The 56642-nt window shown below is 60.5% G+C and carries 56 protein-coding genes (1 of these 56 running past the window's edge); 44 read left to right on the top strand and 12 right to left on the bottom strand.

The genetic code is table 11. The features are described 5' to 3' along the window. Both BFP92_RS09740 and BFP92_RS31925 read right to left on the bottom strand, forming a co-directional pair. Nucleotides 1-759: the 5' portion of a hypothetical protein gene (locus BFP92_RS09740; protein ID WP_065929335.1), read on the bottom strand. 24 nt of this gene lie to the left of the window's left edge; the window shows 759 of its 783 coding nt (coding positions 1-759); the start codon lies at nt 757-759; its stop codon lies beyond the left edge, outside the window. A 96-nt stretch (nt 760-855) separates the two neighbouring features. Beyond that, nucleotides 856-1086 carry a hypothetical protein gene (locus BFP92_RS31925; protein ID WP_141722752.1) on the bottom strand — a complete coding sequence of 77 codons (231 nt, stop codon included), beginning with the start codon at nt 1084-1086 and terminating at the stop codon, nt 856-858. Here BFP92_RS31925 and flgB point away from each other — a divergent pair. From flgB to BFP92_RS09715, 5 genes are all read left to right on the top strand, one after another. Further along, entirely contained in the window at nt 1085-1492 is a 408-nt protein-coding gene (gene flgB / locus BFP92_RS09735; RefSeq protein WP_010208346.1) for a flagellar basal body rod protein FlgB, read from the top strand. The two genes, BFP92_RS31925 and flgB, sit on opposite strands and share 2 nt — an antisense overlap. Before the next feature lie 3 nt (nt 1493-1495). Next, entirely contained in the window at nt 1496-1948 is a 453-nt protein-coding gene (gene flgC / locus BFP92_RS09730; protein WP_017138385.1) for a flagellar basal body rod protein FlgC, read from the top strand. A gap of 16 nt (nt 1949-1964) precedes the next feature. Next, a complete protein-coding gene (gene flgD, locus BFP92_RS09725) occupies nt 1965-2696 on the top strand; it encodes a flagellar hook assembly protein FlgD (protein ID WP_065929334.1) in 732 nt (243 codons plus the stop codon). Between the two features lie 31 nt (nt 2697-2727). Then, on the top strand, nt 2728-4038 hold the full coding sequence (gene flgE / locus BFP92_RS09720; protein ID WP_056861661.1) for a flagellar hook protein FlgE: 1311 nt from the start codon (nt 2728-2730) through the stop codon (nt 4036-4038). A gap of 186 nt (nt 4039-4224) precedes the next feature. Beyond that, complete coding sequence (locus BFP92_RS09715; protein ID WP_065929333.1) at nt 4225-5349, top strand: hypothetical protein; 1125 nt, start codon at nt 4225-4227, stop codon at nt 5347-5349. Nucleotides 5350-5422: 73 nt separating this feature from the next. On the opposite strand, the gene BFP92_RS09710 is transcribed toward BFP92_RS09715, so the two are convergent. Further along, nucleotides 5423-8317 carry a ribonucleoside-diphosphate reductase subunit alpha gene (locus BFP92_RS09710; RefSeq protein ID WP_065929332.1) on the bottom strand — a complete coding sequence of 965 codons (2895 nt, stop codon included), beginning with the start codon at nt 8315-8317 and terminating at the stop codon, nt 5423-5425. A 719-nt stretch (nt 8318-9036) separates the two neighbouring features. Between BFP92_RS09710 and BFP92_RS09705 the strand changes: the two genes are divergently transcribed. Further along, nucleotides 9037-9762 carry a response regulator gene (locus BFP92_RS09705; protein ID WP_065929331.1) on the top strand — a complete coding sequence of 242 codons (726 nt, stop codon included), beginning with the start codon at nt 9037-9039 and terminating at the stop codon, nt 9760-9762. Beyond that, entirely contained in the window at nt 9759-11369 is a 1611-nt protein-coding gene (locus BFP92_RS09700; protein WP_065929330.1) for an ATP-binding protein, read from the top strand. Before BFP92_RS09705 ends, BFP92_RS09700 begins: the two co-directional genes overlap by 4 nt. Nucleotides 11370-11458: 89 nt before the next feature. On the opposite strand, the gene BFP92_RS09695 is transcribed toward BFP92_RS09700, so the two are convergent. Next, nucleotides 11459-12175: a 4'-phosphopantetheinyl transferase family protein gene (locus BFP92_RS09695; protein ID WP_065929329.1), complete on the bottom strand. Its 717-nt coding sequence runs from the start codon at nt 12173-12175 to the stop codon at nt 11459-11461. A gap of 138 nt (nt 12176-12313) precedes the next feature. Between BFP92_RS09695 and BFP92_RS09690 the strand changes: the two genes are divergently transcribed. Genes BFP92_RS09690 through BFP92_RS09680 form a run of 3 tightly spaced genes read left to right on the top strand, consistent with a single transcriptional unit; the run spans nt 12314 to nt 14661 of the window. Next, complete coding sequence (locus tag BFP92_RS09690) at nt 12314-12622, top strand: hypothetical protein (protein WP_065929328.1); 309 nt, start codon at nt 12314-12316, stop codon at nt 12620-12622. An 18-nt stretch (nt 12623-12640) separates the two neighbouring features. Further along, nucleotides 12641-13318 carry a response regulator gene (locus BFP92_RS09685; RefSeq protein ID WP_017138377.1) on the top strand — a complete coding sequence of 226 codons (678 nt, stop codon included), beginning with the start codon at nt 12641-12643 and terminating at the stop codon, nt 13316-13318. Then, nucleotides 13315-14661 carry an ATP-binding protein gene (locus BFP92_RS09680; RefSeq protein WP_065929327.1) on the top strand — a complete coding sequence of 449 codons (1347 nt, stop codon included), beginning with the start codon at nt 13315-13317 and terminating at the stop codon, nt 14659-14661. Before BFP92_RS09685 ends, BFP92_RS09680 begins: the two co-directional genes overlap by 4 nt. A 41-nt stretch (nt 14662-14702) precedes the next feature. On the opposite strand, the gene BFP92_RS09675 is transcribed toward BFP92_RS09680, so the two are convergent. Next, nucleotides 14703-15701: an AraC family transcriptional regulator gene (locus BFP92_RS09675; RefSeq protein ID WP_065929326.1), complete on the bottom strand. Its 999-nt coding sequence runs from the start codon at nt 15699-15701 to the stop codon at nt 14703-14705. 339 nt (nt 15702-16040) lie between these two features. Between BFP92_RS09675 and BFP92_RS09670 the strand changes: the two genes are divergently transcribed. From BFP92_RS09670 to BFP92_RS09660, 3 genes are all read left to right on the top strand, one after another. Then, complete coding sequence (locus BFP92_RS09670) at nt 16041-17372, top strand: dicarboxylate/amino acid:cation symporter (RefSeq protein WP_017138374.1); 1332 nt, start codon at nt 16041-16043, stop codon at nt 17370-17372. Nucleotides 17373-17507: 135 nt separating this feature from the next. Further along, entirely contained in the window at nt 17508-18494 is a 987-nt protein-coding gene (locus tag BFP92_RS09665) for an XdhC family protein (RefSeq protein ID WP_065929325.1), read from the top strand. Next, nucleotides 18494-19081 carry a nucleotidyltransferase family protein gene (locus BFP92_RS09660; RefSeq protein ID WP_065929324.1) on the top strand — a complete coding sequence of 196 codons (588 nt, stop codon included), beginning with the start codon at nt 18494-18496 and terminating at the stop codon, nt 19079-19081. The genes BFP92_RS09665 and BFP92_RS09660 overlap by 1 nt, the downstream gene beginning before the upstream one ends. Nucleotides 19082-19271: 190 nt before the next feature. Here the strand turns inward: BFP92_RS09660 and rne are convergent, their stop codons facing one another. Further along, the gene (rne, locus tag BFP92_RS09655; RefSeq protein WP_065929323.1) at nt 19272-22508 is read right to left on the bottom strand and encodes a ribonuclease E; all 3237 of its coding nucleotides are present in this window, start codon (nt 22506-22508) and stop codon (nt 19272-19274) included. A 756-nt stretch (nt 22509-23264) separates the two neighbouring features. Between rne and rluC the strand changes: the two genes are divergently transcribed. Genes rluC through BFP92_RS09640 form a run of 3 tightly spaced genes read left to right on the top strand, consistent with a single transcriptional unit; the run spans nt 23265 to nt 25878 of the window. Beyond that, nucleotides 23265-24224: a 23S rRNA pseudouridine(955/2504/2580) synthase RluC gene (gene rluC, locus BFP92_RS09650; protein WP_056861649.1), complete on the top strand. Its 960-nt coding sequence runs from the start codon at nt 23265-23267 to the stop codon at nt 24222-24224. Then, a complete protein-coding gene (locus BFP92_RS09645) occupies nt 24211-24870 on the top strand; it encodes an HAD-IA family hydrolase (protein WP_065929322.1) in 660 nt (219 codons plus the stop codon). Before rluC ends, BFP92_RS09645 begins: the two co-directional genes overlap by 14 nt. Nucleotides 24871-24894: 24 nt before the next feature. After that, a complete protein-coding gene (locus BFP92_RS09640; RefSeq protein ID WP_065929321.1) occupies nt 24895-25878 on the top strand; it encodes a S49 family peptidase in 984 nt (327 codons plus the stop codon). A 134-nt stretch (nt 25879-26012) separates the two neighbouring features. Here the strand turns inward: BFP92_RS09640 and BFP92_RS09635 are convergent, their stop codons facing one another. Then, nucleotides 26013-26591 carry a Maf family protein gene (locus tag BFP92_RS09635; protein ID WP_065929320.1) on the bottom strand — a complete coding sequence of 193 codons (579 nt, stop codon included), beginning with the start codon at nt 26589-26591 and terminating at the stop codon, nt 26013-26015. A 105-nt stretch (nt 26592-26696) separates the two neighbouring features. Between BFP92_RS09635 and BFP92_RS09630 the strand changes: the two genes are divergently transcribed. The 20 genes from BFP92_RS09630 (at nt 26697) to BFP92_RS09535 (ending at nt 44420) form a co-directional block, all read left to right on the top strand. Further along, entirely contained in the window at nt 26697-27227 is a 531-nt protein-coding gene (locus tag BFP92_RS09630) for a YceD family protein (RefSeq protein ID WP_005790551.1), read from the top strand. A 13-nt stretch (nt 27228-27240) separates the two neighbouring features. Then, the gene (rpmF, locus tag BFP92_RS09625) at nt 27241-27423 is read left to right on the top strand and encodes a 50S ribosomal protein L32 (protein WP_008152339.1); all 183 of its coding nucleotides are present in this window, start codon (nt 27241-27243) and stop codon (nt 27421-27423) included. Between the two features lie 4 nt (nt 27424-27427). After that, on the top strand, nt 27428-28438 hold the full coding sequence (gene plsX / locus BFP92_RS09620) for a phosphate acyltransferase PlsX (RefSeq protein ID WP_083221728.1): 1011 nt from the start codon (nt 27428-27430) through the stop codon (nt 28436-28438). A gap of 126 nt (nt 28439-28564) precedes the next feature. Then, nucleotides 28565-29503, top strand: a complete 939-nt coding sequence (gene fabD / locus BFP92_RS09615; RefSeq protein ID WP_065929318.1) for an ACP S-malonyltransferase — start codon at nt 28565-28567, stop codon at nt 29501-29503. A 21-nt stretch (nt 29504-29524) separates the two neighbouring features. Then, nucleotides 29525-30268, top strand: a complete 744-nt coding sequence (gene fabG / locus BFP92_RS09610; protein ID WP_065929317.1) for a 3-oxoacyl-ACP reductase FabG — start codon at nt 29525-29527, stop codon at nt 30266-30268. Nucleotides 30269-30460: 192 nt separating this feature from the next. Continuing rightward, a complete protein-coding gene (gene acpP / locus BFP92_RS09605; RefSeq protein WP_016973676.1) occupies nt 30461-30697 on the top strand; it encodes an acyl carrier protein in 237 nt (78 codons plus the stop codon). Between the two features lie 128 nt (nt 30698-30825). Further along, on the top strand, nt 30826-32070 hold the full coding sequence (gene fabF / locus BFP92_RS09600; RefSeq protein WP_056861643.1) for a beta-ketoacyl-ACP synthase II: 1245 nt from the start codon (nt 30826-30828) through the stop codon (nt 32068-32070). Continuing rightward, nucleotides 32070-32885, top strand: a complete 816-nt coding sequence (gene pabC, locus BFP92_RS09595) for an aminodeoxychorismate lyase (protein WP_065929316.1) — start codon at nt 32070-32072, stop codon at nt 32883-32885. Before fabF ends, pabC begins: the two co-directional genes overlap by 1 nt. A gap of 1 nt (nt 32886) precedes the next feature. Beyond that, nucleotides 32887-34023 carry an endolytic transglycosylase MltG gene (mltG, locus tag BFP92_RS09590; protein ID WP_065929315.1) on the top strand — a complete coding sequence of 379 codons (1137 nt, stop codon included), beginning with the start codon at nt 32887-32889 and terminating at the stop codon, nt 34021-34023. A gap of 19 nt (nt 34024-34042) precedes the next feature. Next, complete coding sequence (gene tmk / locus BFP92_RS09585) at nt 34043-34675, top strand: dTMP kinase (protein ID WP_058420777.1); 633 nt, start codon at nt 34043-34045, stop codon at nt 34673-34675. Further along, nucleotides 34668-35657, top strand: coding sequence for a DNA polymerase III subunit delta' (locus BFP92_RS09580; RefSeq protein WP_065929314.1), 990 nt, complete (start codon nt 34668-34670; stop codon nt 35655-35657). Before tmk ends, BFP92_RS09580 begins: the two co-directional genes overlap by 8 nt. 63 nt (nt 35658-35720) lie before the next feature. Beyond that, nucleotides 35721-36506, top strand: a complete 786-nt coding sequence (locus BFP92_RS09575; RefSeq protein ID WP_065929313.1) for a TatD family hydrolase — start codon at nt 35721-35723, stop codon at nt 36504-36506. A gap of 446 nt (nt 36507-36952) precedes the next feature. Next, complete coding sequence (locus tag BFP92_RS09570; protein WP_017138360.1) at nt 36953-37621, top strand: TetR/AcrR family transcriptional regulator; 669 nt, start codon at nt 36953-36955, stop codon at nt 37619-37621. A gap of 140 nt (nt 37622-37761) precedes the next feature. Beyond that, the gene (locus BFP92_RS09565; protein ID WP_017138359.1) at nt 37762-38730 is read left to right on the top strand and encodes a GTP 3',8-cyclase MoaA; all 969 of its coding nucleotides are present in this window, start codon (nt 37762-37764) and stop codon (nt 38728-38730) included. 209 nt (nt 38731-38939) lie between these two features. Next, the gene (locus BFP92_RS09560; protein WP_056861633.1) at nt 38940-39545 is read left to right on the top strand and encodes a DUF4823 domain-containing protein; all 606 of its coding nucleotides are present in this window, start codon (nt 38940-38942) and stop codon (nt 39543-39545) included. A gap of 19 nt (nt 39546-39564) precedes the next feature. Beyond that, nucleotides 39565-40125 (top strand): DUF1285 domain-containing protein, encoded by a 561-nt coding sequence (locus BFP92_RS09555; RefSeq protein ID WP_065929312.1) that lies wholly within the window; start codon nt 39565-39567, stop codon nt 40123-40125. Between the two features lie 71 nt (nt 40126-40196). Then, entirely contained in the window at nt 40197-40910 is a 714-nt protein-coding gene (locus tag BFP92_RS09550) for a GntR family transcriptional regulator (protein ID WP_065929311.1), read from the top strand. Continuing rightward, a complete protein-coding gene (locus tag BFP92_RS09545; RefSeq protein WP_065929310.1) occupies nt 40907-41908 on the top strand; it encodes an ADP-ribosylglycohydrolase family protein in 1002 nt (333 codons plus the stop codon). The genes BFP92_RS09550 and BFP92_RS09545 overlap by 4 nt, the downstream gene beginning before the upstream one ends. A gap of 135 nt (nt 41909-42043) precedes the next feature. After that, entirely contained in the window at nt 42044-43510 is a 1467-nt protein-coding gene (locus BFP92_RS09540) for a purine-cytosine permease family protein (protein ID WP_017138354.1), read from the top strand. Then, entirely contained in the window at nt 43503-44420 is a 918-nt protein-coding gene (locus BFP92_RS09535; protein WP_065929309.1) for a PfkB family carbohydrate kinase, read from the top strand. Before BFP92_RS09540 ends, BFP92_RS09535 begins: the two co-directional genes overlap by 8 nt. 117 nt (nt 44421-44537) lie before the next feature. Here BFP92_RS09535 and BFP92_RS09530 read toward each other — a convergent pair whose 3' ends face one another. From BFP92_RS09530 to BFP92_RS09515, 4 genes are all read right to left on the bottom strand, one after another. After that, nucleotides 44538-44918, bottom strand: coding sequence for a termination factor Rho (locus tag BFP92_RS09530; protein ID WP_065929308.1), 381 nt, complete (start codon nt 44916-44918; stop codon nt 44538-44540). A gap of 48 nt (nt 44919-44966) precedes the next feature. Beyond that, the gene (locus BFP92_RS09525) at nt 44967-45233 is read right to left on the bottom strand and encodes a hypothetical protein (protein WP_065929307.1); all 267 of its coding nucleotides are present in this window, start codon (nt 45231-45233) and stop codon (nt 44967-44969) included. Between the two features lie 51 nt (nt 45234-45284). Next, the gene (locus tag BFP92_RS09520) at nt 45285-45611 is read right to left on the bottom strand and encodes a hypothetical protein (protein ID WP_065929306.1); all 327 of its coding nucleotides are present in this window, start codon (nt 45609-45611) and stop codon (nt 45285-45287) included. A gap of 86 nt (nt 45612-45697) precedes the next feature. Further along, nucleotides 45698-46894 carry an MFS transporter gene (locus BFP92_RS09515; protein ID WP_065929305.1) on the bottom strand — a complete coding sequence of 399 codons (1197 nt, stop codon included), beginning with the start codon at nt 46892-46894 and terminating at the stop codon, nt 45698-45700. A 189-nt stretch (nt 46895-47083) separates the two neighbouring features. Between BFP92_RS09515 and BFP92_RS09510 the strand changes: the two genes are divergently transcribed. The 6 genes from BFP92_RS09510 to BFP92_RS09485 all read left to right on the top strand — a co-directional run bounded on the left by BFP92_RS09510 (nt 47084) and on the right by BFP92_RS09485 (nt 53016). Then, on the top strand, nt 47084-47563 hold the full coding sequence (locus BFP92_RS09510; RefSeq protein WP_065929367.1) for a GNAT family N-acetyltransferase: 480 nt from the start codon (nt 47084-47086) through the stop codon (nt 47561-47563). Nucleotides 47564-47717: 154 nt separating this feature from the next. Further along, the gene (locus BFP92_RS09505; RefSeq protein WP_058420786.1) at nt 47718-48539 is read left to right on the top strand and encodes an SDR family oxidoreductase; all 822 of its coding nucleotides are present in this window, start codon (nt 47718-47720) and stop codon (nt 48537-48539) included. A gap of 22 nt (nt 48540-48561) precedes the next feature. Then, nucleotides 48562-49542 carry a substrate-binding domain-containing protein gene (locus BFP92_RS09500; protein WP_065929304.1) on the top strand — a complete coding sequence of 327 codons (981 nt, stop codon included), beginning with the start codon at nt 48562-48564 and terminating at the stop codon, nt 49540-49542. Next, a complete protein-coding gene (araG, locus tag BFP92_RS09495) occupies nt 49539-51038 on the top strand; it encodes an L-arabinose ABC transporter ATP-binding protein AraG (protein WP_065929303.1) in 1500 nt (499 codons plus the stop codon). Before BFP92_RS09500 ends, araG begins: the two co-directional genes overlap by 4 nt. Nucleotides 51039-51057: 19 nt before the next feature. Continuing rightward, a complete protein-coding gene (araH, locus tag BFP92_RS09490; protein ID WP_056861621.1) occupies nt 51058-52023 on the top strand; it encodes an L-arabinose ABC transporter permease AraH in 966 nt (321 codons plus the stop codon). 189 nt (nt 52024-52212) lie between these two features. Next, nucleotides 52213-53016, top strand: coding sequence for an IclR family transcriptional regulator (locus tag BFP92_RS09485; RefSeq protein WP_065929302.1), 804 nt, complete (start codon nt 52213-52215; stop codon nt 53014-53016). Here BFP92_RS09485 and BFP92_RS09480 read toward each other — a convergent pair whose 3' ends face one another. Beyond that, entirely contained in the window at nt 53017-54069 is a 1053-nt protein-coding gene (locus BFP92_RS09480) for an NAD(P)-dependent alcohol dehydrogenase (RefSeq protein WP_065929301.1), read from the bottom strand. It lies immediately after the preceding gene. Nucleotides 54070-54250: 181 nt separating this feature from the next. Between BFP92_RS09480 and BFP92_RS09475 the strand changes: the two genes are divergently transcribed. Continuing rightward, a complete protein-coding gene (locus BFP92_RS09475) occupies nt 54251-55144 on the top strand; it encodes an AraC family transcriptional regulator (RefSeq protein ID WP_065929300.1) in 894 nt (297 codons plus the stop codon). Nucleotides 55145-55382: 238 nt separating this feature from the next. Beyond that, nucleotides 55383-56605, top strand: a protein-coding gene (locus BFP92_RS09465; protein WP_122527355.1) for an IS3 family transposase whose coding sequence is annotated in 2 segments (ribosomal slippage) — nt 55383-55734 and nt 55734-56605 — 1224 coding nt in all. Because the reading frame shifts where the segments join, the coding sequence is not laid out codon by codon here. Nucleotides 56606-56642 lie beyond the last annotated feature (37 nt).

Raw genomic sequence — 56642 nt, 5'->3', positions numbered from 1 at the left:
ATTGCCCAGAAACAGAAGATTGTCCTTGCCGGGGATGGTCTCGTTGAAAATACCCAAATGCACAGTGCCGGTACTGCCTGCGGTAAATGTCCCGGTTCCGGTTTGAGTTGATGCGTTGGTTATGTTTTGTACGTTGGCACCGATTCGGCTGCCGTTAATCGTCAGGTACAGCGTCGAGCCATCTCCAGCGGGTGTACCACCTAAGACATCAAAGCTGAAATCGTAGGTGCGCCCAGCGATGACCGATACGGGGCGAGTGATGATGTGAGCCCTGGTTACCTGGCTGCTGGGCAGGTCAACGACCACGCTGCCGTCGACGACGTGCAGCACCCCGCCTGCATAAACTGACTGAGGTACCCAGCCTTGGAACGTGCCATCGGCGAAATCCCACACTGTGCCAGGCAGAGGCACAACAATAACGCCTGCGTCGATGGACACGGTTGACGTCGGCGCAAAGTACACGTCGCGGCTGCCACGCCGAATGCGTAGCAATAAAAACACATTGGTGCCTGACTTACGGGTAATGAATGATTTGAGTATCGGAAAGTTGAGCTCGGCCTCGTCTTCCTCTGCCTCATAGCTCAGGTTGTACGTTCTGCCGTTTTCGCCGATCACGTTTGCGACGATCAGATCACCCGTCTTGATGGCAAAGGCGCAAGTCATTTCAACTGTTTTACCGATCAGCAGTTTGGTCTGCAGGTTTGGAATGGGTAGCGCGTTGTCCTGCAGGACGAATCGGAGGGGAGGAATAGTCAGCATGTTGTGCCTCTGCTTTTCGCATGTAGGGGGTTGCGAGATAAGGCGCGTAGAAGGGCAGGCGCGACAACTGTCAGAAATGACAGTGCAGACGAACGGTCAAAGCCGCCGGCGCGCAGGGGCAGCCTGTTTAGCGTTTGCCACCGGCAGTAAAAGCGGCAACCGCCATTGCCGCTTTACTGGCGCCACGCGGAAGCCCATTGCCGCTTTTCTGGCATTGCCGCCGGCAAATCCCGCGCAACCCCTTGATTTACGGGCATGCAGCGAATTGGCATGGGCCTTGCTATAACCCAGATACGAAAAGCAGGTCAGCCTAAAGGTTTCCGCCATGAGCATCAGCTTCGATAAAGCGCTCGGTATCCACGAACAAGCCCTGGGCTTCCGCGCTCAGCGTGCCGAAGTCCTGGCCAACAACATTGCCAACGCCGACACCCCGAACTACAAGGCTCGGGACCTGGACTTTTCCGCCGTGCTCGCCGCGCAGCAGGACAAGACCAAGAACGGCACCTTCGCCTTGAACATGACCAACAGCCGTCATATCGAAGCGCAAGGCCTGAGCAATGGGGACGAGTCGCTGCTGTATCGCACGCCGATGCAGCCATCGATCGACCAGAACACCGTCGACGCCCAGCTGGAGCAATCGGCCTACGCCGAGAACTCGGTGAACTTTCAGGCCAGCTTCACCCTGCTTAACAGCAAATTCAAAGGGCTGATGTCAGCCCTGCGCGGAGAGTAAGCCATGTCCCTCGCCAGTGTTTTCAATATTGCCGGCAGTGGCATGAGCGCGCAGACCACGCGTTTGAACACCGTCGCCAGTAACATCGCCAACGCCGAGACCGTGTCTTCGAGCATTGACCAGACCTACCGCGCCCGCCACCCGGTGTTCGCCACCATGTTTCAGGGTGGTCAGGCCGGCCAGAGCGGCAGCGGTGATTCGCTGTTCCAGAATCAGGATGCGGCCGGGCAAGGCGTGCAGGTGCTCGGTGTGGTCGAGGACCAGAGCAACCTGGAAGCCCGCTACGAGCCGAACCACCCCGCCGCGAACGAAAAGGGCTATGTGTACTACCCCAACGTCAACGTGGTTGAGGAAATGGCCGACATGATTTCCGCCAGCCGCTCGTTTCAGACCAACGCGGAAATGATGAACACCGCCAAAACCATGATGCAGAAGGTCCTGACCCTGGGTCAGTGATAAGGGGCGCCAAATAATGGCCATTGTTGATACCACTTCTACACCCAACTCGGCGGTTCAGGACCTGTTCAACTCCAAGGTCAAGACTGCTACAGATAACAGCGGCCTTGAAGGTGCCGCCAAGGCGGCCACGGGCAACCAGGCGCTGGGCAAGGACGCGTTCCTGCAATTGCTGGTGACCCAGCTGAAAAACCAGAACCCGCTGTCGCCTCAAGATAACGGCGCCTTCGTGGCGCAGTTGGCTCAATTCAGCAGCCTGGAAGGCATCAACACCCTGAACGACTCGGTGAATGCGATCTCCAGCAACTTCAGCTCTTCCCAAGCGCTGCAGGCGTCGTCGCTGGTCGGGCGTTCGATCATCACCCAGACCGACAAGGCCATGGTGGATACCAGCAAAAGCATGACCGGCTCGGTGGCAGTGACGGCAGCGACGGGCAACGTCTCGGTGAAAATCACCGACAAAGACGGCAACGTGGTGCGCACCATCGACATGGGCGCCCAAAGCGCCGGCGATTCAAGCTTTATCTGGGATGGCAAGAACGACAATGGCGAAGTCGCCCCCGCCGGCACTTACACCTTCGCGGCCAGCACCAAGAATGACAAAGGCGACTCGGTTGCCCTGTTGACGTCGCTGCCGGCAACGGTCACCAGTGTGACGTTGAGCAAGACCGGCGGCGAAATGCTGCTCAACCTTGCAGGCGGCATGGGCAGCGTCAAGCTGTCGCAAATTCAGACTATCGGTACATAGAGCCGGCTAAATACGGCAGAAGGAGAGAAACATGTCTTTTAACATCGGCCTTAGCGGCCTCTATGCGGCCAACAAACAACTGGACGTGACCGGCAACAACATTGCCAACGTTGCGACCACCGGTTTCAAAGCGTCCCGCGCGGAATTTTCCGACATCTACGCGGCGTCCAAACTGGGCACCGGCCAGAACAGTGTCGGCAGCGGCGTGAACCTGGCGGCAGTGTCCCAGCAGTTCACCCAGGGTGACGTCAACAACACCGGCGGCTTGCTGGACATGGCGATCCAGGGCGGCGGTTTCTTCGTGCAGAAGGGCAGTGACGGTTCGCTGGAATACACCCGCAGCGGCACTTTCCGTGCGGACAAAGACGGCTTTATCACCAACAACACCGGCACCTCGCGCCTGCAAGGCTACGCAGCGGACGCCGATGGCAACATCATCAAAGGCGCGCTGACCGACCTGCAATTGAACCTGTCGAACCTGCCGCCCAAGGCGTCCACCAAAGTGGACTCCACCAGTAACCTGAACTCTTCCTCGCCGGTGATCGACCAGGCGGCCCACCCGTTCGATCCAACCGAGTCCAGCTCGTTCAGCACCCAGTACAACACCACGTTGTATGACACGCAGGGTAACGCGCACCCGATGGTGCAGTACCTGGTCAAAACCGACTCCAACACCTGGAAGTCCTACACCCTGATCGACGGCCGTAACCCTGACGGTTCGGCGCCTACCGGCACAGGCTCGACGCCACCGGTGGCATCGACGTTGAGCTTTGACGGCTCCGGCAAACTCACCGGGATTGTGACCGGCACTACCTCCAGCACCACCTTGCAGCTGACCGGCTGGGTGCCGGGTACGGTGACCAATGGTGTGTGGACCAAAAACGGCGCGAATGCCAACCCTGGCGGGATTGCCATCAACATGGGCAACATCACCCAGTACAACTCGGCCACCTACCGTAACCCTCCGGTCACCGATGGCTACGCCACCGGCCAGATCACCGGCCTGAACATCGACGGTAACGGCGTGCTGTTCGCCACTTTCAGCAACCAGCAGAGCAAGTCCATTGGCCAGCTCTCCCTGGCCAGCTTCAACAATGAACAGGGCCTGCAGCCCTCGGGTGGCACCACCTGGAAAGAGACCTTCGCCTCGGGCCAGCCGGGTTACGACGCTCCGCAATCCGGTACCTTGGGGTCGATCGTGTCCAAGTCCCTGGAAAACTCCAACGTCAACCTGACCAACGAGCTGGTGGACCTGATCAAGGCCCAGAGCAACTACCAGGCGAACGCCAAGACCATCTCCACCCAGAGCACCATCATGCAGACCATTATTCAGATGACCTGATGCGGTTGGCCTGACACTGCTGCGAACGAAAGCCCCTCACGCGAGGGGCTTTTTTTTGCGTGCAATTTGGCTGGAAATAATTCCCACCCTGCGCTCGATTACGACCCGACATGCTTTTGCTGGAACCGACTACGCCGTTCATTCCACTTATCGGACTTAAAGGTATTGGATCTTACGGGGGCTGGTATGTGGAATTCGTCGATGTCTGGCCATGGGGCCGGAGGTGTGCGTTATGACGTGGGCGGCGCGGGGGCGGGGCAGAATCTGTGGGGCGTAAGCCGTACAGAGGAAAAAAAGGATGACGCCGAGGCCGATAAAAAAACCGTCGCCCAGATGCTCAAACAGTTGGATGAGGCCGAAAAGGGCAATAAAAACCAAACCGCCCAGGACCTGCGGGACAAGCTCAATAAAAAACGCAAGGAGCTGGGGGAGGAGAAGTTCAAGGAGATCCTTGAGGCGTTGAAGAAGGACGCCTCCAGCGATTTGCTCGCGTTGTTGAAGAAGCTGTTTCCGGATCTGTTCCCGGATGAGCCGTCACCAGCGCCTGCGCCAGCACCTCAACCGTCACCAGGTGGTGGTGGTGGTGGTGGTGGTGGTGGCACGGTCAATCCCAGTAATTTCGGCTCCGTAGAGTCCATGAGCAGCAAACCCTTTACTCAAGGAGCTCAATTCACTAACTACACGCCCGACAAAAGCAACCCCGGGGAAAAACCTGGCATGGGCAGGGAACTCGACAACATCTGGAGTGGCTTCAGGCAGGGGCCAGACGGAAACTGCATCACTGTGTCGGCCATAAAGGCCGCGATGATGAAGTTTGGCAAGAAAGCTACTGACGTGTTCAGGGATGTGAAAGCAGCAGGCGATGGATGGGACGTGCAGATGAAGGATGGGTTTCAACTCCATCTGAGCCGGAATGAATTAACGCAGGCGGCGCAACAGGCTCGGTTCATGGGGAATGATCCGCAAATGATGACCAACGCCAACTTTATGTACGCCGCCAGCGCCAAACGTGCGCAGATGGAAGGTAATAATGGGTTTGGTTATGGGAACGATCACAACGCCAAAAGAAGTTACCTTGATGCATTAGTGAGTTTGAATGACGGTGAACACCGTAATGAGGGGCTGGATCGTCTGGGTCTCAAAGGCTTGTACAGGCAGTCATCGAGTGACGAACTTGCCCGTGGTGCGTTGGGGGTTGTGAACTACGATCACCATTCGATGGCAGTTATTGGCGGCCGCGTAGAGTTATGGGGCGGGCGAGGTGGTCGACCTGGAAGGGAGGATCCGGGAGAGGCATACGCATTTGTATAGCGTGACAGACAAGCTGCAATAAAAAAGCCCGTTAACCCAAAAGAGTTAACGGGCTTTTCAGCAACCGCTCAGCTTATTGGCAAGCTTCGCAATCCGGCTCGTCAATCGCGCAAGCCTTTGGCACTGGCGCCGGGCCGGCTGGAGCAGCCAGCACCGAATCATCACCGTGGTTGCCGCTGGAAACAGCGTTGAGCTTACCGGTGTTGATGGTCGACTTCTCGGTGCTGGTCGCGGCCAGGGCACGGAGGTAGTAAGTGGTTTTCAGGCCACGGTACCAGGCCATGCGGTAGGTCACGTCAAGCTTCTTGCCCGAGGCACCGGCGATGTACAGGTTCAGCGACTGCGCCTGGTCGATCCACTTCTGACGACGGCTGGCGGCGTCAACGATCCACTTGGTGTCCACTTCGAAGGCCGTCGCGTAGAGCTCTTTGAGTTCTTGCGGGATGCGCTCGATCTGCTGCACCGAACCGTCGTAGTACTTCAGGTCGTTGATCATGACCGAGTCCCACAGACCGCGGGCCTTGAGGTCGCGAACCAGGTACGGGTTGATCACGGTGAATTCGCCCGACAGGTTCGATTTCACGTACAGGTTCTGGTAAGTCGGTTCGATCGACTGCGATACGCCAGTGATGTTGGCGATGGTTGCGGTCGGTGCGATGGCCATGATGTTGGAGTTACGAATACCTTTCTGCACACGGGCACGTACCGGCGCCCAGTCCAGAGTTTCGTTCAGGTCAACGTCGATGTACTTCTGGCCGCGCTGCTCGATCAGGATCTGTTGTGAGTCCAGCGGCAGGATGCCCTTGGACCACAGCGAACCCTGGAACGTCTCGTAGGCGCCGCGCTCGTCGGCCAGGTCGCAGGAAGCCTGGATCGCGTAGTAGCTGACCGCTTCCATGGACTTGTCGGCGAACTCGACCGCAGCGTCCGAACCGTACGGAATGTGCTGCAGGTACAAGGCGTCCTGGAAGCCCATGATGCCCAGTCCGACCGGACGGTGCTTGAAGTTGGAGTTCTGCGCCTGTGGCACCGAGTAGTAGTTGATGTCGATTACGTTATCGAGCATGCGTACGGCGGTGTTGACGGTGCGTTCCAGCTTGGCGGTGTCCAGCTTGCCGTTGACGATGTGGTTCGGCAGGTTGATCGAGCCCAGGTTGCAAACGGCGATCTCGTCCTTGTTGGTGTTCAAGGTGATCTCGGTGCACAGGTTCGAACTGTGGACCACGCCCACGTGCTGCTGCGGGCTGCGCAGGTTGCACGGGTCTTTGAAGGTCAGCCATGGGTGGCCGGTTTCAAACAGCATGGACAGCATTTTGCGCCACAGGTCTTTGGCCTGGATGGTCTTGAACAGCTTGATCTTGCCTGGGTACTGGGACAGGGCTTCGTAGTACTCGTAACGCTCTTCGAAGGCCTTGCCGGTCAGGTCGTGCAGGTCCGGCACTTCGGATGGCGAGAACAGGGTCCACGGGCCGTCATCGAAGACACGCTTCATGAACAGATCAGGGATCCAGTTGGCGGTGTTCATGTCGTGGGTACGACGACGATCATCACCGGTGTTCTTGCGCAGCTCGATGAACTCTTCAATGTCCATGTGCCAGGTTTCCAGGTACGCACACACAGCGCCTTTGCGCTTGCCGCCCTGGTTGACCGCAACGGCGGTGTCGTTGACCACTTTCAGGAACGGTACAACGCCCTGGGATTTGCCGTTGGTGCCCTTGATGTACGAACCCAAGGCACGCACCGGGGTCCAGTCGTTGCCCAGGCCGCCAGCGAATTTGGACAACATGGCGTTGTCGTGGATCGCGTGGTAGATGCCCGACAGGTCATCCGGCACGGTGGTCAGGTAGCAACTCGACAGCTGTGGACGCAGGGTGCCGGCGTTGAACAGGGTTGGGGTCGACGACATGTAGTCGAAGGACGACAACAGGTTGTAGAACTCGATGGCGCGGTCTTCTTTGTGCTTCTCTTCAATCGCCAGGCCCATGGCCACGCGCATGAAGAACACTTGCGGCAGTTCGAAGCGCACACCGTCCTTGTGGATGAAGTAACGGTCGTACAGGGTTTGCAGGCCCAGGTAGGTAAACTGCTGGTCGCGCTCGTGGTTGATCGCCTTGCCGAGTTTTTCCAGGTCGAAGGTGGCCAGGATCGGGTTCAGCAATTCGAATTCGATACCCTTGGCGATGTAGGCCGGCAGGGCCTTGGCGTACAGGTCAGCCATCTCGTGGTGGGTGGCGCTGTCGGCCACGCCCAGGAAGCCCAGGCCTTCGGCACGCAGGGTGTCCATCAGCAGGCGCGCGGTCACGAACGAGTAGTTCGGCTCACGTTCAACCAGGGTACGGGCGGTCATCACCAGAGCGGTGTTGACGTCGGTCAGGGCCACGCCGTCGTACAGGTTCTTCAGGGTTTCGCGCTGGATCAGGTCACCGTCGACTTCTTCCAGACCTTCGCAGGCCTCGGTGATGATGGTGTTCAGGCGGCCCAGGTCCAGCGGAGCAAAGCTGCCGTCGGCCAGGGTAATGCGGATCGACGGGTGAGCTTGCACGGCCGCTTCTTCAGCCGGTGTGCGCACGGCACGTTCCTTGGAGCGGGCGTCACGGTAGATCACGTAGTCGCGCGCCACTTTCTGCTCGCCGGCACGCATCAGGGCCAGTTCAACCTGGTCCTGGATTTCTTCGATGTGGATGGTGCCGCCCGACGGCATGCGACGCTTGAAGGTCGCGGTAACCTGTTCGGTCAGGCGGGCAACGGTGTCATGGATGCGCGACGAGGCAGCAGCGGTGCCGCCTTCAACTGCAAGAAACGCTTTGGTGATGGCGACGGTGATTTTGTCATCGGTGTAAGGAACGACAGTGCCGTTACGCTTGATCACGCGCAGTTGGCCAGGTGCGGTGGCGGACAGATCCAGGTTCGAATCGGCGGCCTGCGGCACGGAGCCCTGCGGGTTCTCGCGAGTTGTGTCGGTTTGCATGGGGGGTTGTCTCCACATTCTATATTTATTTGGGCACCATCAAGGTGCCCACCGTTCCGTCCTGAAGCACTTACAACAGGCCTGGGCCTGGCATAACAACTTCGGGACAGGAGGAAGGGAGCTCATCGCGCCGCTTCCATGCCGAAGTCTTCGGTTCGGAGCTTCAAAGAGCCCTTGGCCGTATTCCTGCCGGGTGACAGTTGCTCGCTCCAAGCACTGCAACACCCGTACCGTTTTCTGCCAATTGGGCGGGGAAAACGGTTGCCATCCGCGTGCGCGGTTTGGGCTTTTAAAAAAGGCTTTGGTTCAACCAAACAGGAGCAAGAAAGCGCTTGAGTTTCTTGTCTGATTTGTGTTTGGTTTTTCGCTTAAAACCCTACATGTAGGGTTTTTTTAGCGCCGAGGTACAAGATAATGCGTTTTGGGGGGCTTAGCAACGCACTACCTGTGGATAACGCTGTGGGTAAAATGTGTATGAAACGTGGAACGCCCGTGTAGGCCGCAGTACTGCTGGATTACGCCGTTTGTCACCGAATATTCCAAGGCAAAAACCGTCTGTTGGTTTTTTGAGGGCGCGAACCCTATCACAAAAAAACGCGATCACCGAATGGATTTCCAGGCGTGTACTGGAGGGCTGGCCCATGGCTACAATCGGCCCCTATAGAGAGAGGCCACATTGTGTTTCCCGCACATGACAATAATGAGAAGCGAGGTAGCGCATGGAGCAAGAAGCCTGGCAAATATTGATCGTCGAAGACGACGAGCGATTGGCCGAGTTGACCCGTGATTACCTGGAGAGCAACGGCTTGCAGGTGTCCGTGGAGAGTGACGGTGCCCAGGCGGCGGCGCGCATCATCGCCGAACAACCGGACCTGGTGATCCTCGACCTGATGCTGCCCGGCGAGGACGGCCTGAGCATCTGCCGCAAGGTCCGCGAGCGCTACGACGGGGTGATCCTGATGCTTACCGCGCGTACCGACGATATGGACCAGGTGCAGGGCCTGGACATGGGCGCCGACGACTATGTGTGCAAACCCGTGCGCCCGCGCTTGTTGCTGGCGCGAATCCAGGCGTTGTTGCGGCGCAGCGAGCCGGCAATACCCGCCGCCGTGGAAAACCAGCGGCGCCTGCAGTTCGGCCCGCTGGTGGTGGACAACGCCCTGCGCGAAGCCTGGCTGCACGAGGGCAGCATCGAGCTGACCAGCGCCGAGTTCGACCTCTTGTGGCTGCTGGTGGCGAATGCCGGGCGCATCCTGTCCCGCGAAGAAATCTTTATTGCCTTGCGCGGGATTGGCTACGACGGCCAGGACCGCTCCATCGACGTGCGCATCTCGCGTATTCGGCCCAAGATCGGCGACGACCCGATTCACCCGCGGCTGATCAAAACCATTCGCAGCAAAGGCTACTTGTTCGTCCCCGAAGCTGCCGCCGACATGCCGCTGTGAACTCGATCTTCCTGCGCATCTACGGCGGCATGTGCGCGGCGCTGGTCCTGGTGGCGTTGCTCGGCGTGCTGGCCCTGCACCTGCTCAATGAAGTGCGCAGCGGCCAGTACCGTGAGCGTCTGGCCCACGGCACCTTCGCGCTGATGGGCGACAACCTGCAACCGATGAGCGCGATCGAGCGCCGGCGCGCCCTGGCGGTGTGGGAGCGCTTGCTCGGCATTCCCCTGGAACTGCGTCCCTTGGCGGACGCCCAGTTGGACCTGACCCAGCGCAATCGCCTGCAACGTGGCCAGGTGCTGGTGGAGCAGACCGGCCCGCATGCCGCGCGCGTGCTGCGCCTGGTCAGCGAACAGTCGCAGCTTGTGCTCACGGGTGAAGTGCAGCAGATCAGCGAGCAGTTGGCGCGTGCGACGATTTACCTGCTGGCTGACGAACTGGTGCGCTTCCCGGTGGCCGAGCAGCCGCAACGCCTGGCGGACATAAAAGAGGCCAAGGGTTTTGGCTTTGAGATGCACCTGATGACGCTGGATCAGGCGGATATGGATGACGACCAGCGCCGCCGCGTCGCGGAAGGCGATACGGTGATGGCCCTGGGCAAGGGCGGCGATTCCATCCGCGTATTCGCCGGTATGGTCGGCACGCCGTGGGTGCTGGAAATCGGCCCGCTGTATCAAATGAACCCGTACCCGCCGCAGTGGCTGATCCTGATCGCGTTGATCAGCCTCACGCTCATCGGGTTGATCGTGTACCTCTTGGTGCGTCAGCTCGAACGGCGCCTCAAAGGCCTGGAAGCAGCGGCCACGCGCATCGCCAAAGGCAACCTGGAAGTGCGTGTGCCGGCCCGTGGCGCCGATTCGGTAGGGCGTTTGGCCGCCGCCTTTAATGGCATGGCCGAGCACTTGCAGCAATTGCTGGCGATCCAGCGCGAGCTGGTGCGCGCGGTCTCCCACGAGTTGCGCACCCCGGTGGCGCGCCTGCGCTTTGGCCTGGAGATGATCGGCGACGCCGCCACCCCAGAGGCGCGGCGTAAATATATGGAAGGCATGGACAGCGATATCCAGGACCTCGACGGCCTGGTCGACGAGATGCTCACCTACGCCCGCCTGGAGCAAGGCGCGCCGGAGCTGAATTTCCAGCGGGTCGACCTTAATGCCTTGCTCGATCAGGTGATCGGCGAATTATCGCCACTGCGCCCGCAGGTCAGTGTCGCCCGTGGCATCTGCCTGTCCTCGGCACATTGGGATGACGCCTGGGTCGACGCCGAACCGCGCTACCTGCACCGCGCCCTGCAAAATTTGGTGAGCAATGCCATGCGCCATGCCCAAAGCCAGGTATTGATCAGTTATCAAGTGGGCCAGGTGCGCTGCCGCATCGATGTGGAAGATGACGGGCCGGGCGTGCCGGAAAGCGCCTGGGAGCGGATCTTCACGCCATTCTTGCGTCTGGACGACAGTCGCACGCGAGCTTCAGGCGGGCATGGTCTGGGTTTGTCGATCGTGCGGCGGATTATCTATTGGCACGGCGGGCGGGCGTTGATCAGCAACAGCAACAACCTGGGTGGGGCGTGTTTCAGTTTGAGTTGGCCCAGGGATCAGGACAAGACTTAAGACCGCCATCGCAGGCAAGCCAGCTCCCACATTTTGAATGCATTCGCAAACCTAAGGTGGGAGCCGGGCTTGCCCGAGATAGCGATCTATCAGGCGCCGACCGCCACCAGACTCAACAACTGCTCCCCCTCCACCGCAAACTGCCCCTCCAACTCCTTGCCATAACACCATTCAGCAGACAGGTCCGTCAGCAACCGCAACCGCACGCGCCCGGCCTGCGACCACTCAAGCACCTCGGCATGCTCAAAGTAGAAACGCTTTTGCACAATCGGATACAGCGCTTTGAACAGGCTCTCCTTGACCGAAAACGTCAGCGTCACCAGCAAGGCAACCTGCTCGCGTGGCCCCAGTGCCATGCGCTGCAATTCGTCGGGCGTCAGAATCTCCCCAGCCAAACGCTCCGCCCGCTCCAATGACAGCAGGTTCTCCAGGTCCATCCCCAGCCCGCGCCATTGCGCCTTGTGCCCGACAATGGCCGCTGCATGCCCGGTGCTGTGGGTGATGGAGCCGCTGATATGCCCAGGCCACACCGGCGCACGGTCATCACCGATGGCCGGCACGCAATCCAGTTGGTCAAGCTGTTGCAGCGCTGCGCGGGCGCACAGGCGACCGGCGAGGAATTCCGCCTGGCGTTTGGCCACCGAGCGCTGGATGCTGGCCGGCGGCGGCACCGCGCTGCGCTGGAAGTCATCGGCGAGCAACAAGGCCGGGTCGAATCGCGTGCTCAAGAACACCGTGCCCGGCAGCGGGATGGGCAGTGGCCAATGGGCGTCGAGTGGGGTGCAGCAAGCGGGTAGAGGCGTCATGCGCGGTATTTTGCGTCAGTTGGTACGCCAGTGCATAGCCTGCAGCGGTTCAGGCCAGGTTCAGAGCCCGTTCAGGGGGAGTTCAGGGGCGCCTGCGTAGTCTGGCTTTAACAGCCAAAACGCGTAGAGGTAAGCCCAATGACTGCGATCAAAAAGCTGATTCTGGCCTTAAGCATGCTCGGTGCCACTGCTGGGGTTCAGGCTTCGGACGGTGCTTTTGCCGGGTTCGGCAGCGAGAAAACCAGGAAATCCAGCAACCTGATCCAACGTGTGAGCCTCGAAGAGGTAGGCGGCCAGGCCGCGCCTTGGGGCCAATCTTTGGGCATGACCACGCCGCAACCTGCCTACCGTACCGGCTACGAACACCTGACGGGCCAATACAATGGCATTAAACTGCGCCCGCAAGACTTGCAGGGCCGCTATGATATCCCCCTGTCGGACAGTTGAATCGCCTTGGAGAGCCTTATGAAATTGCTGGTCGTGGAAGATGAGGCGCTGCTGCGCCATCACCTGTTCACCCGCCTGACCGACAGCGGCCATGTGGTCGAAGCCGTGGCCAATGCCGAGGAAGCCCTGTACCAGACCGGCCAATTCAACCATGACCTGGCGATTATCGACCTGGGCCTGCCCGGCATGGGCGGCCTGGACCTGATCCGCCAACTGCGCAGCCAGGCCAAGACCTTTCCGATCCTGATCCTCACCGCGCGCGGCAACTGGCAGGACAAGGTCGAAGGCCTGGCCGCCGGTGCCGACGATTACGTGGTCAAGCCGTTCCAGTTCGAAGAACTGGAGGCGCGGATGAACGCCTTGCTGCGCCGCTCCAGCGGGTTCACCCAATCGACCATCGTCGCCGGGCCGTTGCTGCTGGACCTCAATCGCAAACAAGCCTCGCTGGATGAGCAGCCGCTGGCGCTGACGGCCTACGAGTACCGGATTCTCGAGTACCTGATGCGTCATCATCAGCAAGTGGTCGCCAAGGACCGCTTGATGGAGCAGCTCTACCCCGATGACGACGAGCGTGATCCGAACGTGATCGAAGTGCTGGTGGGTCGCCTGCGCCGCAAGCTGGAAGGCCCGGCCGGGTTCAAGCCGATCGACACCGTGCGTGGCCTGGGCTACCTGTTCAATGAGCGCTGCCGTTGATTCGCTCGCTACGTGTGCGCTTGATGCTCGCGGCCACCACCCTGGCCGTGCTGTTTATGCTGGGCTTGTTGCCCGCCATGCAAGGCGCGTTCAGCCTGGCGCTGCAGGATTCCATCGAGCAGCGCCTGGCCTCGGATGTGACTACGCTGATTTCCGCCGCGCGGGTCGAAAACAACCGTCTGTTGATGCCGGCGCAGTTGCCGGACGAACGCTTCAACCTCACTGACAGCCGCCTGCTCGGTTACATCTACGACCGTGAAGGCCATCTGGTCTGGCGCTCGCGGGCGACTCAGGAAGAAAACATCAACTACAAGCCGCGCTACGACGGGCGCGGTAATGAATTTGCGCGGATTCGCGAAGCCAATGGCCAGGAGTTCTTCGTGTATGACGTCGAGGTCAAGCTGCTGGGCGGCAAGAGCGCGGCGTTCAGTATCGTCGCGCTGCAACCGGTGCGTGAATACCAACTGACCCTCGAAGGCCTGCAGGAAAACCTCTACCTGGGTTTCGGCGCGGCCTTGCTGGTATTGCTGACGCTGTTGTGGCTGGGCCTGACCTGGGGCCTGCAAGCCTTGCGCCGCTTGAGTCAGGAACTTGACCAGATCGAAGGCGGCACCCGCGAAAGCCTCACCGAAGAACACCCCCGCGAACTGCTGCGCCTGACCGGCTCGCTCAACCGTTTGCTGCACAGTGAGCGCGAGCAGCGGGCGCGCTACCGCGACTCCCTCGACGACCTGGCCCACAGCCTGAAAACCCCGCTGGCGGTGTTGCAGGGCGTGAGTGAGGACATGGCCCAGCGCCCGGAAGAGCGCGGCCAGGCCTGGGTGCTTCAATCGCAGATCGAACGCATGAGCCAGCAGATCGGCTACCAATTGCAGCGCGCCAGCCTGCGTAAAAGTGGCCTGGTGCGTCACCAGGTGCGCCTGGAACCGGTGTTGCAAAGCCTGTGTGACACGCTGGACAAGGTTTACCGCGACAAACGCGTGACCGTCACCCTTGAGTTGCCGCCCGAGTGTGATGTGCCGATCGAGAAGGGCGCACTGCTTGAAATGCTCGGCAACCTGCTGGAAAACGCTTATCGCCTGTGCCTGAGTGAAGTGCGCATCAGCCTGACGGAGAACCTTGAAGGCACTGAACTGTGCATCGAAGATGACGGCCCTGGCGTGCCGCCCGATCAGCGTGCGCGGATTCTGCAAAGGGGCGAGCGGCTGGACCGTCAGCATCCGGGGCAGGGTATCGGCCTGGCGGTGGTCAAGGACATCATTGAAAGCTACAGCGCGCGGCTGACCCTTGGGGATTCGCCGTTGGGTGGCGCGGCGTTCAAGATTCACTTTCCGGCGGCTTGATCCTTGTTGCCCTTACTGGCCTCATCGCAGGCAAGCCAGCTCTAGCTTTCTTGCGCCCGATACGCCCCCGGCGTCAGCCCGGTCCACTTCTTGAACGCCCGATGAAACGCCGACGGTTCCGAAAACCCCAACTGCTCGGCAATCTCCTGCAACGACAAATCCGCACGCCCCAAGTGATAAATGGCGATGTCCCGCCGCAACTCATCCTTGAGCGCCTGAAAGCTGGTGCCTTCCTCGCGCAAATGCCGGCGCAGGGTTTGCGGGCTGATGTGCAGGTGCTGGGCGACGGCCTCCAGGTCGGGCCAGGGCGTGCGGTCGCGGCTGAGCAGGCGGCGCAGCTGGCTGCTTAAACTGTCGCCTTCATCGGGCCGCGACAACAGGTCAGCGGGCGAGCGCTCGAGAAAGTGCTTAAGGGTGCGCTCGTCCTGCAACAACGGCAGGCTCAGGTATCGGGCGGGAAACACCAGGCTGCTGTTCGGTGCGCCAAATACCTGAGGGCACGGGAACAGCAGGTCGTATTCGCCCGCATGGGCCGGCATCGGGTAGCTGAACGTGGCCTGCTGCAGCCGGATACGGCGGCCGATCAACCAACTGCCCAGGCGATGCCAGATCACCAGCAGGCACTCGCTGAGAAAGTGGTCCGGGTCCCACAGCTGCGAATCGTCCAGGCTCAAACGGGCCAAGTCGCCTTCTCTGGTCAACTGCCAGCGCGGCCCCTGCGGGAATAGGCTATAAAATAATAAGCCGCGTTCCAGAGCCTTCTCCAGGGTGCGGCAGTGAATCAGCGCGTGGCACATCATGGCGAAGGTGCCGCGCTTGCTCGGGCCTTCGGCAAACCCCAGGTATTCGTCGTCCAGCCCCAGCCATAGCATTTGTAACAACCGGGTAAATTGCTCAGGGGCGATGCGGGCGCGGGGTTCGCTCAGCAGTTCCGGGGTGATGCCCACTTGCAGCAGCAGGCCCGAATAGTCGTAACCCGCGCGGCGCGCACCGCCCAGAGCGGCGCGGGCGTAGTGACTGGCGATGGTACGTTCACGCATGTGAGGGCCTCGTCCATGGAGTGGCGGATGTTAGCCATCACCGGGTAGGGCGACAAGGCGGATATCCGCCAAATTGTAGGACGAGATGGGGTGAGTGGGCGGAATTCCGCCACCTCATCCACAGTGGCGAGGGCGTGATGTTTGTCCTGGGCCCTGATGTCTAAAGGCCTTCAGGCGATTAGAGCAAAGTGGCACGGCGTTTGCGATAGGGATTACAGCGCAGGAATGTTCCTACAGGCCTCGCAAACAACAAATCCCTCCAGTGCAGGAGGGTTCGCAATTGAAGTGTCGTGGGCAATGGCGGATCTTTGCCACACGGTGCGATTGAGGAACTTTGCAATGACGACTCGTCAGCCAATCTACAAATCCCTGTATTTCCAGGTGATCGTCGCAATCGTTATCGGTATTTTGCTCGGTCACTTCTACCCGCAGACCGGCGTGGCCCTCAAGCCACTGGGTGACGGCTTTATCAAGCTGATCAAAATGGTCATTGCCCCGATCATCTTCTGCACCGTTGTCAGCGGCATCGCCGGCATGCAAAGCATGAAATCGGTGGGCAAAACCGGCGGCTACGCGCTGCTGTACTTCGAAGTTGTTTCCACCATCGCCCTGCTGATCGGCCTGATCGTGGTCAACGTTGTGCAACCGGGCGCCGGCATGCACATCGACGTAGCGACCCTGGACGCCTCCAAAGTCGCGGCCTACGTGACCGCCGGTGCAGACCAGAGCGTGGTTGGCTTTATCCTCAATGTGATCCCGAACACCATCGTCGGCGCTTTCGCCAACGGCGACATCCTGCAAGTACTGATGTTCTCGGTGATCTTCGGTTTTGCCCTGCATCGCCTGGGTGCCTACGGCAAGCCGGTGCTGGACTTCATCGATCGCTTCGCCCACGTGATGTTCAACATCATCAACATGATCATGAAGCTCGCGCCAATCGGTGCCCTGGGCGCCATGGCGTTCACCATCGGCGCCTACGGTGTAGGTTCCCTGGTGCAGCTGGGCCAGCTGATGATCTGCTTCTACATCACTTGCATCCTGTTTGTGGTGGTGGTGCTGGGCGCTATCTGCCGCGCCCACGGTTTCAGCGTGTTGAAGCTGGTTCGCTACATCCGTGAAGAGCTGTTGATCGTACTGGGTACTTCCTCCTCCGAATCCGCACTGCCACGCATGCTGATCAAGATGGAGCGTCTGGGCGCGAAGAAATCCGTAGTAGGCCTGGTGATTCCGACCGGCTACTCCTTCAACCTCGACGGTACTTCGATCTACCTGACCATGGCTGCCGTGTTCATCGCCCAGGCGACTGACACCCACATGGACATCACCCACCAGATCACCCTGCTGCTGGTGCTGCTGCTGTCCTCCAAAGGCGCTGCAGGCGTGACCGGTTCGGGCTTCATCGTACTGGCCGCCACCCTGTCGGCCGTAGGCCACCTGCCGGTTGCCGGCCTGGCGCTGATCCTGGGTATTGACCGCTTCATGTCCGAAGCCCGCGCACTGACCAACCTGGTGGGCAACGCGGTTGCCACCATCGTTGTGGCCAAGTGGGTTAAAGAACTGGACACCGACAAGCTGCACAGCGAGTTGGCATCCGGCGGCACCGGTATCTCCGATACCCGTCCGGAAGATGACCTGGGCGTGGCCGAAGGCCCGGCGCCTGCCATCAAGTAAAATGCCCAGGGTGTGAACAACACCCAAAGCCTGCAGACGCCCCGACTGGTTCGGGGCGTTTGCGTTTCTGACGTGGCGCTTTGGGTTTTGCTTGCTTTACAGTAAGTGAATACTTTATCCGCTGTAGGAGACCTGATGGACAGTGTGGATCTGAATGTCCTGCGCAGCGTGCTCGAATGGCGCCGTGCCGGGCACCGAGTGGTGTTGTACAGCGTGGTTCAGACCTGGGGCAGCGCGCCACGCCCGCCGGGGGCAATGCTGGCTTTGCGTGGCGATGGTGTGGTGATCGGCTCGGTGTCGGGCGGTTGCATCGAGGACGACTTGATCGCGCGCTTGCAGGATGGTCGCTTGCCGGAGGATGGCCCGCCGGTGCAGTTGGTGACCTACGGCGTCACCCGCGATGAGGCGGCGCGTTTCGGCTTGCCGTGCGGCGGCACGTTGCGCCTGACTGAGGAACGCGTGGATGAATTCGGCTGGGTCTCGCAATTGCTGGCGCGCTGTGAAGACCACCAGATTGTCGCGCGTGAGCTAGACCTGAGCAGTGGCAAGGTCACCTTGAGCGGCGCGGCCAAGACCGATGTCGTGACCTTTGATGGCGAGCGCCTGCGGGCTATCTACGGCCCGCGTTGGCGTTTGCTGTTGATCGGCGCCGGGCAGCTGTCGCGCTACGTGGCTGAAATGGCGCGCCTGCTGGATTTCGAAGTGCTGATCTGCGACCCGCGCGAAGAATTCGTCTACGGCTGGGAAGAGCAGCATGGCCGCTTTGTGCCCGGCATGCCGGATGAGGCGGTGCTGAATATCCAGACGGATGAGCGCACGGCTATCGTCTGCCTGACGCACGACCCTCGATTGGACGATATGGCGCTGCTGACGGCGCTCGACTCATCGGCGTTCTACATTGGCGCCCTCGGTTCGCGGGTCAATACGCAAAAGCGCCGGGAAACCCTGGCGGCGCTGGGGTTGTCGGCTGAGGCGATTGCACGTCTGCATGGGCCGATCGGGTTGCATATCGGTAGTCATACACCGGCGGAAATTGCTCTGTCACTGATGGCGGAAATTGTCGCGATCAAGAACGGTGTTGCGCCAATGCAGAAGAAACCAATGCCCGTGGTGGCTGAGTAGTGGTCACGGCGATTGTGCTGGCAGCCGGGCAGGGCAGTCGTTTTCGCGCTGAGGCCGGCGCTGATCAAGACAAGTTGCTGGCCGATTGCGTAGGCGTCGATGGTGTGACACGCCCCGTGATCGAACAGGTATTGGTAAGCTTGCCAGCGTGCATCGTAGAGCGCTGGCTCGTCACCTCGCCGGACCGCCTGGCCGTTATTCGTTTGGCCAAGGCGTATGGCTGTGAAGTCTTGTTGCTGGACTCGCCAGGTATGGGCGACAGCATCGCGGCCGCCGTCGCAGCCAGTGGTGAAGCCGATGGTTGGTTGGTGGTGTTGGGGGACATGCCGTTTATTCAGTCGTCGACCCTTGAGCGAGTGATTGACGCGGTCCAGGACGATGGCATCAGTGTGCCGGTACAGGCGGGTAAGTACGGGCATCCGGTGGCTTTTGGTCGGGCGCTGGGGCCGCAACTGATGGCATTGAGCGGTGATCGTGGCGCAAAGCCGTTATTTTCCCAGGCGGTGGTGCGGCAAGTGCACGTGGAGGATCCCGGTGTGCTGTGGGATGTGGACGTACCGCAGATGCTAAGTTTCAGCACAGACTAACGGTGGGAGCCGGGCTTGCCCGCGATGCAGGCACCTCGGTGTGTCAGTCACGCTGCGGTGATGCTATCGCAGGCAAGCCAGCTCCCACCGTTGATCTCCACAAGGCTTGATCTCCACAAGGCTTAAGTTGAACGCCCATAAAAAAGCCCCGCCTGATCACTCAGGCGGGGCTTTTTAGTGGCCGATGGAATCAGACGAGGGGTTTAGGCTCGTGCTCTGCTTCCAGGGCCTTGTGCTCAACCACGGCTTCAACAACCGGGGCAGGTGCCTCGACCGCGTCGGCAGCCGGTGCGGCAGCGGCTGCAGCCGCGGCGGCTTCAGCTTCCCTGCGACGACGACGCACTTCACGTGGGTCGTTCGGCGCACGGCCGTTTTCGGTCAGGGCGCTGGCAGGCGCCGCTTCAACCACGGGGGCTGCGACTTCGGCAACCACTGGTGCTTCAGCAACTACGGGCGCTTCAACCACGGGTGCAGGCTCAACCACCGGGGCTGGCTCGGCAACCACTTCTGCAACCGGTGCAGGCGCTTCTTCTACCACAGGGGCAGGTGCTGGCGCTTCAACCGGTGCAGCGGGTTCGGCAGTCCACTGGAAGGCGGTCTGTTCTTCGCGAACTTCACGCACTGCCGGGGCAGCTTCTTCGACAACCGGCGCTTCAACCACGGCTTCAACCACTGGCTGAGGCTCGGCAACCGGTGCAGGCTCGACAGCAGCCACTTCGACTTCTGGCTGAACGTCGCGCACTTCACGCACTGGCGAGGCAACTTCCACTTCCGGAACCACTGGGGCTTCGATCGGGGTAGTGGCTTCGACGACTGGCGTTTCAACAACCGGCGCTTCAACCACTGGGGTCTCGGCAACCGGTGCTTCTACAGCCGCTGTTTCTTCAACAGCAGCGGTAGCGCGTTCAGCTTGCTCATGCGCCTGGGCTTCAGCCGGTGCGCTGATCACGCTGCTGGCAACGGCGGCGGTCACCGCCAGGCCGGCAGCCAGTTCGGCGCCCGTTGGCTCTGCGGTGGCCGCTTCGCCGTTCTCGCCGGTCTCTTCCGAGCCTTCGATCACATTGCCGTTGGCATCACGCTGACGCTCACGACGGTTGCTGCGACGACGCTGGCCACGGGAGCGGCGGCGTGGACGATCGCCTTCGGCGTTGTCCTGACCGTCTTCCTGCAGTTGCTCTTCACCGGTCAGCACTTCTTCTTCGCTGGTGGCAGCGGCTTGCTCGGCACGTGGTTGACGCTCTTCACGCGGTGGGCGCGGCTGGCGCTCTTCACGTGGGGCGCGTTCTTCACGCGGCTGGCGAGCCGGGCGTTCTTCGCTGACAGCTTCGGCAGCAACGGCGGCTACTGCCGGTGCAGCGTCCAGCGGCTCGCGCAGTTCACGCACACGTTCTTCACGCTCGCCACGTGGCTTGCGGTCTTCACGCGGGGCACGCGGAGTACGGGGTGCGCGCTCTTCGCGTGGTGCGCGTTCTTCACGGGCTACGGTTGGGGTCTCTTCACGGGCTTCGCGAGGTGCACGTTCTTCACGAGGTGCACGCTCTTCACGTGGCGCGCGTTCTTCACGCGGTGCACGTTCTTCGCGCGGCTTGCGCTCCTCGTCACGGCGACCGTTGCGGTTACGGCTCTGTTGACGGCCGTTGCGACGTTCTTCGTTACGGGCCGGGCGTTCGGTAGCAGGCTTTTCAACCACAACCGGCGCAGCAGGCTCTTCTTTGCTGGCGAACAGGCTGACCAGCGACTTCACCAGGCCTTTGAACAGGCTTGGCTCAGGCAGGGCGGCCGGTGCGGCAACCGGTGTAGCGACTTCAGCCGGGACCGGTGCGTTGGCACGCGCCGGTGCGGTCTTCACGGCGGCTTCCTGGCGAACCAGAGTACGGGTCGCAGCGGCTGGCTGGACTTCTTCCACTTCGGCAGCGGCAGCGGCGATTTCGTAGCTGGACTGGCCACTGTGGGCTTCCGGGCTGTCATCACGCAGGCGTTGCACTTCGAAGTGCGGCGTCTCGAGGTGATCGTTCGGCAGGATGACGATGCGGGCACGGGTGCGCAGTTCGATCTTGGTGATCGAGTTGCGTTTTTCGTTAAGCAGGAACGCGGCCACCGGGATCGGCACTTGCGCGCGGACTTCGGCGGTGCGGTCTTTCAGGGCTTCTTCTTCGATCAGGCGCAGGATCGCCAGGGACAGCGATTCAACGTCACGGATGATGCCGGTGCCGTTGCAACGCGGGCAGACGATGCCGCTGCTCTCGCCCAGGGAGGGGCGCAGGCGCTGACGGGACATTTCCAGCAGGCCGAAGCGCGAGATGCGGCCGACCTGTACGCGGGCACGGTCAGCTTCCAGGCACTCGCGGACTTTTTCTTCCACGGCGCGCTGGTTCTTGGCCGGGGTCATGTCGATGAAGTCGATCACGATCAGGCCGCCGATGTCGCGCAGGCGCAGCTGGCGGGCGATTTCTTCGGCTGCTTCCAGGTTGGTCTGCAGCGCGGTCTCTTCGATGTCGCTGCCTTTGGTGGCGCGCGCCGAGTTGATGTCGATGGACACCAGGGCTTCGGTCGGGTCGATCACGATGGAGCCGCCGGAAGGCAGTTCGACCACGCGCTGGAAGGCGGTCTCGATCTGGCTTTCGATCTGGAAACGGTTGAACAGCGGAACGCTGTCTTCGTAGAGCTTGATCTTGCTGGCGTACTGCGGCATCACCTGGCGAATGAAGGTCAGGGCTTCGTCCTGGGCTTCAACGCTGTCGATCAGCACTTCGCCGATGTCCTGGCGCAGGTAATCGCGGATGGCGCGGATGATCACGTTGCTTTCCTGGTAGATCAGGAACGGCGCGGAACGATCCAGGGAGGCTTCTTTGATGGCGGTCCACAGTTGCAGCAGGTAGTCGAGGTCCCACTGCATTTCTTCGCTGCTGCGGCCCAGGCCTGCAGTGCGCACGATCAGGCCCATGTCGGCAGGGGCGATCAGGCCGTTCAGCGCTTCCCGCAGTTCGTTGCGTTCTTCGCCTTCGATGCGACGGGAAATGCCGCCGGCACGCGGGTTGTTCGGCATCAGCACCAGGTAACGGCCGGCCAGGGAGATGAAAGTGGTCAGGGCAGCGCCCTTGTTGCCACGTTCTTCTTTTTCGACCTGAACGATGACTTCCTGGCCTTCGCTCAGGACGTCCTTGATGTTCACGCGGCCTTCGGGGGCTTTCTTGAAGTATTCGCGGGAGATTTCTTTGAGGGGCAGGAAGCCGTGGCGCTCGGAGCCGAAATCGACAAAGGCAGCCTCAAGGCTTGGTTCGATGCGAGTAATACGGCCTTTATAGATGTTGGCCTTCTTTTGCTCGCGCGCACCGGATTCGATGTCCAGGTCATAGAGGCGTTGGCCATCTACCAGTGCAACACGCAACTCTTCGGGTTGAGTTGCGTTAATCAGCATTCTTTTCATGTTGTACCGTCGGTTTCCGGGCTGCCGGAAACGGCGTTCGGCACACACGACTTCTCACGGTCGGTGTCAGGTGCGTCAAGAGTGGTTGGCCACTCCAGTGTCCAGCAATAACGAGCCAATTGGGCCGGTATCGCGACGGACGCGTCCTGCTTGTTAGCGGTGGTGACAAAGGCACCACTTCAACAAAAGCTAAGGTCAGGAGGAGGAATCAACCGGCGACTGTGGACGAGATGAAGCGTCTTATAAGCCTAATGCTACACGGTCCGACGGTTGTGCATCTCCACCCTACACGTATCCCTGATAATTCGGGTGCTGCCGCGCGCAGAATCCGCAGCGGGTTGGCATTTACCGTGTACTCCAATGGGGAGTCCACGCTCATGGCTAAACAAGACTAGGTGTGGGCGACTGCGCTCTCACTCAGCTCTTAACAGGCGTTGTTTCCGAAGCATTCGCCGTGGTCTGGCTCAAGACTGACTGCACTTTGTGAACTGGCCGTAAATATCGGCGCAGAACGCGAGTATTCACTCTGCTTTCTGCACTCGCTTCAGGCCTCATGTCACCTGCGCTTGTTACAATCCTGAGCCTTCCAAGGTGGCGAAAGCCCCGTAGGACGGCCTCGCGTCCTGATGAATTGCGATGGTCAGGGCCGGCAGTTTGCCGCAAGTCCTCTGTCCAGGCCGCTTTTGGCGGCGTTCGCGACTATAGCAGCAATGATTAAGTGCTTCAATTCCATAAAAAATTGTTATCATCGCCGCCATGACGACTACCGCCCCCCAGACCCCCAGCGTCCAGCTGCTCGAGGTCTCGCCGGAATATGCCGGCCAACGCATCGACAATTTTCTCCTGGCCAGGCTCAAAGGCGTGCCCAAGACCTTGATTTACCGCATCTTGCGTAAAGGTGAAGTGCGCGTGAACAAAGGCCGGATCAAGCCCGAGTACAAGCTGCAGGCGGGCGATATCGTCCGTGTGCCGCCAGTGCGCGTGCCTGAGCGTGACGAGCCGGTGCCATTGGCCCAGGGCCTGTTGCAGCGCCTGGAAGCGTCGATTGTCTTCGAAGACAACAAGCTGATCGTGATCAACAAGCCTTGCGGCATTGCGGTTCACGGCGGCAGTGGCCTGACGTTCGGGGTGATCGAAGCCTTTCGTCAGTTGCGACCCGATGCCAAGGAGCTGGAACTGGTCCACCGCTTGGACCGTGACACCTCCGGCCTGCTGATGATCGCCAAAAAACGCAGCATGTTGCGTCACCTGCACACCGCCTTGCGTGGCGATGGCGTGGACAAGCGCTACATGGCACTGGTACGGGGCAACTGGGCCAGCTCCATCAAGAGCGTGCGTGCGCCATTGCAGAAGAGCAACCTGCGCTCCGGCGAGCGCATGGTCGAAGTGGACGAGGAGGGCAAAGAAGCCCTGACCCTGTTCAAGGTGCTGCGCCGCTTCGGTGACTTCGCCACTATGGTCGAGGCCAAGCCTGTGACCGGGCGTACCCACCAGATTCGTGTGCACACCCTGCACGCGGGCCACTGCATCGCCGGCGACACCAAGTACGGCGATGAGGATTTCTCCAGGGAAATTCGCGACCTGGGCGGCAAGCGCCTGTTCCTGCACGCCTACATGCTCACCGTGCCGCTGCCCGATGGCGGCGAGCTGAAGTTGCAGGCGCCGGTCGATGAGATGTGGGCCAAGACCGTGGAGCGTTTGAGTGTCGCACCCTGACTACAAGCTGCTGATTTTTGATTGGGACGGCACGCTGTGCAATTCCATTGGGCGCATCGTCGACTCAATGCACGCGGCCTCGACCCGTTCGGGTTTCGAGTTGTGCACGGATCTGGCGGTAAAAGGCATTATCGGCCTGGGCCTGCCCGAGGCGATCCGTACCTTGTACCCCCGGATCAGCGACACAGAGCTGGTGACTTTTCGTGACCATTACGCCGATCACTACATAGGGCTGGAGGCCACGCCTTCGCCGCTGTTTGACGGCGTAAGGCAATCCCTGGAGGCGTTTCGCGCCGAGGGTTATCACTTGGCTGTGGCCACCGGCAAGGCCCGTCGCGGGCTGGATCGGGTGCTCAAGGCCCACGGGTTTGAAGATTATTTCGATATCACCCGTGCAGCGGATGAAACCGCCAGCAAACCTCACCCTCTGATGCTGGAGCAGATCCTGGCGCATTGCGGCCTAGCGCCGCGTCAGGCGTTGATGGTGGGTGACGCTTCCTTCGACCTGATGATGGCGCGCAATGCCGGCATGGACAGCGTGGCGGTCAGCTACGGTGCCCAGGCTGCCGAAGCCTTGCAGGCATACGAGCCCAGGCTGACGATTGATCATTTTTCTGAACTGCACGCCTGGCTCAGCCGGGCCTGATAAGTCTTTGCTGGGGTTAATGGCATGAGTGACGAGTGGAAAGCGCCCGAAAAGGCCGAAAGCGGTGATGATAAAAGCTGGAAGCTGTTGGAGAAGACCCTGCTGGCCAGTGTCCAGGAGCAACGCCGAGCGCGTCGCTGGGGGATTTTCTTCAAGTTGCTGACGTTTATCTGGCTTATCGCCATGCTGGCGTTGTTCAGCCCGTTGATGGACATGGAAAAAAGCGCCACCCGTAGCAACAACTACACCGCCTTTATCGACGTGAACGGGGTGATTGCCGATAAGGAGTCCGCCAGCGCCGATAATATCGTCGGCGGCCTGCGTGCGGCGTTCGAGGACCCCAAGGTCAAGGGCGTGATCCTGCGCATCAACAGCCCAGGTGGCAGCCCTGTGCAGTCGGGCTACGTGTATGACGAGATTCGTCGCCTGCGCGGCCTGCACCCTGACATCAAGCTGTATGCGGTGATTTCCGACCTGGGCGCCTCGGGGGCCTATTACATCGCCAGCGCCGCTGACCAGATCTATGCCGACAAGGCCAGCCTGGTCGGCTCCATTGGTGTGACAGCGGCCGGTTACGGCTTTGTCGGTACCATGGAGAAGTTGGGGGTGGAGCGTCGCACCTACACCTCGGGTGAGCACAAGTCGTTCCTCGATCCGTTCCAGCCACAAAAGGCCGATGAAACCCAGTTCTGGCAGGGCGTGCTCGACACCACCCATCGTCAGTTCATTGCCAGTGTTAAACAGGGGCGTGGCGATCGTCTGAAGGACAAGGACCATCCTGAGCTGTTCTCCGGCCTGGTGTGGTCCGGTGAGCAGGCATTGCCGTTGGGTTTGATCGACGGCCTGGGCAGTGCCAGTTCGGTGGCGCGCGATGTGATTGGCGAGAAGGAACTGGTGGACTTCACTGTTCAGGAATCGCCGTTTGATCGCTTCTCCAAGAAGCTGGGTGCCAGCGTGGCGGAGAAGCTGGCCTACTACATGGGCTTCCAGGGTCCGACGCTGCGCTGAAATATCGGCCCTGATGTAGGTCGAAATGTGGGAGCGGGCTTGCTCGCGAATACGGTGGGTCAGTGACAGATATGTTGGCTGACACTCCGCTTTCGCGAGCAAGCCCGCTCCCACATTTGGTTTTGCGGTAGGGCCTAGGGGATTTGCACGCCTTCAGCCAGCAGCATGTCCACCAGTCGAATCAGCGGCAGGCCGACCAGGCTGGTCGCATCCGGCCCTTCGGTGCTCTGGAACAGGCTCACACCCAGCCCTTCGGCCTTGAAGCTGCCTGCGCAGTCATAAGGCTGTTCCGCGCGCAAATAACGCTCGATGCGCTCCACACTCAGTTCGCGCATCTGCACGGTAAATGGCACGCAGTCTACCTGGCAGTGGCCCGTCTCACTGTTGAGCAGCGCCAGGCCGGTCAAAAAGCTCACGCGTTTGCCGCTGGCGGCCAGTAATTGCTCGCGGGCGTTTTCAAAGGTGTGGGGTTTGCCGATAATGCGGCCATCGAGTGCGGCCACCTGATCGGAGCCGATAATCAAATGCCCTGGGTGACGGGCGGCGAGGGCGCGGGCTTTCTCTTGCGCCAGGCGCTTGACCAGCTCAATGGCCGACTCATTTGCGCGATGGCTTTCGTCGATATCCGGCGAGCTGCAGATGAACGGTAGGTGCAGGCGGGCCAGCAATTCCCGGCGATAAACCGAGCTGGAAGCGAGTAATAAAGGCAGCATGGGTGTCTCCTCGAGGCAGCCGCCGATTCTAGCGGGGCGACCAGCTGACGCACAGGGCTGAATTTCCTTTGACATGGCTGGGTGCATCCCTATAATGCTGCGCCTATGTTGAATGACCCGATTCCACCTCACGTTGACCCGCGCAAATTGGCTGATCGTGGCACCACCCTTCAAGGTGAAGTGCTGCTGGCCGATTTGGAGAGACTCTGCGACCCGCTTTCCGACACTGTCGGTACGGTGCAGGCTAAATTCGTTTTTGAACGAGATGAACGTAAGTCTGTGGTAATCCACAGCTTTATCGACACCGAAGTCAAAATGGTTTGCCAGCGTTGTCTTGAGCTGGTCACCCTGCCGATCCACAGCGAATGCAGTTATGCTGTGGTGAAAGAGGGTGCGAATACCCAGTCGTTGCCGAAAGGTTATGACGTGCTGGAACTGGGCGAAGATCCATTGGATCTGCATGCACTGATCGAGGAGGAGCTTTTGCTCGCCTTGCCCATTGTGCCTGCTCATCATCCGGAAGAATGCCAGCAGCCGGAGGGCCTTGATGACGAGGCCGAGCCGAGCGAGGACGAGGTAACGCGGTCCAACCCGTTCAGTGTATTGGCGCAGTTAAAGCGTGACCCAAACGTTTAGGAGTTAATCAATTATGGCTGTTCAGCAGAACAAAAAATCCCGCTCTGCCCGTGACATGCGTCGTTCGCACGATGCCCTGACGGCAAGCACTCTGTCCGTAGAAAAAACCACCGGTGAAATTCACCTGCGTCACCACGTATCGCCAGAAGGCGTATACCGTGGCCGTAAAGTGATCGACAAGGGCGCTGACGAGTAATCACTTGTCTGCTCAAGTCATCGCGATTGACGCAATGGGCGGGGACTTCGGTCCCCGCAGCATTGTTCAGGCTTGCGTTGCCAGCCTGTCTGCTACGCCCTCGCTGCACCTGACCCTCGTCGGTCAACATTCCCTACTTGAAGAACTGATTGCCGGCCATCCGGCGGTGGATCGCGCGCGCCTGACCGTTACTGCGGCCAGCGAAACCATCGGCATGGATGAGAAGCCCGCGGCAGCCTTGCGTGGCAAGCCCGACTCTTCAATGCGGGTAGCCCTTGAGTTGTTGCGTGATGGCAAGGTGCAAGCCTGTGTCAGTGCCGGCAATACCGGGGCGTTGATGGCGTTGTCGCGTCATGTGCTCAAGACGTTGCCGGGTATTGATCGGCCGGCCATGGTTGCGGCGATTCCGACGCAGAAAGGCTATTGCCAACTGCTGGACCTGGGTGCAAACGTCGATTGCAGTGCCGAACACCTGCTCCAGTTCGCCGTGATGGGCTCGGTGGCCGCTGAGGCGTTGGGTGTGGCCCGGCCGCGCGTGGCGTTGCTCAATATCGGCACCGAGGACATCAAGGGCAATCAGCAGGTCAAGCTGGCTGCCGCCTTGTTGCAAGGTGCGCGGGGCTTGAACTACATCGGTTTTGTCGAAGGTGACGGCTTGTACCGCGGCGAGGCGGATGTGGTGGTGTGCGACGGGTTTGTCGGCAATATCCTGCTCAAGTCCAGCGAAGGCCTGGCGACCATGATCGCCACGCGTATCGAAGCCTTGTTCAAGCACAACCTGGCCTCACGCATGGTCGGCGCGCTGGCGTTACCCTTGATGCGCCGCCTGCAGGCCGACCTTGCGCCGGCACGGCATAATGGCGCGAGTTTTCTGGGGCTGCAGGGCATTGTGGTAAAAAGCCACGGCTCGGCCGGTGTGCAGGGCTTTCAAAGTGCGATTGCGCGAGCGTTGATCGAGATCCAGGAAAACCTGCCGCAACGTTTGCACGGGCGTCTTGAGGATCTGTTGCCTTAGGCGAATCGGCCCGGGAGTGCTTAAATGTGACCGGCCAGTTCAATTGACCATCCAATCTGTCAGTTTCGTTCGCGCCCACCGTCGGTGCGGGCATTTTTGACGACCAGATCATTAGGGGCTTGTTACATGTCTACATCCCTCGCATTCGTCTTTCCAGGGCAGGGTTCGCAGTCCCTCGGCATGTTGGCCGAGCTGGGCGCGCACCATCCGCTGATCCTGGAAACCTTCAAGGAAGCTTCCGATGCCCTGGGTTATGACCTGTGGGCACTGACCCAGCAAGGGCCGGAAGAGCAACTCAATCAAACCGATAAAACCCAGCCGGCGATCCTGACCGCCTCGATCGCCCTGTGGCGCTTGTGGTTGGCCGAAGGCGGTGCACGCCCGGCTTACGTGGCCGGTCACAGCCTGGGCGAGTACAGCGCCTTGGTGGCCGCCGGCAGCCTGACCCTCGCTGAAGCGGTCAAGCTGGTCGAGCGCCGTGGTCAGTTGATGCAAGAAGCTGTTCCAGCCGGGCAGGGCGGCATGGCCGCTATCCTCGGTCTGGACGACGCTGTGGTGATCGAAGCCTGCGCCGAAGCGGCCCAGGGCGAAGTGGTCAGCGCAGTGAACTTCAACTCCCCTGGCCAGGTGGTCATCGCCGGCGCCAAGGCCGCTGTCGAGCGCGCCATTGAGGGCTGCAAGGCCCGTGGTGCCAAGCGCGCCTTGCCGTTGCCGGTGAGCGTGCCGTCGCACTGCGAGCTGATGCGCCCGGCTGCCGAGCGCTTTGCCGAGTCCATTGCCGCCATCAATTGGCAGGCGCCGCAGATTCCGCTGGTGCAGAACGTCAGCGCGGCTGTTGCCGCCGACCTCGACACCCTCAAGCGCGACCTGCTGGAGCAGCTCTACAAGCCGGTACGCTGGGTTGAGTCGGTACAGACCCTGGCTGCCAATGGTGCCACTGAGTTGGTCGAGTGCGGCCCGGGCAAAGTCCTGGCCGGCCTGAGCAAGCGTTGCGCCGATGGCGTGTCGACTGCCAACCTCAATACCCCGGATGCCTTCGCTGCCGCGCGCGCGGCACTGGCCTGAACCCCTTTAGGAGAAGCCTGCATGAGTCTGCAAGGTAAAGTTGCACTGGTTACTGGCGCAAGCCGTGGCATTGGCCAGGCGATCGCCCTGGAACTGGGCCGTCAAGGCGCCGTTGTGATCGGCACCGCCACTTCCGCTTCGGGCGCTGAGCGTATTGCCGCGACCTTGAAGGAAAACGGCGTGCAAGGCACCGGTCTTGAGCTGAATGTGACCAGCGACGCGTCTGTTGCTGCTGTGCTGGCCGAGATCACTGCACAGTTCGGCGCACCGGCTATTCTGGTGAACAACGCCGGTATCACCCGTGACAACCTGATGATGCGCATGAAAGACGACGAGTGGTACGACGTGGTCGATACCAACTTGAACAGTCTGTTTCGCCTGTCCAAGGGTGTTTTGCGCGGCATGACCAAGGCGCGTTGGGGCCGAATTATCAATATTGGCTCCGTAGTGGGTGCCATGGGCAACGCAGGCCAAGTAAACTATGCAGCGGCCAAGGCCGGTCTGGAAGGTTTCAGCCGTGCATTGGCCCGTGAAGTCGGTTCGCGTTCGATTACGGTCAACTCGGTGGCCCCAGGGTTCATCGACACCGATATGACCCGCGAACTGCCGGAAGCACAGCGTGAAGCGTTGCTGACCCAGATTCCGCTGGGCCGTCTGGGCCAGGCTCAAGAGATCGCAAATGTGGTCACTTTCCTGGCATCCGACGGTGCGGCATACGTGACTGGGGCTACAATCCCGGTGAACGGCGGGATGTACATGAGTTAAATTGTGACGGATCGCTTCAAAAAAATGTCATACGAGCTGTCTAAAATCCGTTATAAAGCTGCAACTTAATTTATAGGCAGGTGGCCGGTCGGGTACGAGGGTGAAGCTTTCAGTTGAAAAGCTGAAAAGGCTTTCTATACACTTACCCACTGGCCAGCTGCCTGAATTTGTCCATTAGGAGTTAAACAAGGTATGAGCACCATCGAAGAGCGCGTCAAGAAAATCGTTGCCGAGCAACTGGGCGTTAAAGAAGAAGAAGTGACCAACTCCGCTTCCTTCGTTGAAGACCTGGGTGCCGATTCCCTTGACACCGTTGAGCTGGTGATGGCTCTGGAAGAGGAATTCGAGACCGAAATCCCGGACGAAGAAGCTGAAAAAATCACTACTGTTCAAGCTGCTATCGACTACGTTACTGCCCACCAGGCGTAATAGTTTGTAGTCGTCGCTTGCTGTCAGGGAAAAACCGCACTGCTGTAACGGCGTGCGGTTTTTTCTTTAAGCGGTGATGAAAAATAAGCTGCGAAGCAAAGTGTCGTCATTAGAAAAAGGAGAGTGCTGTGTCGCGTAGACGCGTCGTAGTCACCGGTATGGGTATGTTGTCGCCACTGGGTACAGATGTGCCGAGCAGTTGGCAGGGCATTCTGGCTGGCCACAGTGGTATTGGTCTGATCGAACACACGGACCTTTCTGCCTATTCCACCCGTTTTGGCGGCTCGGTAAAGGGCTTCAATGTCGAGGAATATCTCTCGGTCAAAGAATCCCGCAAGCTCGACCTGTTCATTCAATACGGCCTGGCAGCCGGTTTTCAGGCGGTGCGTAATGCCGGCCTGGAAGTCACCGACGCCAACCGTGAGCGCATCGGCGTGGCCATGGGTTCGGGTATTGGCGGTTTGACCAATATCGAAGAAACCAGCCGCACGCTGCACGATTCCGGCCCCCGTCGAATTTCGCCGTTCTTCGTGCCGGGCTCGATCATCAATATGATTTCCGGTTTCCTGTCGATCCATCTGGGCGCACAGGGCCCCAACTACGCCATTGCCACGGCGTGCACCACCGGCACGCACTGCATCGGCATGGCGGCGCGTAATATCGCCTATGACGAAGCCGACGTGATGATCGCCGGTGGCGCCGAAATGGCCGCCTGCGGCCTCGGCATGGGCGGCTTCGGCGCGTCCCGTGCGCTGTCGACGCGCAATGACGAGCCGACTCGCGCCAGCCGTCCGTGGGACAAGGGCCGTGATGGCTTTGTACTGGCTGACGGTGCCGGTGCGCTGGTACTCGAAGAGCTGGAGCACGCCAAGGCGCGCGGTGCCACTATCTACGCCGAGCTGATCGGCTTCGGCATGAGCGGCGACGCCTACCACATGACCTCGCCGCCGTCCGACGGTGCCGGTGCTGCACGTTGCATCACCAACGCCTTGCGCGATGCGAAGGTCAACGCCAACCAGGTGCAGTACATCAATGCACACGGCACATCGACCCCGACGGGCGACCTGGCGGAAGCCGAAGCCATCAAGTCGGTGTTCGGTGAGCACGCCTACAAGCTGGCGGTCAGTTCCACCAAGTCCATGACCGGCCACCTGTTGGGTGCGGCGGGCGCGGTCGAGGCGATCTTCAGCGTCATGGCCATCAAGGATCAGGTCGCTCCGCCGACCATCAACCTTGATGAGCCGGACGAGGGCTGCGACCTCAACTTCGTGCCTCACGAAGCGCAACCGATGCCGATCGACGTGGTGATCTCCAACTCGTTCGGTTTCGGTGGCACCAACGGTTCCCTGGTGTTCCGCCGGTTCGCCGAGTGATGCACAGCTGGGTCGACGGTCAGCCAGCGGACAGCGTGCCCCTGAAAGACCGTGGCCTGGCGTACGGCGATGGCCTGTTTGAGACCATCGCCGTCAAGGCCGGGCAGCCGGTGCTGCTCGACCGTCACCTGCAACGCCTTGAAGAGGGGTGCAGGCGCCTCGCCTTGAGTGCGGATCAAACCCTGATCCGCAGCGAAGTGCTGGCTTACGCCGCGGCCATGGGCAATGGCGTACTCAAATTGATCCTCACCCGTGGCGACAGCCTGCGCGGTTATGGCATCAACCCTGGCGTCCCCGTGCGCCGTATCTTGCAGGGCAATCCGCCCGCTGCTTATCCTCTGGCCCATGCAACCGATGGCATCCGCCTGTTTGCGTGCGCCACTCGCTTGGCCGAGCAGCCGTTGCTGGCGGGCCTCAAGCACCTGAATCGTCTTGAACAAGTGATCGCCCGCGCCGAATGGCAGGATGCCGAACATGCCGAGGGCTTGATGCTGGACAGGTCCGGTCGAGTCATCGAAGGCGTGTTCAGCAACCTGTTCGTGGTGCGCAATGGCTTGTTACTAACCGCTGATCTGAATCGTTGCGGGGTTGCCGGCGTCATGCGAGCTGAGATTCTGGCCCAGGCGCAAACCCTGGGCATCCCGGTGGCCGTGGCCGACATCAGCATGGACCAGTTGCAACAGGCCGATGAAGTTTTCGTGTGCAACAGCGTTTATGGCATTTGGCCCGTACGTGGTTGCGCCGGGATGAGCTGGTCGGTTGGGCCGCTCACCCGTAAACTGCAGGGCATTGTTCGCGCGCTATTGGAAATTTGAGTTGATACGAAAACTGGTTTTACTGCTGCAGATCGGCCTGGTCTCGGCAGGCTTGCTACTGGGCTTTTCGGCCTGGAAGCTCGACTCTGCGCTGAAGCAGCCCCTGAATCTGACCCAGGAACAATTGCTCGATGTTCCCGCCGGGGCGACCCCGACGGGCACCTTCAATCGCCTTGAAACCGAAGGCGTGCTGGAGGGTGCCTTCTGGTTGCGCCTCTACTGGCGCTTCAACCTCGACGGCCAGCCGCTGCACAGCGGCGAATACCGCATGACCCCAGGCCTGACGGCCGAAGGCCTGATCGGCCTGTGGCAACGCGGCGAAGTGGTGCAATACAGCCTGACATTGGTGGAAGGCTGGAACTTTCGCCAGGTGCGTTCAGCGTTGGCCAAACACGAAAAGATCGTGCAGACCCTGTCGGGCCTGAGCGACAGCGAAGTGATGGATAAGCTCGGCCACCCTGGCGTATTTCCCGAAGGGCGGTTCTTTCCTGACACCTATCGCTTCGTGCGCGGCATGACCGATGTCGAATTCCTGAAAAAAGCCTACAACCGCCTGGACGAGGTACTGGCCCAGGAATGGAGCCAGCGCGCCGCCGATGCGCCGTACACCGACCCTTACCAGGCGCTGATCATGGCCTCCCTGGTAGAAAAGGAAACCGGTGTGCCGCAAGAGCGCGGGCAGATCGCCGGAGTGTTCGTGCGTCGCTTGAAAATCGGCATGCTGCTCCAGACCGACCCGACGGTGATCTACGGCCTGGGCGAGCGCTACACCGGCAAGCTGACCCGCGCGCACCTCAAGGAAGCCAATCCCTATAACACCTACATGATTGCCGGCCTGCCGCCGACGCCAATCGCCATGGTCGGCCGCGAGGCGATCCATGCGGCGTTGAACCCGGTGGCCGGCAGTAGCCTGTACTTCGTAGCCCGAGGCGATGGCAGCCATATTTTCTCCGATGACCTGGATGCGCATAATGCCGCCGTGCGTGAGTTCCAACTCAAGCGCCGTGCCGATTATCGCTCCAGCCCGGCACCGGCGGTAAAACCGCCGGAAGATGCGACGCCACCGACCGATGCCGCGCCGGTTGAAAAACCCGCCGAGCCTGCGCCGGACGCCGCTGCGCCGCAAAGCCCGCAATGACTCTGACTAAGGACTGCCTGTGACTGGCTTGTTTATTACCCTGGAAGGCCCGGAAGGCGCCGGCAAAAGCACCAACCGCGATTACCTGGCCGAGCGTTTGCGCGCTGAAGGCATCGAGGTGCTGCTGACCCGTGAGCCCGGCGGTACGCCGCTGGCCGAGCGTATTCGTGAAGTGTTGCTGGCACCAGGTGAAGAACAGATGAACCCGGACACTGAGCTGCTGTTGGTGTTTGCCGCCCGCGCCCAGCATTTGGCCGAAGTGATTCGCCCGGCCCTGGCACGGGGTGCTGTGGTGATTTGCGACCGTTTTACCGATTCCACTTATGCTTACCAGGGCGGCGGGCGCGGCTTGTCCCTTGAGCGCATCGCCAGTCTGGAGGCTTTCGTCCAGGGCGACTTGCGCCCCGACCTGACCCTGCTGTTCGACCTGCCGATCGAAGTCGGCATGGCTCGCGCCAGTGCCCGTGGCCGCCTGGATCGGTTCGAGCTGGAAGGTTCAACATTCTTCAATGCGGTCCGTAGCGCGTTCCTGCAGCGCGCCAAAGCTGAGCCTGCGCGTTACTCCTTACTGGACGCAGCCCAGCCACTGGCGCAGGTACAGCAGGCCATCGATGCTCTGCTGCCTGAACTTCTGGAGCGCGCCCGTGGCTGAGGCCTACCCGTGGCAGGACAGCCTCTGGCAGCAATTGGCCGGGCGCGCCCAGCATGCCCACGCCTATTTGCTGCACGGCCCCATCGGCATCGGCAAGCGCGCCCTGGCCGAGCGCCTGATGGCCAGCCTGCTGTGCAAGCAACCGGTCAACCTGCAAGCGTGCGGGGAGTGCAAATCCTGCCTGCTGCTCAAGGCAGGCAGCCACCCCGATAACTACCTGCTCGAACCTGAAGAGGCCGACAAGGCGATCAAGGTCGACCAGGTACGTGATCTTGTCAGCTTCGTGGTGCAGACCGCGCAGATGGGCGGGCGCAAGGTAGTACTGATCGAGCCGGTGGAGGCGATGAACATCAACGCCGCCAACGCTTTGCTCAAGAGTCTGGAAGAGCCGTCGGGCGACACCGTGCTGTTGCTGGTCAGCCATCAGTCCAGCCGTTTGCTGCCGACTATCCGCAGCCGTTGCGTGCAGCAGGCCTGCCCATTGCCGAGGGAGGCCATGAGCCTGCAATGGCTGGCGCAGGCGCTGCCGGAATGTTCTGCCGACGAGCGGGTCGAGTTGCTGACCCTGGCTGCCGGATCACCCTTGGCGGCGGTGAAGCTGCAGGCCCAAGGCGTGCGTGAACAACGCGCACTGGTGGTGGATGGCGTCAAAAAGCTACTCAAGCAGGAACAGTCCGCTACACAACTGGCCGAAGGCGCCTGGAAGGATATTCCGTTGCTGCTGCTGTTCGACTGGTTCTGTGACTGGTCGAGCCTGATCCTGCGCTACCAGTTGACCCAGGACGAAAACGGCCTGGGCCTGCCGGATATGCGCAAGGTGGTGCAGTACCTGGCGCAAAAAAGTGCGCAGGACAAGGTGCTGAACATTCAGGACTGGATCCTGGCCCAGCGCCAGAAAGTCCTCGGCAAAGCCAACCTCAACCGCGTGCTGTTGCTCGAAGCCCTGCTGGTGCAATGGGTTGGCTTGCTCGGCCGGCGTTAATTTTCGTGGCCGACGGGTGTATCGTCGGCCAGACACTTCCCATGAATTAAGTCGTACTTTCCTATGCTCGTAGATTCCCACTGCCACCTTGATCGCCTCGACCTTGCCCAGCACGGCGGCTCCCTCGATGCCGCCCTGGAAGCGGCCCGCCAGCGTGGGGTAGGGCACTTCCTGTGCATCGGCGTGAGCGCCGACAACGCCGCCGACGTCAAAGCCTTGGCTGATCGCTATGCCGATGTCGATTGTTCGGTCGGCATCCACCCGCTGGACCTCAAGCCGGGTGAAGCGCCGGCTCTGGATTGGCTATTGAGCGAGCTCAATCACCCACGCGTGGTGGCGATTGGCGAAACCGGCCTGGATTACCATTACGAACCTGAAGCCGCCGAGTTGCAGCAAGCCTCCTTCCGCCTGCACCTGCAAGCCGCCCGGCAGACCGGCAAACCGGTGATCGTCCACACCCGAGGCGCCCGCGCTGACACCTTGACGCTATTGCGCGAAGCGGCCTTGCCCCAGGCCGGCGTGCTGCATTGCTTCACCGAAGACTGGGACATGGCCAAGGCCGCGCTGGACCTGGGCTTTTACATTTCCCTGTCAGGTATCGTCACCTTCCGCAACGCCGACGCCTTGCGCGACGTGGCGCGTCAGGTGCCGGCCGACCGCCTGCTGGTGGAAACCGATTCGCCGTACCTGGCGCCGATCCCCCATCGCGGCAAGCCGAACCTGCCGGAATACGTGCGTGATGTGGCCGATTACCTGGCGATGCTGCGCGGTGAATCCTTTGAGCGCTTTGCCGAGCAGACCACCGAGAACTTCAAGCGTCTGTTCCCGCTGGCCCACGTGGCCGGCTGAGGCGGTCAAATCGCAGGCAAAAAAAACCCGGGTTCTGGGGGGTGAATCCGGGTTAAGACCATTAGGAGTAAAACAAGGGCACACAGTCCGTCGGTACCCAGGTCGACGCGTCACTTGGGGGAGATGTCGCGCCGACAATTCAAGTATTGATCAGTATCCGATTCAGTCCAGTCGCGATTGGTCGTTTTTTAAACAGATTTGGAATACGCGCGCTTCGCTTGAGTTCTCATTGAGCGCAAGCACGGCTGCAGTTGTTGCGTATTATTTCTGACTGATAACCCCTCATTCGTTGGCGCGCTGAAACTAAAACGCACGCTGGGTTCACATAGGCGTTGCCCAACGACCGTTCAGTCGGGATAATCCCTCGCATCGGGTAAATCGTATCGCCACGTATCCGTGGCCCTGCGTAACCCTCCCTCATTCCGACCTCTGCAGACCTCTTCCTCATGCACAAAGAACCCCGTAAGGTCCGTGAGTTTCGCCGCCGTGAGCAGGAAATTCTCGACACTGCACTCAAGTTATTCCTCGAACAAGGTGAAGACAGCGTCACCGTCGAGATGATTGCGGATGCCGTGGGTATCGGCAAAGGCACGATCTATAAACACTTCAAATCCAAGGCCGAGATCTACCTGCGCCTGATGCTCGACTACGAGCGCGACTTGAACGAGCTGTTGCATTCGGCTGATGTGGACAAGGACAAGGAGGCGCTGTCACGCGCCTATTTCGAGTTCCGCATGCGTGACCCGCAGCGCTACCGTCTGTTCGACCGCCTGGAAGAAAAGGTGGTCAAGGGCCATCAAGTGCCGGAAATGGTCGAGGAGCTGCACAAGATCCGCGCCTCGAACTTCGAGCGCCTCACGCTGCTGATCAAGGGTCGCATCAGCGAAGGCAAGCTCGAAGACGTACCGCCGTATTTCCATTACTGCGCCGCCTGGGCATTGGTACATGGCGCCGTTGCGCTGTATCACTCGCCGTTCTGGAGCAATGTGCTGGAAGATCAGGAAGGTTTCTTCCAGTTCCTGATGGACATCGGCGTGCGCATGGGCAACAAGCGCAAGCACAGCACTGAACTGCCGAGCGCTGAGCCTAAGAGCGGCGACGCTCCCGCTGTTTAAGCCATTCCCGACAGTGATGGCGCAATGATTTGCTGCCGCTTGCAGTACCCCAGGAATATACTCAGGCAAGGACGCTTGCTAAAAGCTGATTTTTCAGTCAGCTTTTAGCGCGCCTGAACCATCCTCTGCCGGAGTGTTCCATGATCGTTGATCGTCAAGGCAGGCGATTTCGCAATTTGCGGATCAGCCTGACCTCAGCCTGCAATTACGCGTGTACCTACTGCGTGCCAAACGGCAAGCGGCTGGTGGCTGCCCAGGACGAACTCTCGGCCGAGGCCATGGCGCGCGGCGTTGCCTATCTGATCGAAGCGGCCGGCATCGAGCGTTTGCGTATCACCGGCGGCGAACCGTTGGTCAGCCCCAAGCTGGAAGCTTTCATGGGGGCTGTGGGCGGCATGGGCCTGAGTGACATCAGCCTGACGACAAATGGCCAACTGCTCGCGCGCAAGTTGCCACTGTTGGTCGACGCGGGTATTCGGCGAATCAACGTGTCCCTCGATACCCTGGATGCTGACGCCTTCCGCAGCATCGCCCGGGGTGGCGACCTGGCCACCGTGCTCGATGGCATGGACCAGGCCCGCGCTGCCGGCATCAAGATCAAAGTCAATATGGTGCCGTTGCGTGGGCAGAACCTCGACCAGGTGATGCCGTTGCTCGACTACTGCCTGGAACGTGGCTATGAGCTGCGCTTTATCGAACTGATGCGCATGGGCCACCTGGCCAAGGATTCCAATGCGTTCCTGCAGCAGTTCGTCAGCCTGCAGCAACTGCTCAGCCTGATCGGCGAGCATCACGAATACCTGCAAGCCAACGCGCCGATTGATGCCACGGCGGTGCGCTACGAAGTGCCGGGCAAAGGCTTCTTTGGCGTAATCGCCAACGAAAGCGTGCCGTTCTGCCGCACCTGCTCGCGCCTGCGCTTGTCGTCGACCGGCTGGTTGCATGGCTGTTTGTCGTCGAGCAACCGCCACTATGTGGGCGACCTGCTGGACCAACCGCGCCATCAGGCGCTGCCGGCCTTGCAAGGGCTGTTGATGAAGGCTTTGGGCGACAAGCAGGAAGTGGCCTTCTCCGGCGGCGCCACGGTCATGAAGATCATCGGCGGCTAAAACCGCGTGCAATCGAATGTGGGAGCAGGCTTTTTGTGGGCGCTGGCTTGCCTGCGATAGCATCACCTCGGTGTACTTGATGTACCTGGGTGTCTGCATCGCAGGCAAGCCAGCTCCCACATTTGGTTATGCATCCTTCTTGAATGGCGCGGATTCTGCATTAAGTGCCCATTCGCCGGTTTTCCGTCACCGGCTTCTGGAGGATTAGGATGCGTAGTCTGGTTTTGTTGCTGGCGTCAGTGGCGCTGAGTGGCTGCATGACCGTCAGCGATATGGCCGAAGGCACCCGCTATCAGATGAGCGACGCCGGGCTGCTGGACCACAGTGATACCCGCCGTACCGCCTCGGTGCGCATACAGCCGGACTCCTTTGTGTTTATCGCCCAGGGCGCCTTTGTGCCGCCCGGCAGCGCCTATCCGCGTCCCAATGTGGTGGCCGAAGAAGCCTTCAACGGCTTTGTCGAATATTTCCCGATGGTGCGCCGCGCCCGTAAGCCGGAAGGCCTTGAACAGGCCATGGCCGAAGCCCGTGCGGCGGGCGCTCACTACCTGCTGTATTGCCGCTTTGCGGCAGCCGATGACCGTATCGGCAATGCCGATGAGTGGACCGATCAGCAAGCGTTGGACCGTGTCGGCCTGGACAACGGCGTAATCCAGATCATGTTGATCGAGACCAGCACTCAATATTTGATTGATACTGCACGCATTCGCAGTCGTGGCGGTTTACTGACGTTCCACGACAACAAGCCAGAAGACTTGATTGCCCGCCCGCTGGCCCAGTACGCCCGCGGCCTGTTGGGGATGGGTGATCAATAAAAATCCAGAGGAGAACCCTATGACCGATTCCGCCAAGGCCAATGATCTATTGGCCCAACTGCCCAAGGGCAAGGGGCCGGCGCCGGTACATCTATGGAACCCGGATTTCTGCGGCAACATCGACATGCGCATCGCCCGTGACGGCACCTGGTTTTACCAGGGCACGCCGATCGGGCGTAAGCCGATGGTCAAGCTGTTCTCCAACATCATCCGCCGCGATGGCGATGAGTATTTCCTGGTCACTCCCGTGGAAAAGGTCGGCATCAGCGTCGATGATGCGCCGTTTGTCGCGCTGACGCTGGAAGTCCAGGGGCAGGGCGAAAGCCAGGTGCTGCGCTTTACCACCAATGTTGACGAAGACATTGAAGCGGGCCTTGAACACCCCTTGCGGGTGGTGATCGACCCGATCACCCAGGAGCCTGCGCCTTACCTGCGAGTGCGCACCAACCTTGAAGCCCTGGTGCATCGCAACGTGTTTTACCAATTGGTCGAGTTGGCGGTCAGCCGTCCGATCAACGGTCAGAACTGGCTTGGCGTATGGAGCGGCGGGGAGTTTTTCCGTATTGGCCTGGAGCCCTGAGGCCGATTTTTTCATCACACTGAAATAATTTTGCTTGCTGAGATCGGGCGCTTTCGGTTATCAATTTGTACATGATTAGACATGTCCGATTTGATAAGAAAAAACGCGTCGTCGACGAACTCATCCGCCGTATCGAAGGTGGAGTGATGGCCGACGGTTTCCTGCTGCCGGGCGAGCATCAACTGGCCGAGGAGTTTGCGGTCAGCCGTGGCACCTTGCGCGAAGCCCTGGCGGAGCTCAAACGGCGCAACTACATCGCCACGCAGAGCGGCGTCGGCTCCATCGTCACCTTTGACGGCATGGTGCTCGACCAACGCAGCGGTTGGGCACAGGCGCTGGCCGATACCGGCGCATTGGTCATCACCGACATCCTGCGCCTGGAGGCCGTGACACGACCGGACCTGCTGAGCCGTTTCGGCAGCGACCAATTTATCGCCCTCGACCGCCGTCGGCGCACCCCCGATGGCACCGCCGTGTCCCTCGAGCGTTCATTGATGCCCGCCACCGGCGGCTTGGAAAGCCTGCCGCGTGTCGGCCTGATCGACAACTCCCTGACCATCACCCTGGCCGCCTATGGCTACGTGGGCGCCGAAGGGGACCAGTGGATCGGCGCCGAGCCCTTGAGCGATGAAGACGCCGAGTTGCTCGGCCGCCCAGCCGGTACGGTGTTTCTCAAAGCCACGCGCACCACTTACGACCGCCGCGAGCGTCTCATGGAGCATGTCGAAAGCTTGCTCGACCCGTTGCACTTTCGCCTGCACCTGCAGTTTGGAGCTTCGAAATGACCGCGCAAAATCGCGCCCTCGGTGCCTTCTACGGCCTGGCCCTGGGCGATGCATTGGGCATGCCCACCCAGTCGTTGAGCCGTGAGCAGGTGCAGCAGCGTTTCGGGGCCATCACCGCTCTGGAAGCGGCCGGCGCCGACCAACCCATCGCACCGAACATGCCGGCCGGCTCCATCACCGACGACACCGAGCAGGCGATCCTGGTGGGTGAGTTGCTGGTGCAAGGGCAGGGCAAAATCGAACCCACGGTACTCGCCCAGCGCCTGATCGACTGGGAAGCGGCGATGCGCGCCAAAGGCTCCCAGGACTTGCTCGGGCCATCGACCAAACGCGCGATCGACATGATCCTCGCCGGCCACACCCCGGAAGAATCCGGGCGCTACGGCACCACCAATGGCGCCGCGATGCGCATCACGCCGGTCGGGATTGCCGCCGACGTCAGCGACCCGGCGCGGTTTATCCAGGCGGTGATCCAGGCCTGCCAGGTCACCCATAACACCAACCTGGGCATCTCCAGCGCTGCGGCAGTGGCGGCGGTGGTTTCGGCGGGTATCAACGGTGTGGATTTGGGCGAGGCCCTGAACATCGGCACCCAGCTCGCCCAGCAGGCCGAAGGCCATGGCCACTGGATTGCCGGTGGGCGGATTTCCACGCGCATCAGTTGGGCGCGCACCTTGAGCGTCGGCAGCGGCGATAAAGCCCTGTTTGCCGACCTGCTTTACGAACTGATCGGCACCTCCGTCGCGACCCAGGAGTCGGTGGTGGTCTCGTTTGCCCTCGCCCAGCAAGTGGCGGTGGGCGACATGAATGCCTTCGAAGCGCTGTGCCTGGCGGCCAGCCTTGGCGGCGACACCGACACCATTGCCGCCATGCTGGGCGCGATGTTGGGCGCGTGCCTGGGCATGCAGTGCTGGCCTGAGGCGATGATTGAGCAGGTCAAGCAGGTCAATGGCCTGGATTTGCAGGCGTTGGTTCAAGGGCTGCTCGAAATTCGATAAGCGCTGAAAATCAAAAAAATTGTGGGAGCGGGCTTGCTCCCACATTTGATTGTGCCGAGTCATGGAGACCGAGTAAGTAATTCCATTTGCACACCTGCCACAACCACAACAATACAGGCACCAGGAGCACCCCTCATGAGCAGCACTTCTTCCGGCCAAAGTGCCGGGCAATTGGAAACACGCGGCATCGAACCGGTCCCCGAAGGCGAGTGCAACGGCCACCCGCTGCAACTGTTCTGGGTGTGGTTCGCGGCCAACATCAGCATCCTTGGCTTGCCGCTCGGCGCGACCCTGGTGGCGTTCCGTGGCCTGGCGATCTGGCAGGCGATCATTGTGGCGATCCTCGGCGCCGCGGGCTCCTTTGCCGTGGTGGGCATCATCTCGATTGCCGGCCGCCGTGGCCGGGCGCCGAGCCTGACGCTGTCGCGCGCCATCTTCGGTGTGCGCGGTAATATCGGCCCCACGCTGGTCTCGCTGATGTCGCGGCTGGGCTGGGAAACCGTCAATACCACCACCGCTGCCTTTGTGCTGCTGTCGTTGTGTTCGATCCTGTTCGGCTCGCCGGTCGAAGCCAAAAGCGCACCGGTACTCACGCTGATCTTTATCGCCATCTTCGTGCTGCTCACCCTGTCCGTATCCGGTCTCGGCCACGCTACCTTGCTGGTGATCCAGAAGTGGGCCACCTACGTGTTCGGCGCTTTGAATATCCTGGTGGGCGGCTTCCTCTGTGCCACCATTGACTGGAGCGCGGTGTTCAACGCCACCCCGGCGCCACTGAGCGCCATGATCATTGGCGTCGGCACCATGGCCGCCGGTACCGGTATCGGCTGGGCCAACGCCGGTGCCGACATGTCGCGCTACCAGCACCGCAGCGTCAAGGCCGTGCGCCTGGTGGCGTCTGCCGCGTTTGGTGCGGGCATTCCGCTGGTGCTGTTGATCACCCTCGGCGGCCTGCTGTCGGTGGGCAACAACGACCTGGCGTCGGCCACCGACCCGATCATCGCGATCCGCGACATGCTGCCGACCTGGATGGCCGTGCCGTATTTGATCACCGCGTTCGGCGGGCTGTTGCTCTCCAATAACCTCTCGGTGTACTCGGCCGGTCTCACCACCTTGACCTTGGGTCTTAAGGTCAAGCGCGTACATGCGGTGATCGTCGACATCGTGGCGATCTTCGCCGGCTCCATCTACTTCATGTTGATTGCGGACAGTTTCTACGGCCCGTTCATCACCTTCATCTCGCTGCTGGCCGTGCCCATCACCGCCTGGGTCGGGATCTTTGTGGTCGACCTGATTCACCGTCACTACTACAGCCCCAAAGACCTGCTGGACGTAAGCCCGAGCAGCGCCTACTGGTATCGCGGCGGTGTGGAATGGCGTGCATTCGGCGCCTGGGCGGTGGCGATCGTGCTGGGTTTCAGCTTCACCACCATCGGCACCACCGCCGAAAACATCTGGTTCGCCGGGCCTTTGTCTGACTCCTGGCTGGGCCACAACGGCCTGGGCTGGATCGTCACCTTCCTGGTGGCCGGCGGGATTTATGCGGTACTGGGCGGCGCAGCTGACCGTCGTCCGGCTTTGGTAGAGCGCGCTAATGTCTAGATTGCTGCACACCGGCCAGGTCATCGTCGACCTGGTCATGGCCCTCGACACACTGCCTGCAACCGGCGGCGACGTGCTGGCAAAATCCGCCGGTTTCGAAGCCGGCGGGGGCTTCAACGTGATGGCTGCCGCCCGACGCAATGGTCTGCCGGTGGTTTACCTTGGTCGCCATGGCAGCGGGCGCTTCGGCGACCTGGCGCGCGCCGCCATGCAGGCTGAAGGCGTGGAGATGGCCCAGGCGGCCAGCGACGGCAAGGACACCGGTTTGTGTGTGTCGCTGACCGAAGCCAGCACCGAGCGCACCTTCATTTCGCATATCGGCGCTGAAGGGGATTTGAGCGCAGAGGACCTGGCAGGCGTGGTGCCGCGCGCAGACGATTATGTCTACGTCAGCGGCTACAGCTTGTTACTCGACGGCAAGGCCCAAGCGCTGCTTGATTGGTTGCTGGCGCTGCCACGGGAGATCACCGTAGTGTTCGATCCGGGGCCTTTGGTGAAGGCGCCGGATTCGGCCTTGATGGTTGCCTTGCTGCCGCGCATCGACATCTGGACCAGCAATGGCCCTGAAGCCCTGGCGTTTACCGGGGCCGGAACGCTGGCCGAGGCGCTGCGCGAACTCAATCGTCACCTGCCGGCCGAAGCATTATTGGTGGTGCGTGATGGGCCCAATGGCTGCTGGGTGAGTCGCCACGGCAAGGCCGAGCATGTACCGGGTTTCAAGGTGCAGGCGGTGGACAGCAACGGCGCGGGCGATGCCCATGCCGGGGTGTTTCTGGCCGGGTTGGCCGAGGGTTTAACCCCCGCAGTGGCGGCGCGTCGAGCCAATGCGGCGGCGGCGTTGGCGGTCACGCGCTGGGGGCCGGCGACGTCGCCTGGCAGGGCCGAAGTCGACGCCTTAGTCGCCGAATAAACACGAATAAAAATGTGGGAGCTGGCTTGCCTGCGATAGCAGTGTGTCAATGGGCCAACTTGGCACTGACCCCCTGCTATCGCGGGGACGCCCGCTCCCACATTGGTTTTTTCGGCGTCATCCAGCCTTGCGCAGTGCTTCGATCAGTTGATCCTTCCGCATGCTCGACCTGCCTGGAATATCCTTGGCCCGCGCTTCCTTCAGCAAGCTTTCCCTGGTCTGGGTAGCCAATGAAGCCTTGCTGTTGCGTGAATGACCTTCACGGCTCGAAGCAGCCCTTTTGGCTGATTCACTGCGTGCCTTGGCTTGCTTCTGCGGGGGCTGGCTGCGGCCTGATCCACCGGGTTTTTCACCACCACCAGACTGCTTGTTGACGGTGGCCCAAGCGCGGGCCTCGGCTTCTTCCTTGGGCAATCCCTTGTGCTCATAACTGTCTTCGATATGAGCGGCCTTGCGTTTCTGTTCGGCGGTGTATTTGGCTTTGCTTCCACGAGGCATCGCTAAAACTCCTTCTGGCCCCTGTTTCAGGGCCAGACCAGAAATGGATTACTCAGTGCTTTGTCCTTCAAGCTTACGCGCCTCATCAACACCCGAAGCAGTCAGCTTGATCGGGAGGTTCAACGAGTATTCACCGGCGTCGTCGGTGGTCACATGCCCATCCTTGATAAACCCGCGGTCCTGCAGAAACGCCAGCACACTGGCGACCTCTTTTTCGCCGCGGTAGTTATCCAGCACCTCCTTGCCCAAGCCATTGGGGTGGGCGTGCAGCAGGCGGGTGAGGACTTCTTTTTCAAGGTTTCTATCGACGTTCATGCGTACCTCTTCACTGGGAAATGATCGGGTGTCGGTGCGGCTATCGATGCATCAAGGCGCAGGTTGTTTCGGGGCGCCCGGGATATTGCTGTCATCGCCTTTGTTGATTTTGGGGTCTTCATTGACGCCTGGACCCATTTTGCCGTTACCGACTGCCGCCGGGGCCTGGCGTTGGGTGTCGGCGCCTTTGGTGCGAGGGTCTGCGCCGTTATCGATAATCGCGCCACCGTTGGTTTCCATCCCTGTGCCCATCGAATCCTGAGACTCCTTGGTAGCAGGGTTGGTGGTGCCGGTAGACGAGGTGGCGGCAACTGCACTCAACGAAGCGGCGGACAGCAGGCCGGTGAGGGCGAGGGCAGCAAACTTGGAATTCTTCATGAGGGGTGTCTCCATATGATTAATGTCCTTACCCCTTATTGGTCCGCCCCCGTTTGCGGTTCGTGCCTTGATGGCGACGAACGGTCTTAACTCACCTGTAAGATTTTGTGTGCCGAACGCTGGCGCCAGATCAATCGCCCCGCCGCGATCAACCAGTTGAACAAGGCCACGCCCAGCACACTTGCCAGCAGCGCCGGCAAGCCGTAATCGACGATGAGCATGCCCGCCAGCAGCGGAAAGCCGAACACCCCGACAAAGTACGCCAGGCTGAACAGCAGCAAGGCTTGTGACGTTGTACCGGGCGGCGCCTCATTGGCCACCAGCCCATTGATCACCGAATACGTCAGGCCATAACCCACACCCAGCGTGCCGGCTGCCAACAGGTAACTGAGGTTGCCACTCACGCCAAACGCAAACAGCGCGATCGAGCCGAGCATGATCCCGGACAGCACGCAGGCGGCCCAATACGCATCGCGCTTGACCACGTAGCCCGCGATCAATAGCCGGCTGGTAATGGCGGCGCTCAGGAAGCCGCCGAAGAACAGCGAATAGTCCAACCCATGCGCAGCGGCATAGCTGGTCTGAAACGATGAAAGCCCGCCAAACACGCAGCCGCCCAAGCCAACCATCAGGATCGCAAACGCGGCTTTGGATGACAGCACGCGGCGGCTCGACGCCCAGGAAATCTTCGAGGTGGGCGCATTCGCGTGGTGTTTGAGGTGGACGCCCATTCGCCAGAACAGCAGCACGCCGACCAGGCTGGCCACACCGGCAATATAGAAGGCCGCTGTCAGCGGCAGGCCCAGCGCGCCGGCGGCGCGGCCGAGCAAAGGCCCGGCACCGATTCCGCTCAACATACTGCCCGACAGCAGCGCAAAATATTTGGCCCGCTGCGCCGGCTGCACCAGCAGTGTCACGATGATCGGCCCCAGGGTGTAGAACACGCCCCAGCCCAGCCCCAGGGACAGACCGAACAGCATCAACCCCAGGCCAAACCCGGGTGTCAGGGCAAACCCCAGGCACGCCACCACCAGCAATACGCCCATGCCCGCGATGGCGCGCGCCGCACCGACGGCATCAGCCAAGTGCCCACAGAACAGCACCGCCACGAACGTGCTGAGCATCGCCATGGAAATTACGCTGCCGGCGTCGTGTTCATTGCCGCCGCGCGAATGAATCAGCAGCGACAGCAAAAACGTCGAGCCGTAGGACAGTGACAACAGGAAGCTGGCGAGGCAGAACAGGGCGAACAGTTTGGTATTCACGGCAGGGGTGGAGGGCATAGGGCGACCTTGCAGCTATTGGCATGCAGTTATTAGCGTTATGCCCGACTGTTTACCATGCGCGCATGCCGGGTTTGTTCTGTGGTTGGTGGTGCTTGCTTTACGCGTGGCCGGAGTAATCAAATTGCACTGCAATCAGTCATCAAAGCGCCTTAGTATGTGGCCTTTGACATTGCCCAAGGCCCGCCCATGACCATCGAGATTCGCCCTGCCGTGCCCAGCGACGCTGCGCAGATCCTGACTTTCATCACCGAGCTTGCCGAATACGAGAAAGCCCGCCATGAAGTGATCGCCAGCGTGGTGGATATCGAGCGCAGCCTGTTCAGCGAGGGCGCCACCGCCCATGGCCTGATCTGCTCACGGGATGGCCTGCCGATTGGCTTTGCGGTGTTCTTCTTCAGTTACTCCACCTGGCTGGGCAGCAACTGCCTGTACCTCGAAGACCTCTACATCAACCCCGAGCAACGCGGCGGCGGGGCGGGCAAGAAGCTCCTGCGCCACCTGGCCAGGATCGCCTGCGACAACGGTTGCGGGCGTTTCGAGTGGAGCGTGCTGGACTGGAACGAGCCGGCGATTGCCTTCTACAAGTCCATCGGCGCCCAGCCGCAGGAGGAGTGGGTGCGCTATCGCATGGAGGGTGACGCGCTGCGCGACTTTGCTCAGGGCTGAAAGCAATGAAGATCAACTGTGGGAGCCAGCTCCCACTTTTTTTGCGTTAAGTCTCACTATATGGGATGCAAATTTATATATTGAGATATTTCAAAAGATCGGTTTATAGTCGGCGGCATCAGCACTCACTACCAAAAATAAAACAGGTGAAGCGATGCAGCCCCAACCGTTGTCATTACCCGCTGTGCCCGAGCCGACCTATGGCGAGCGGCTGAAAAACAAAGTGGTGATCATCACCGGTGCCGCCCAAGGCATAGGCGAGGCGATCGTCGCCTGCTTCCAGGCCCAGCAGGCACGGCTGGTGATTGCGGATATCCAGGCCGAAAAGGTCGAGCACGTCGCCGCCCACTGGCGCGAACGCGGCGCTGAAATCGTTGCGCAGGGCGTCGATATCACCTCCAAAGAGCAATGGCAGGCGCTGGTCAACCTGGCGATCGAGCGCTTTGGCCGCGTGGATGTGTTGATCAACTGCGCCGGCGTCAACGTGTTCCGTGACCCGCTGCAGATGACCGACGAAGACTGGCGCCGCTGCTTCGCCATCGACCTCGACGGTGCCTGGTTCGGCTGCCGCACGGTGTTGCCGCACATGATCGAGCAGGGCATCGGCAACATCATCAACATCGCCTCCACCCATTCCAGCCACATCATTCCCGGCTGCTTTCCCTACCCGGTGGCCAAGCATGGCCTGCTCGGCTTGACCCGCGCCCTGGGCATCGAATACGCGCCCAAAGGCATCCGCGTGAATGCCATCGCGCCGGGCTATATCGAAACCCAGCTCAACGTCGATTACTGGAACGGTTTCCCTGACCCGCATGCCGAGCGCCAGCGCGCCTTCGATTTGCACCCGCCCAAGCGCATCGGCCAACCGGTCGAGGTGGCGATGACGGCGCTGTTCCTGGCCACCGACGAGGCGCCCTTTATCAACGCAACCTGCCTGATGATCGATGGCGGGCGTTCCGTGATGTACCACGACTAACAACAATCAAGAGAGGTGGTTCATGTTCAAAAAGACGTTAGGCGCCGTGGCGCTGGCGGTAGCCTTCAGCGGTTTTGCAGCGGCCGAAGAAGTGAAGATCGGCTTCCTGGTCAAGCAGGCCGAAGAGCCCTGGTTCCAGACCGAATGGGCCTTTGCCGAAAAGGCCGGTAAGGACCAGGGCTTCACCGTGATCAAAATCGCCGTGCCCGACGGCGAAAAAACCTTGTCCGCCATCGACACCCTCGCCGCCAACGGCGCCAAGGGGTTTGTGATCTGCCCGCCGGATGTGTCCCTCGGCCCTGCGATCATGGCCAAGGCCAAGCTCAACGGTTTGAAAGTGCTGGCGGTGGATGACCGCTTCGTCGATGCCAAGGGCAAGCCTATGGAGGACGTGCCTTATGTGGGCCTCGATGCCTACAAGATCGGCCAGAAACAAGGCGAGGCCATGGCCGCCGAAGCCAGGCATCGCAACTGGGACTGGAAGGACACCTACGCCGTCATCAACACCTTTGACGAGCTGGAAACCGGCAAGAAACGCACCGACGGTTCGGTCGAAGGCCTCAAGGCTGCCGGCTTGCCCGCTGACCACATCCTGTTCAGCGCACAGAAAACCCTCGACGTGCCAGGCAGCATGGACGCCACCAACTCGGCGCTGGTAAAGCTGCCGGGCACCGCGAAAAACCTGATCATCGGCGGCATGAACGACAGCACCGTGCTGGGCGGCGTGCGCGCCACCGAAAGCGCCGGCTTCAAGGCGGCCAATGTGATTGGCGTCGGCATCAACGGCACTGATGCGATTGAAGAGTTGAAGAAAACCGACACCGGCTTCTACGGCTCAATGCTGCTCAGCCCCGATGCATCCGGCTACAAAACCGCCACGGCAATGTTCGAGTGGGTCACCAAAGGCACCGAGCCTGCCAAGTTCACCGCCCTGGATAACGTAACCCTCATCACCCGCGCCAACTTCAAGCAAGAGTTGAGCAAAATCGGACTGTGGAAATGACCGGCGCGGCGTTGCGTTTCAACGGCATCGGCAAGGAGTTTCCCGGGGTCAAGGCGCTGGCGCAGATCAGCTTTGAAGCGCAGCCGCACTCGGTGCATGCGCTGATGGGCGAGAACGGCGCGGGCAAGTCCACGCTGCTCAAGATTCTCGGCGGTGCCTACACGCCCAGCAGCGGCACGGTGCAGATCGGCGAGCAGGTCATGGCGTTCAAGAACGCTGCCGACAGCATCGCCAACGGCGTGGCGGTGATTCACCAGGAGCTGCATCTGGTGCCGGAAATGACCGTGGCCGAGAACCTGTTTCTCGGGCATTTGCCGTCACGTTTCGGCGTGGTCAACGGCGGCCAGCTGCGCAAGCAGGCATTGGCGTGCCTTAAAGGCCTGGCCGATGAAATCGACCCGCAAGAGAAGCTTGGGCGCTTGTCGCTGGGCCAGCGTCAACTGGTGGAAATCGCCAAGGCGTTGTCCCGTGGTGCCCATGTGATCGCGTTTGACGAACCCACCAGCAGCTTGTCGGCGCGGGAAATCGACCGCTTGATGGCGATCATCACCCGCCTGCGCGATGAGGGCAAAGTGGTGCTGTATGTGTCGCACCGCATGGAAGAAGTGTTCCGTATTTGCGATGCGGTGACGGTGTTCAAGGACGGCCGTTATGTGCGCACTTTTGACGACATGGCCACACTGACTCACGACCAGTTGGTGACCTGCATGGTCGGGCGCGATATTCAGGATATCTATGATTATCGCCCGCGTGAGCGCGGGGAGGTGGCACTCACGGTCAAGGGGTTGCTTGGGCCTGGCTTGCGCGAAGCGATCAGCCTGCAGGTGCACAAGGGCGAGATTCTCGGCCTTTTCGGGTTGGTGGGCGCCGGGCGTACCGAGCTGTTTCGTTTGCTCAGTGGCCTGGAGCGCGCAACGGCCGGGCAGTTGGAGTTGTTTGGGCAAGCCCTGCAACTGCATTCACCACGCGATGCCATCGCCGCCGGCGTACTGCTGTGCCCGGAGGACCGCAAAAAGGAAGGCATCATCCCGCTGTCCAGCGTGGCCGAGAACATCAACATCAGTGCGCGTGGCGCGCATTCCACCTTTGGCTGGCTGTTGCGTGAAGGCTGGGAGAAGGGCAACGCCGACAAGCAAATCACGGCCATGAAAGTCAAAACGCCGAACGCCGAACAGAAAATCATGTACCTGTCCGGCGGCAATCAACAGAAGGCCATTCTTGGCCGCTGGCTGTCGATGCCGATGAAAGTGTTGCTGCTGGATGAGCCCACACGCGGCATCGACATCGGCGCCAAGTCGGAGATCTACCAGATCATCCATAACCTTGCGGCCAGTGGCATTGCGGTGATTGTGGTGTCGAGCGACCTGATGGAAGTGATGGGCATCTCTGATCGCATCCTGGTGATGAGTGAAGGCGCGCTGACCGGCGAGTTGACCCGCGACCAGGCGGATGAAGCGAAGCTGTTGCAACTGGCTCTCCCGCGTTCGCGGGCTTGAAGAATTCGAGGGTATAGATATGTCACAGGTAAAAACTGCAAAGGGCTTTTGGCCGGGCTTCAACCAACGCAAATTTCTCGATGACTGGGTAATGCTGCTCGCCGCGTTGAGCATCTTTGTGCTCAGCGCGTTGTTTATCGACAACTTCCTGTCACCTCTGAACATGCGCGGCCTGGGCCTGGCGATTTCGACGGTGGGCATTGCGGCGTGCACCATGCTGTTCTGCCTGGCCTCGGGGCACTTCGACTTGTCGGTGGGCTCGGTGATTGCCTGTGCCGGCGTGGTCGCGGGGATTGTGATCCGTGACACCGACAGCGTGGTGCTCGGCGTATCCGCTGCGTTGGCCATGGGCCTGGTGGTGGGGCTGATCAACGGCATCGTCATCGCCAAGTTGCGCATCAACGCCTTGATCACCACCTTGGCGACCATGCAGATCGTGCGCGGGCTGGCCTATATCTTCTCCAACGGCAAAGCCGTCGGTGTGATGGACGAGCGCTTCTTCGTGTTCGGCAACGGCCAACTGATGGGCGTGCCGGTGCCGATCATCATCACTGTATTGTGCTTTGTGTTCTTCGGCTGGCTGCTCAACTACACCACCTATGGGCGCAACACCATGGCCATCGGCGGCAACCAGGAAGCGGCGTTGCTGGCCGGGGTGAATGTCGACCGCACCAAGATCATCATCTTTGCCGTGCACGGTTTGATCGGCGCACTGGCCGGAGTGATCCTCGCCTCACGCATGACCTCGGGCCAGCCGATGATCGGCCAGGGCTTCGAGCTGACGGTGATTTCGGCCTGTGTGTTGGGCGGTGTGTCGTTGAGCGGCGGTATCGGCATGATCCGTCATGTGATTGCCGGGGTGTTGATTCTGGCCATCATCGAGAACGCGATGAACCTGAAGAACATCGACACCTTTTACCAGTATGTGATCCGGGGTTCGATCCTGCTCTTGGCGGTCATCATCGACCGCATGAAGCAACGTTAATACTCGGTCTCAACAACACTGAAAATCCAATGTGGGAGCGGGCTTGCTCGCGAATGCGGTGTATCAGAAACAGATGTGCTGCCTGACACACTGCATTCGCGAGCAAGCCCGCTCCCACATTTGGATCTCCACTGTATTGGTGGGCGGTATTTGCCATAATGCGCTCGCTTTCATACTTATAGGCCCGATATGCAGGAAAACGCCCACAACCCCGTCAAAGACGCCGCCCCCACCGGCACCCAGACCCTGCTGCGTGGCCTGGGCGTGGTGCAAGCGGTGGCGGCGGGTGCGCGCGACTTGAAAGAGATCGCCAAGCGCATCGGCACCACCCGCAGCACCACCCACCGCCTGGCCAGCTGCCTGGTGGAGGAGCGTTACCTGCGTGTGGTGCCGCAAGTGGGTTATCTGCTCGGGCCGAAGCTGATCGAACTGGGTTTTCAAGCCCGCGACGAGTTGCCATTGGTGACCCTGGCGGTGCCGTATTTGGATGAGCTGTCGGCACTGACCGGCGACACCATCCACTTGGCGATTCGTGAATACGACGACGTGCTCTACCTGCACAAGAACCCCGGCCGCTACGGCCCGGAAATGCGCTCGCGGGTCGGCCATCGCATGCCGTTGGCGCGCACGGGTGTGGGCAAGGCAATGTTGCTGGATGACTCTGTGCAGGAGTGGCAGCGCCTGTATGAAGCCAGCCTGCCCGCCGAGGGCAAGAGCCAGCAATGGCCGTCGCACCCGGAGCAATCCTGGGCGCAGTTCGAGCAGCGCATGCGCGAATACGTGGTGGGCGGGTATGCGTTTGACCTGGAAGACAACGAACCGTCGATCCGTTGCGTGGCGGCACCGGTGCGCGATGCCAGCCGGCGAATCGTTGCCGGCATCAGCATCGCCAGTACCGTGCCCTACATGCCGCTGGAAAAGATGGCCGAGCTGATCCCTGTGATCAAACAGGTCGCAGCGCGGCTGTCAGCGGAGTTGGGGGCGAAGGCCTGATCAGGCCTTCAAGGTCGCCATGTCGATGACAAAGCGGTACTTCACATCACCGGCGATCATGCGGGTGTAAGCCTCGTTGATCTGGCGGATATCGAGCATTTCGATGTCACAGGTGATGTTGTGCTCGGCGCAGAAATCCAGGACTTCCTGGGTTTCTGCAATACCGCCGATCAAGGAGCCGGCCAGCACTTTACGGCCCAGCACCAGCTTGGCGGCATTCACCGGCGGGTCGACCGGTTCGATCAAACCCACCAGAATATGCACGCCGTCAAAGCGCAGCACGTCGAGGTAGGGGTTCAGATCGTGCTGCACCGGAATGGTGTCCAGCAGGAAGTCAAAGCTGCCGGCGGCGGCTTTCATCTGCTCGGCATCGGTGGACACGATCACGTGGTCGGCGCCCTGGCGGCGGCCTTCTTCAGCCTTGCTCGCGGAGCGGGTGAACAGCGTCACTTCCGCGCCCATGGCCTTGGCGAACTTGATGCCCATGTGGCCCAGGCCGCCCATGCCCAGCACGCCGACTTTGTCGCCCGCCTTGACGCCGTAGTGCTTGAGCGGCGAGTAGGTGGTGATGCCTGCGCACAGAATCGGCGCGGCGCTGGCCAAGTTGAGCGTGGCCGGGATCTTCACCACAAAGTGCTCGCTGACCACGATGCTGTCGGAGTAGCCGCCCATGGTGTTGCTGCCATCCACCCGGTCCGGGGTGGCGTAGGTCATGGTCGGGCCTTCGAGGCAGTACTGCTCAAGGTCCGCCTGGCAAGCGTCGCAGTGGCGGCACGAATCAACCATGCAGCCCACGCCCACCAGGTCGCCGACTTTGTGCGTAGTCACGTTGGCGCCGACGGCAGTGACTTTGCCGACGATCTCGTGGCCCGGCATCAGCGGGTACACGGCGATGCCCCACTCGTTGCGTGCCTGGTGGATGTCGGAGTGGCACACGCCGCAGTAGAGAATCTCGATGGCTACATCATCGGCGCGCGGGCTGCGGCGTTCGAAAGACATGGGGGCGAGGGGAGTGGTGGCCGACTGGGCGGCATAACCGATGGCGGTGTACATGCAGAAACCTCGCAAAAGAATTGATCAGGGAGGTGGCGCATTTTCCGCGCAGGGCGGGGATGCGGCTATGGCGATTGCTCCGAACCTCATGCCTATTCGTCCGGGAGTGCCCTGTGATTGGATTCATGCGCGCTCAGACCTGCGATGATGCTCTTATCCCTTTTTAACGAAGTTTTTTGCCATGTTGTTGACCCGCCATCTCGATGCCAATGCCACGCTGGTTGCCTTGATTGAGGACCTCACGCCCTGCGACGGTTTCTCCCCGACGTACCTGCCCGGCGTGAAGGTATTGCGCGCCAGTTGCGATGTGGCACGCGGCCCGCAGATCTATGAGCCGAGCCTGATGTTTGTGGCCCAGGGTAGCAAAGTCGCCTATTTGGGCCCGCGCACACTGGAGTATGGCGCCGGGCATTACCTGATCCAGGCGATGCCGGTGCCGTTCGAATGCGAGACCTTTGCCATGGCGCCCGAGGCGCCGCTGTACGGAGTCACCGTGGGGATTGATCGGGTGGTGCTGGGTGAATTGGTCATGGCCATGGGCATGCAGGCCGGGCCGCCGCCGACGGCGCAGACGTTGGAATCCATGAGCTCGGTGATGCTCGATGATGCAATGCGCGGCAGCGTCGAGCGGCTGCTGCAATGCCTGCACGATCCGCTGGAAAGCCGGATCATGGGCCCGGCGCGGGTTAGAGAAGTGTTGTTTACCGCGTTACGCGGGCCGCAGGCGGATGTGCTGCGGGCGTTGGTGGAGCAACAGGGGCAGTTTTCGCGCATCGCCACCTCGTTGCATCACCTGCATGCCCATTACGCCGAGCCGCTGAACATTGAGACATTGGCCGGGTATGCGCATATGAGTGCGTCGACCTTTCATGAGCATTTCAAGCGTTGCACGCTGTTGTCGCCGGTGCAGTATTTGAAGCGCTTGCGGTTGTTGAAGGCGCAGCAGTTGCTGCTGGTGGAAGGCTTGGGCGTGGCGCAGGCGGCGCACAACGTGGGGTACCAGAGTACGTCGCAGTTCAGTCGGGAATATAAGCGCTACTTTTTGCGTAACCCCGGTGAAGAGCGTGCGGCATAGTGACTACAGACAACGCACAATCTAATGTGGGAGCGGGCTTACTCGCGAATGCGGTGGTTCAGCCAAAACATCTGTGTCTGATACACCGCATTCGCGAGCAAGCCCGCTCCCACATTTGACCGAGTCGATTGGTCTGTTCCTGCTCATAAAAAAGGCTCCCGCCTGGGAGCCTTTTTTGTTCAAGCTGTCCCGTCCTGAATAAGGTTTACACCTTCTGACCCAATCTCAGGAAGGCGTAATGAATTCAGGAAAAAGGCGCAGTCAGCGTGACTACTCGCTGACCTTTAAATTGTCAGTCGTCGATCAGGTCGAAAAAGGCGAGTTGAGTTATAAAGAGGCTCAAGAGCGCTACGGCATCCAGGGCAAATCTACGGTGTTGAACTGGCTACGCAGGCATGGTCGACAGAACTGGAGTCAAAGCGCGTCCATTCGTACCAAGAGATCCCGTTCCATGGATGAGCCCGACAAGCCGCTGACGCCCGAACAGCGAATCAAAGAGCTTGAAGAGCAACTCGCTCAAGCCAATCAGAAAGCTCAGTTTTTCGAAGCCGTTGTTGATGTACTCAAGAATGACTTTGGTGTCTCTGTCGTAAAAAAGCGATCCGGCAAGCCCTCTCCCAAAGGAAAGTCCAAGACCTGAGTATCAGCCGGGCTTGCCAGTTCATCGGGATATCCCGCCAGGCATATTACAAACGCATTCGAGCATGTAATGCTCGAGCCCTCCAGGCTCAGAAGGTTATGGGGTTCGTGCACGAAAAGCGCCTCAGACAACCTAGGCTTGGAACCCGAAAGCTTCATAACCTCATGCATAGCGAGCCCGAAGCCCCGGTAAAGGTTGGTCGAGACTGCCTTTTCGACATTTTGCGGGATCGCAGAGAGTTGGTTCCTCGAAAGCGGGCCTATCACAAAACGACAAACAGTCATCATCGCTTTCACAGGCACCCCAACCTGCTCAAAGAAGGGCCATCACAGGTAGTTGCTACGGCGCCAGAACAAGTTTGGGTAGCCGATATCACCTACTTGCCCACTCAAACGGGCGTGGCCTATCTGAGCTTGGTGACTGACGCCTACTCTCGGAAGATCGTGGGGCATCATGTTCACGAAAGCTTGCACACGGAGTCTGTGATTCAGGCATTCAGTAAAGCCCTCAAGTGCAGAAAAACAGAGCAAAACCTTGTTCATCACTCAGATCGAGGCATCCAATACTGCTCCGAGCTTTATCAGCGGCTGCATGTAAAGCACGGTATCCGGTGTTCTATGACCGATGGTTACGACTGCTACCAAAATGCTTTGGCCGAACGAGTGAACGGGATTTTGAAAACCGAGTTTCTCTTGCATCGGCCCAAAGATGCGGCTGAAGCCGCGCGAATGGTGGATCAATCCGTGCATATCTATAACAGTGAGCGGCCACATCTATCGCTGAAATACAAAACGCCCGATGCGGTGCATCGGGCGTTTTGAGGCTGAAATAGGTGTAAACCTATGTCAGGACTGGACA

Origin of the sequence: Pseudomonas sp. 58 R 3, from assembly GCF_900006605.1 — a bacterium.
Classification (GTDB): domain Bacteria; phylum Pseudomonadota; class Gammaproteobacteria; order Pseudomonadales; family Pseudomonadaceae; genus Aquipseudomonas; species Aquipseudomonas salomonii.
The sequence above is the reverse complement of the archived record's forward strand: the minus strand, read 5'-3'. Positions and strand labels throughout refer to the sequence as shown.

Bases quoted from the DNA above. Each gene is read 5' to 3' on its own strand.
- flgB (WP_010208346.1), top strand. From the start codon at position 1,085: ATGAGCATCAGCTTCGATAAAGCGCTCGGTATCCACGAACAAGCCCTG.
- BFP92_RS31925 (WP_141722752.1), bottom strand. From the start codon at position 1,086: ATGGCGGAAACCTTTAGGCTGACCTGCTTTTCGTATCTGGGTTATAGC.
- flgC (WP_017138385.1), top strand. From the start codon at position 1,496: ATGTCCCTCGCCAGTGTTTTCAATATTGCCGGCAGTGGCATGAGCGCG.
- flgD (WP_065929334.1), top strand. From the start codon at position 1,965: ATGGCCATTGTTGATACCACTTCTACACCCAACTCGGCGGTTCAGGAC.
- flgE (WP_056861661.1), top strand. From the start codon at position 2,728: ATGTCTTTTAACATCGGCCTTAGCGGCCTCTATGCGGCCAACAAACAA.
- BFP92_RS09715 (WP_065929333.1), top strand. From the start codon at position 4,225: ATGTGGAATTCGTCGATGTCTGGCCATGGGGCCGGAGGTGTGCGTTAT.
- BFP92_RS09710 (WP_065929332.1), bottom strand. From the start codon at position 8,317: ATGCAAACCGACACAACTCGCGAGAACCCGCAGGGCTCCGTGCCGCAG.
- BFP92_RS09705 (WP_065929331.1), top strand. From the start codon at position 9,037: ATGGAGCAAGAAGCCTGGCAAATATTGATCGTCGAAGACGACGAGCGA.
- BFP92_RS09695 (WP_065929329.1), bottom strand. From the start codon at position 12,175: ATGACGCCTCTACCCGCTTGCTGCACCCCACTCGACGCCCATTGGCCA.
- BFP92_RS09690 (WP_065929328.1), top strand. From the start codon at position 12,314: ATGACTGCGATCAAAAAGCTGATTCTGGCCTTAAGCATGCTCGGTGCC.
- BFP92_RS09685 (WP_017138377.1), top strand. From the start codon at position 12,641: ATGAAATTGCTGGTCGTGGAAGATGAGGCGCTGCTGCGCCATCACCTG.
- BFP92_RS09675 (WP_065929326.1), bottom strand. From the start codon at position 15,701: ATGCGTGAACGTACCATCGCCAGTCACTACGCCCGCGCCGCTCTGGGC.
- BFP92_RS09670 (WP_017138374.1), top strand. From the start codon at position 16,041: ATGACGACTCGTCAGCCAATCTACAAATCCCTGTATTTCCAGGTGATC.
- BFP92_RS09665 (WP_065929325.1), top strand. From the start codon at position 17,508: ATGGACAGTGTGGATCTGAATGTCCTGCGCAGCGTGCTCGAATGGCGC.
- rne (WP_065929323.1), bottom strand. From the start codon at position 22,508: ATGAAAAGAATGCTGATTAACGCAACTCAACCCGAAGAGTTGCGTGTT.
- rluC (WP_056861649.1), top strand. From the start codon at position 23,265: ATGACGACTACCGCCCCCCAGACCCCCAGCGTCCAGCTGCTCGAGGTC.
- BFP92_RS09640 (WP_065929321.1), top strand. From the start codon at position 24,895: ATGAGTGACGAGTGGAAAGCGCCCGAAAAGGCCGAAAGCGGTGATGAT.
- BFP92_RS09635 (WP_065929320.1), bottom strand. From the start codon at position 26,591: ATGCTGCCTTTATTACTCGCTTCCAGCTCGGTTTATCGCCGGGAATTG.
- BFP92_RS09630 (WP_005790551.1), top strand. From the start codon at position 26,697: ATGTTGAATGACCCGATTCCACCTCACGTTGACCCGCGCAAATTGGCT.
- rpmF (WP_008152339.1), top strand. From the start codon at position 27,241: ATGGCTGTTCAGCAGAACAAAAAATCCCGCTCTGCCCGTGACATGCGT.
- fabD (WP_065929318.1), top strand. From the start codon at position 28,565: ATGTCTACATCCCTCGCATTCGTCTTTCCAGGGCAGGGTTCGCAGTCC.
- fabG (WP_065929317.1), top strand. From the start codon at position 29,525: ATGAGTCTGCAAGGTAAAGTTGCACTGGTTACTGGCGCAAGCCGTGGC.
- acpP (WP_016973676.1), top strand. From the start codon at position 30,461: ATGAGCACCATCGAAGAGCGCGTCAAGAAAATCGTTGCCGAGCAACTG.
- pabC (WP_065929316.1), top strand. From the start codon at position 32,070: ATGCACAGCTGGGTCGACGGTCAGCCAGCGGACAGCGTGCCCCTGAAA.
- BFP92_RS09575 (WP_065929313.1), top strand. From the start codon at position 35,721: ATGCTCGTAGATTCCCACTGCCACCTTGATCGCCTCGACCTTGCCCAG.
- BFP92_RS09570 (WP_017138360.1), top strand. From the start codon at position 36,953: ATGCACAAAGAACCCCGTAAGGTCCGTGAGTTTCGCCGCCGTGAGCAG.
- BFP92_RS09565 (WP_017138359.1), top strand. From the start codon at position 37,762: ATGATCGTTGATCGTCAAGGCAGGCGATTTCGCAATTTGCGGATCAGC.
- BFP92_RS09560 (WP_056861633.1), top strand. From the start codon at position 38,940: ATGCGTAGTCTGGTTTTGTTGCTGGCGTCAGTGGCGCTGAGTGGCTGC.
- BFP92_RS09555 (WP_065929312.1), top strand. From the start codon at position 39,565: ATGACCGATTCCGCCAAGGCCAATGATCTATTGGCCCAACTGCCCAAG.
- BFP92_RS09550 (WP_065929311.1), top strand. From the start codon at position 40,197: ATGATTAGACATGTCCGATTTGATAAGAAAAAACGCGTCGTCGACGAA.
- BFP92_RS09545 (WP_065929310.1), top strand. From the start codon at position 40,907: ATGACCGCGCAAAATCGCGCCCTCGGTGCCTTCTACGGCCTGGCCCTG.
- BFP92_RS09540 (WP_017138354.1), top strand. From the start codon at position 42,044: ATGAGCAGCACTTCTTCCGGCCAAAGTGCCGGGCAATTGGAAACACGC.
- BFP92_RS09535 (WP_065929309.1), top strand. From the start codon at position 43,503: ATGTCTAGATTGCTGCACACCGGCCAGGTCATCGTCGACCTGGTCATG.
- BFP92_RS09530 (WP_065929308.1), bottom strand. From the start codon at position 44,918: ATGCCTCGTGGAAGCAAAGCCAAATACACCGCCGAACAGAAACGCAAG.
- BFP92_RS09525 (WP_065929307.1), bottom strand. From the start codon at position 45,233: ATGAACGTCGATAGAAACCTTGAAAAAGAAGTCCTCACCCGCCTGCTG.
- BFP92_RS09520 (WP_065929306.1), bottom strand. From the start codon at position 45,611: ATGAAGAATTCCAAGTTTGCTGCCCTCGCCCTCACCGGCCTGCTGTCC.
- BFP92_RS09515 (WP_065929305.1), bottom strand. From the start codon at position 46,894: ATGCCCTCCACCCCTGCCGTGAATACCAAACTGTTCGCCCTGTTCTGC.
- BFP92_RS09510 (WP_065929367.1), top strand. From the start codon at position 47,084: ATGACCATCGAGATTCGCCCTGCCGTGCCCAGCGACGCTGCGCAGATC.
- BFP92_RS09505 (WP_058420786.1), top strand. From the start codon at position 47,718: ATGCAGCCCCAACCGTTGTCATTACCCGCTGTGCCCGAGCCGACCTAT.
- BFP92_RS09500 (WP_065929304.1), top strand. From the start codon at position 48,562: ATGTTCAAAAAGACGTTAGGCGCCGTGGCGCTGGCGGTAGCCTTCAGC.
- araG (WP_065929303.1), top strand. From the start codon at position 49,539: ATGACCGGCGCGGCGTTGCGTTTCAACGGCATCGGCAAGGAGTTTCCC.
- araH (WP_056861621.1), top strand. From the start codon at position 51,058: ATGTCACAGGTAAAAACTGCAAAGGGCTTTTGGCCGGGCTTCAACCAA.
- BFP92_RS09485 (WP_065929302.1), top strand. From the start codon at position 52,213: ATGCAGGAAAACGCCCACAACCCCGTCAAAGACGCCGCCCCCACCGGC.
- BFP92_RS09480 (WP_065929301.1), bottom strand. From the start codon at position 54,069: ATGTACACCGCCATCGGTTATGCCGCCCAGTCGGCCACCACTCCCCTC.
- BFP92_RS09475 (WP_065929300.1), top strand. From the start codon at position 54,251: ATGTTGTTGACCCGCCATCTCGATGCCAATGCCACGCTGGTTGCCTTG.